Raw genomic sequence first — 56,626 nt, forward strand, 5'->3', positions numbered from 1 at the left:
TTTCCGATCCGTCAGCAGCGTCTCCGCCGCGCCCCGTAGCGCCTCAGCGCCGCCGGTGAAGGGGGTTCTAGTCCTAAGGGCCGGAGGGCGCAAGCAGAAATTTTCGATTCCGGGCGGTTTTTTCAAAAAACCTTCATGCGCCCATGTTTTAAGCGATTTGATGGGCCTGAGGCACGATCAGGTGGTGGCTTTTCTGCGGATTACGGGCAGGCGCAGGGCCAGAAGCGTAAGAATCACGGCCAGATAGGCCAGCGGTTCGATCTGAAACCCTTTGACCAACATCACATAGTGCAGCGCCCCAAGGGCAATGGCCGGATAGGTCAGGCGATGCAGAATGCGCCAGCGCGGACCGAGTCGGCGCACAGAGGCATTGTTCGATGTCACCGCGAGCGGCAAGAGCAGCACAAAGGCCGCCATGCCGATGGTGATATAGGGACGTTTCAGGATATCAGCGAGAATCTGGGATGGGATCTGCACATCCAGCAGCAGCCACACCAAAAGGTGGCACAGCACATATATAAAGGAGAGGACCCCCAGCGCCCGGCGGAACCGCATCAGGTTCAGCCCGGCGTAACGGCGCAAGGGGGTCACCGCCAGCACCGCCACCAGCAACTTCAGCGCCAGTTCGCCATATTCGTGCTCCAGCGCCTTGACCGGCTCAACACCAAGGCCGCCGGTGAGCCCCAGAAAGAACAGCCCCGGCGCCGGCAGGAGGCCCAGCAGATAGACACTCCAAACCGGAACACGGCGCAGCAGCTGGTTCAGGCCATCCATCAGAAGTGTTTGGCCAGATCCATCCCCTCGTAAAGAGATGCGACCTCTTTTTCATAACCATTGAACATCAGTGTCGGCTCCCGGCCTGCAAAAAGACCGCCGCCGATACGCCGTTCGGTGGCCTGGCTCCAGCGGGGGTGATCCACCTTTGGGTTCACGTTGCTGTAGAACCCGTATTCGCGGGCATTGGCCATGTTCCAGCTGGTGGGCGGTTCCTGATCCGTCACGGTGATGCGCACCACCGATTTGATCGACTTGAAACCGTATTTCCATGGCACCACCAGACGCAGGGGGGCGCCGTTCTGGTTCGGCAGCGGTTTGCCGAAGATGCCGGTGGCCATCAGGGTCAGCGGATGCATCGCCTCATCAAGGCGCAGGCCCTCGCGGTAGGGCCAGTCCAGAACCCGATAGGCGGTGCCCGGCATTTCCGAGGGGCGATAGAGCGTTTCGAAGGCCACGTATTTCGCCCCTTCCTGCACACCCGCCATATTCAGAAGATCCGCCAGTTCGAATCCGTTCCAGGGCACCACCATCGACCAGGCCTCGACACAGCGGAAGCGGTAGATGCGTTCCTCGATCGTCATCTCACTGAGGATCTGCTGAAAGTCATAGGCGCCGGGCCGGTCAACCATGCCATCGATCCGGACGCTCCAGGGTTCGGTCGTCATCTGTCCGGCATAGGCTGCGGGATCGCCCTTGCCGGTGCCGAATTCGTAGAAGTTGCAATAGCTGGTCACGTCGTCCCAGCTGTTGGGCTCCAGCGTCTCGGCCTTGGCGCCGCCCGCCAGCGTGCTCAGCCCAAGCCCGGCCATGCCCGCCATGATCTGGCGGCGGTTCCAGAAGGCCGCTTCGGGGGTGATATCAGCCTCGGTCAGGGTATTGGTCCAGCGACGTGCCATTGCGGGCTCCTTTTTCCATGTTCGTTACCAGAGCTAGCGCGGGAGAGGCCACGGACCAAAACATATCCTGTCACGACTCCGCGATAGCACTGTAACCTGGCATGATCTCGTTCATCGGACGGGAGGTGCCATCCCCCTGTACGATGCGCACGTGGCGCCGCCGCAGCTGACGCGGCTCGGCCACCCCCACGGAATGGGCGATGGTTTCGACCTCGTGGATCACCTCGCGGGCAAACCGGGCCACGCGCTTGTCCTTATCCTCGACCACCAGACCCTTTTGCAGGCGCGGATCATGGGTGGTGATACCGGTGGGGCAGGTGTTCTTGTTGCATTTGAGCGCCTGAATGCAGCCAAGGGAGAACATGAAGCCGCGCGCCGAGGTCACGAAATCGGCCCCTGCGGCCAACGCCCAGGCCACATCGCCCGGATTGACCAGCTTACCACTGGCGATCAGGCGGATGCGCTCCTTCATCCCGTATTCATCGCGCAGGTTACAGACCATCGGCAGCGCCTCGCGCACCGACATGCCGACCAGATCGATCAGCGGCATGGGGGCTGCGCCGGTGCCACCTTCGCCACCATCGATGGTGATGAAGTCCGGCGCATCATCCGGGCGCGAGGCAATGTTCATGAACATTTCCCGCATCACCGCTTCGGAGCCCACCACCGTTTTGATCCCGACCGGTTTGCCCGTGACCTCGCGCACATGAGAAATCATGTCGAGAAGATCATCGAACGTTCCGATCTCGGGGTGGCGGTTGGGAGATATACTCGCCTTGCCTTCGGGGATGCCGCGGATCTCGGCAATCTCGGCGTTGACCTTGGCCGCAGGCAGGATGCCGCCCTTACCCGGTTTGGCCCCTTGCGACAGCTTCAGTTCGAACATCCGCACGTTCGGATGTTCGGCCACCTTGCACAGCTTTTCGTCACTCAGGTTGCCGTGTTCATCGCGCACGCCGTATTTCGCGGTGCCGATCTGGAAAACAATGTCGCAGCCGCCCTCAAGGTGAAACGGGCTGAGCCCGCCTTCACCGGTGTTCATCCAGACGCCCGCCTCACGCGCGCCGCGGCTGAGCGCCCGGACAGCGGGGCGTGACAGGGCGCCGTAGCTCATCCCGGAAATGTTGTAAAAGGAGGGCGCCAGATAGGGCACCCGTGCCCCTGCCCCGATCACCATGGGTTCGGAACTGGCGTATTGGTCATCAAGGGGCGGGAAAGGTGCGTTGACGAAGATCGCCGTGCCCGGCACCGAAGTATTGCGGGTTGAACCGAAGGCGACCGTGTTTCCCTTGCCCTCACTGGCGCGGCTCACCCAGTCGCGCTGCGCCCGGTTGAACGGCAGTTCTTCGCGATCCATGGCAAAGAAATACTGACGGAAGAATTCGCCTAGCGTGCTGAACAGATGCCGGAAGCGTCCGATGACAGGGTAGTTGCGCCGGATCGCATCCTCGGTCTGAAGCCTGTCCACAAGAAACAGGACCAGCAACAGCAGCCCGACCGCCCCCAGCGCAAAAACAAATGCAAGCGCCAGGAATTCTATGGCATTCGCCGCAATACCCATGCAAAAACTCCTATGTACCTATATATTCAGTGAGGCGCGCGGCCCAGACACCGCCTGCCCTGCCCCAGACTGAGGGGGAACGCCGGGGCGGGCAAGCGAGCTTTGCTCACAAAAGGGAGATATATCATGAATTTTTTCGCAGCCACCGTTGCCGCCACGGCCACCGCCCTGTCCCTCGGCGCCAGCGCCCAGGCCGAAGGCATGGTCAGCTACAAAACCACGCTGTCCTTTGACGACGTGACCTTTGGCCTGGAAAGCGCCATCACCGACCGCGGTCTGGTGGTCGATCACATCAGCCACGTGGGCGATATGCTGGAACGCACCCGCGCCGATGTCGGCTCTGACGTCGTTCTGTTCGAAAAGGCTGACGTCTATTCCTTCTGCTCGGCGCAACTGTCGCGGCAGGTGATGGAAGTCGACCCGATGAACATCATGTTCTGCCCCTATGACATCTTCGTCGCCCAGATCCCCGGCGAGGAAGAGATCACCATCGGCTTCCGTGCCTTCCCCGAGGGCGAGATGCAGGTGATTCAGGAACTGCTGGACGGCATCGCCCGCGAAGCGATCGAGGAATAAGGCGCCGCCCCTGAACACACACATATATATGTGTGTGCGGTCAGCACAGAGATTGCCCGGGACCGGGATCAACGGTTCCGGGCGGGGTGCTACTGTCGGCGGCCCTCGATAAGTCACTAAATTTCATGCTAAATTAATACCGCGAAAATATCTCTTCTTCATCCCGCCTGCCGGGAAATGCATTGCTGAAGAAGAGGTCCAATGTTTTTCAAATTCAAGTCTGCAGAACGCACACAAGAACAAGACGATTTGCTGGGTACATTGGCAGCCATAGAGAAGACACAAGCAGTCATCGAATTCACACCCGACGGAACGATCCTGCGCGCAAACGAGAATTTTCTTTCTTCCCTCGGCTATTCCGAACAGGAAATCACCGGCAAGGCCCACAGAATGCTTGTCTCTGCAGACTATGCCAGTGGCCCTCAGTTCCGGGAGTTGTGGCAGGCGCTTGGACAGGGGCAGCATTTCACCGACCAGTTCCCCATGCGGTCCAAATCAGGCACCGAAGTCTGGATCCAGGCGACCTTTGCGCCGGTTCTGGACGCGGCCGGACAGGTGCGCAAGATCATCAAGCTGGGCACCGACATCACCTACCGCCGCAAGGCGATCCAGGATATTTCGCACGGGCTGGTCGCACTGCGCGACGGCGCGCTGGATCACCGCATTCCAGTCTCTGACATTCCTGACCTTGGCGCCGTGGCCGGAAATTTCAACGCGGCGGTCACGCAGCTGGAAACGGTCATCTCGGCGGTCAAATCCGTGTCGGAAACTGTAGAACACGCAGCGACTGGCATCAGCCAGTCTTCGGCAGAACTGTCACAGCGCACTGAAACCCAGGCGGCAACCCTGGAACAGACCGCAGCCGCCATTGAAGAGCTGACCACAACCGTCAAATCCGCTGCGCAGGGCGCGCAGGATGTGGAGCGAATCGTGACAGAGGCGCAGAACACCGCCGAGGGCAGCAGCACCGTCGTGCAGGAAGCCATTGATGCGATGGATCAGATCCGCGCCTCCTCGGAAAAGATCTCAACCATTCTGACCGTCATCGACGACATTTCCTTCCAGACCAGCCTGCTGGCGCTCAACGCCGGGGTCGAAGCCGCCCGGGCAGGCGAAGCAGGCCGTGGCTTTGCCGTGGTTGCCTCCGAGGTGCGGGCGCTGGCGAAACGGTCGACCGATGCCGCCGGAGAGATCAAGCTGCTGATCACCGAAAGCTCGGGCCATGTGGTCACGGGCGTCGATCTGGTCGGCCGCGCCGGCGGGGAGCTGAAATCGATCATCCAAAGCGTCAGCACGATTTCCGGCCACGTCAGCGACATCGCACGGGGAACGCAGGAGCAATCCGCGACCCTGTCCGAAATCAACATGGGCATGGGACAGCTGGACGAAGTCACCCAAAGCAATGCCGCAATGGTCGAAGACGCCTCCGGCGCCAGCCAGATCATGGCCAACAACGCTAAAAACCTGTCACAACAAGTGGCTCAGTTCCGAACCGGCAACGGCGCCGGGACTGAGGGCCGCGCGAACGTGGTGCGCTTCAATGCCGCCCAGCGCGCACAGGCCCCGGTCGCAACACCTTCGGCGGCTACAGTCAACGCGACAGCGCGGTCAGCCACACCGGGGAATGTGGAGACCTGGGAAGACTTCTGAACATCCCCTGCCCCAATTATAGAAAAGGCCCGCCATCTCTGGCGGGCCTTCTGCGTTTCATCCGCAAGGATCGAGCGGGTGCTTAGTGCACCACGGCATCGTCCGGCTTGGGCCGGTCGGTGGTTCCGATCCGGTCGCCGATGATCAGACCATCCGCCCCGGCAGAAACCGGTACGGTGTCCCCGTCACGAATATCGCCAGCCAGCAGCAATTCGGCCAGCGGGTTCTGCAAGGCACGCTGGATCACGCGCTTCAGCGGGCGGGCACCGAACACCGGATCATAGCCTTCGTCGGCCAGCCAGGTCTGCGCACCTTCATCCAGTTGCAGGGTGATCTTGCGATCGGCCAGACGCTTCTCAAGCCGCTTGAGCTGGATCTTGACGATGCCGTCCATATCGGCGCGGGCCAGACGGTCAAAGATGATCGTCTCGTCCAGACGGTTCAGGAATTCGGGGCGGAAATGCGCCCGCACCGCATCCATAACGTCGCGCTTGGCATCCGATGCATCGGCGCCTTCGGGCAACTGGCTCAGCGCCTGCGCGCCAAGGTTCGACGTCAGGATGATCAGCGTCTGCTTGAAGTCCACGGTGCGGCCCTGACCATCGGTCAGCATACCGTCATCCAGAACCTGCAAGAGCACGTTGAACACATCCGGATGCGCCTTTTCGACCTCGTCGAACAGAACCACCTGATAAGGACGCCGCCGCACGGCCTCGGTCAGCACGCCGCCTTCCTCATATCCGACATAACCCGGAGGAGCACCGATCAGACGCGCCACCGCGTGTTTCTCCATGAACTCGGACATGTCGATGCGCACCATCGCGTTGTCGTCATCAAAAAGGAACTCAGCCACGGCCTTGGTTAGTTCGGTCTTACCGACACCGGTCGGCCCGAGGAACAGGAAGCTGCCAAGCGGACGGTTCTCATCGTTGAGCCCCGCACGTGCCCGGCGCACCGCATTGGCCACCGCCGTCACGGCAGAGTTCTGACCAATCACGCGAGCATGCAGGTCGTCTTCCATCCGCAGCAGTTTCTCGCGCTCACCTTCCAGCATCTTGGAGGTCGGGATCCCGGTCCAGCGCTCGACAACACCGGCGATCTGCTCGGGGCGGACGGCCTCTTCGACCATCAGACCCTGCTGTTCCTTCTCCTCAGCCTCAGCCAGCTGTTTTTCCAGCCCCGGGATGACGCCATAGGACAGCTCACCCGCGCGGGCGAGGTTGCCTTCGCGTTTGGCGATGTCTAGTTCGGCGCGCGCCTTGTCGAGCTGCTCTTTCAGATCACGGGCCCCGGCCAGCTTGTCACGTTCGGCCTGCCACTGGGCGGTCATCTCTGCAGATTGCTCCTGCAGGTCCGACAGCTCTTTCTGCAGCGTCTCCAAACGATCACGCGAGGCGGCATCGTCTTCCAGCTTCAGCGCCTCTTCCTCGATCTGCATCTGCAGGATCTGGCGGTCGAGCGCGTCCAGCTCTTCGGGCTTGCTGTCCACCTGCATGCGCAGACGGCTGGCAGCTTCGTCCATCAGGTCGATGGCCTTGTCCGGCAGGAAGCGGTCGGTGATATAGCGGTTCGACAGGGTCGCCGCCGCCACCAGGGCCGCATCGGCGATGCGCACACCGTGGTGCAACTCGTACTTTTCCTTGATACCGCGCAGGATCGAAATGGTGTCCTCAACCGTCGGCTCGGACACCATCACAGGTTGGAACCGGCGGGCAAGGGCAGCGTCCTTTTCGACATACTTGCGGTATTCATCCAGCGTGGTGGCGCCGATGCAGTGCAGCTCACCCCGTGCAAGCGCAGGCTTGATCAGGTTGGCCGCATCCATGGCACCATCGGATTTGCCCGCCCCCACAAGAGTGTGCATCTCGTCGATGAACAGGATGATCTCACCGGCGGCTTCGGTCACTTCGGTCAGGACCGCCTTTAGGCGTTCTTCGAACTCACCGCGGTACTTCGCACCGGCGATCAGCGCCCCCATGTCCAGCGCCAGAAGCTGCTTGTCGCGCAGGCTCTCAGGCACATCGCCATTGACGATGCGCAGCGCCATGCCCTCGGCGATGGCGGTCTTACCAACGCCCGGCTCACCGATCAGCACTGGGTTGTTCTTGGTGCGGCGGCTCAGCACCTGCATGGCGCGGCGGATTTCCTCGTCCCGGCCAATGATCGGGTCGATCTTGCCCTCGCGGGCGGCTTCGGTCAGGTCGCGGGCGTATTTCTTCAGCGCGTCATAGCCTTCTTCGGCCGTGGCGCTGTCGGCGGTGCGGCCCTTGCGAATGTCATTGATCGCCTCGTTCAGCTTCTGGGCAGAAACATTGCCTGCCTCCAGCGCGTCCTTGGCCTTGGATTTCACCATGCAAAGCGCCATCAGTACACGCTCGACCGGGACAAAACTGTCGCCTGCCTTGTCGGCAATCTTGGCGGCTTCATCCAGCACCTTGGCGGTCTGCTGATCCAGATACATCTGGCTGCCGTCGCCGCTGACCTTGGGCAACTTGGCAACAGCCGCATCCGCAGATCCGGCAACCTGGGTGGCATCGCCGCCCGCGCGGGTGATCAGGTTGGCAGCAAGCCCCTGATCGTCATCCATCAAAGCTTTCAAAAGGTGCTCGGGCACCATGCGCTGGTGCTCTTCACGCAGTGCAATTGTCTGCGCCGCCTGCACGAAACCGCGTGCACGCTCAGTGAACTTGGTCAAGTCCATCTCTCTCTCCTTTTACAAGCGCCCGATCAATATGGCAGCGCCCGCTTTGCGGCACGCCCCGGTTCGGGCCTCACACTCCAATTTGGGAGGTCTCGCCCCCTCTTCAAGAGCATATTGACCGCAAAGAGATGCAAAATCTCTGACCTCAATCAAATTCTCATGGGCAGGCGCTGCGCCAAATGCCTTGTTTTTTAGGCTTTCCCAACCGCCCCGTGCGGATTAGGAAAGCGCAATTCCGCATCCCCTGTCACGTTTTCACAAAACCGGAGACCCGCCATGTCTGCCACTGCCCCGATTGCCGACGACCGCCTGATCGTTGCCATGGACGTTCCCAACGCAATCGAAGGATTGAAACTGGCCGAGCGGCTGGGCGATGCGGTGTCCTTTTACAAGATCGGTCTTGGCATGCTGACCGGCGGCGGGCTGGCGCTGGCGAATGAGATGAAGCAGGAGCTGGGCAAGCGGATCTTCCTCGATATGAAACTGTTCGACATCGGCGCCACGGTGGAAAACGCCGTGCGCGGGCTGGCGCAGTTCGATCTGGATTTCCTGACAGTGCATGGCGATCCCTATGTGGTGCGCGCGGCCAAGGAAGGCGCGGCAGGCAAGGACATGAAGATCCTCGCCGTCACCATCCTGACCTCGTTGGATCGCGATGACCTTGATGGGGCGCTGATCAAACCCGGAGAGATCCGCGATCTGGTGCAGGAGCGTGCAGGAAATGCCTTTGCCGCCGGAGCCGACGGGGTGATCGCCAGCCCGCAGGAAGCCGCCCTGATCCGCGCCCTGCCCGAGGCAGCGGGCAAACTGATCGTCACCCCCGGCGTGCGCCCGGCCGGTGCGGATCTGGGAGACCAGAAACGCGTTGCCACCCCGGCCAGCGCCATTGCCGATGGCGCCGATCACATCGTTGTCGGTCGCCCGATCTGGAAGGCAGCAGACCCGCGCAAGGCCGCCGAAGACATTCTGTCCGAGCTGCGCAGTCTGTAATTCAGCGAGCCGCATTGCGGCTGAACGCAGTCCCAATAACCGTATCAGGGGTGGCGGTCAGTGCGTCCGTCTTGGCCGCCGCGCCCATCCGGCAAACCTTACCACTGCGGTTTGCCCAATTTTCAGGCAGAATTTGCACGACATGGTCGGCAAAACATTTCCCGCCGAAATTTCCTGAAAACTGCCCTGACCCAACGTCAACCTCATAATATTTAACTAGAATACCAAAACTGGACTCCCCAGAGCCGCCACACAGCTGTGCCCGGAAAAGCACAGGCTGTGGCAGAGCGTCCATTTCGGGGAAGCGCAAAATTTGCGTCAGGGAGTCGGATCGGCGATTCTGGTCCCAACACTCCCCAGACGAACTCTTCTTCCTGAGGTTCGTCACCTGCCCCCGCCGTTTCGCGCGGGGGATTTTTCTTGAACAACCTCCACAGCGCCCGCCGCTAGGCTCTGGCCTCGCTCAGATAGCCCGAGAGTTGTTCGGCGAAATGCGGCACGGCAAGGGGATGTTCGCAATACTCCCGCGGATCCATCAGAGCCCACCGCTGCCCTTCCGAACCCAATCGGATGTCCGACACCAATCCCGCAGGCTGATGGGAGACAAAGAACCAGACATATCCGCGCGGCCGACTGTAGCGGCGCGACCAGACCAGATCAGACGGGGCCAGTTGCAGCCCGATCTCTTCCTCGGTTTCTCTCAGCGCGCAAACCTCGGGGCTTTCCTCTTGCTCCCGTCCGCCGCCGGGCAGATCCCAATGACCGGGATAGGGAATGTCGGGCTTGTCATCGCGCAGGATGACCACGATTTTCTGGCCCAGAAACAAGGCCAGTTTTGCACCTGAAAATGTCATGACATGAACATGGCCCCGCGATGGCCTAAAGACAATATTGCCGGGCCGGAGTAAACTCATCCTGCACCGTTTCAACGAAGCCCCCTACCCGCCTGCCATGCCCGCCTCATCCACATCTTCGCAGTCTTCCGCCCTGTGCCGAGACTGCCTGCGCCAGATCGCACCGCCGCAGCGGCGCCCACTGCGTTGCCCGGCCTGCGGCAGTCCGCGCGTCAAGGTGCATGACGAACTGTTTTCGCTGACCATCGCCCATATGGATTGCGATGCCTTCTATGCCAGCGTGGAGAAACGCGATGATCCGGCGCTGGCCGACAAGCCGGTGATCATCGGCGGCGGGCGGCGCGGCGTGGTCTCCACCGCCTGTTATGTGGCGCGTATCCGCGGCGTCAAATCCGCGATGCCGATGTTTCAGGCGCTGAAGCTTTGCCCCGACGCGGTGGTGATCAAACCCCGGATGCAGGTCTACGCCGAGGTGAGCCGCGTCGTACGCGAAATGATGAACGAGTTGACGCCGGATGTGGAACCGCTGTCACTGGACGAAGCCTTCATGGATCTGTCCGGCACCGAAAAACTGCACGGGGCACCGCCCGCCGTGATGCTGGCGCGGTTGGTCAAACGCATGAAGGATGAGTTGGGAATCACCGGCTCGATCGGCCTCAGCCACAACAAATTCCTGGCCAAGGTTGCCTCAGATCTGGACAAGCCGCGTGGATTTTCGGTGATCGGTAAATCCGAGACCGCCGATTTCCTGCACAACAAACCAGTGCGGATGATCTGGGGCATTGGTCCTGCGGCACAGGCGTCGCTGGACAAGGCGGGGATTCGCACTTTTGCTGATCTTCTGCGCTGGGACCGGCAAGATCTGCACGCCCGCTTCGGCTCGATGGGGGACCGGCTGTGGCATCTGGCCCGGGGCGAGGACCGGCGCCGCGTTTCTGGCAATGCGCCAGTGAAATCGATATCCAAGGAAACAACGTTTTTTGAGGATACAGCCAATACCGAAGTTCTGGACGGCCATCTGTGGCGGCTGGCGACTCAGGTCTCGGACCGAGCCAAGGCCAAGGAAAAGGCCGGGCGCGTGGTGACGCTGAAACTGAAACGGGCCAATCATTCGGCCCTGACCCGCCGCATCGCCCTGCGCAGCCCCACCCAGATGGCCGATACGATCTATCGCACAGCACGCGCCCTGTTGGACCAGGTGGGCGATCAGGGGCCTTATCGCCTGCTTGGCTGCGGCATTTCCGATCTGGTGCCCGCCGATCAGGCCGATGTGACCGGCGACCTTCTGGACCCGCAGGCCAGCCAGCGTGCCGGAGCCGAACGGGCCAGCGATGCCATCCGCAAACGGTTTGGAGATGGCGCCATCCTGAAAGGGCGCGCCTTGCGTTAGGATCGCTCCTGCCCAGACCCGCAGCGGGCTCTTACTCGGCGGCAAGCGGAGGCTGTTCCTGCACCGAATCTGTCATCGCCGCGATGACACCACGCAAAGCGTCTTGAAGGATGGCGAAATTGCCATTGGGCCGGATCGTGGCCTCATCCATATAAAGAGAGCGGTCGATTTCCACCTGGATCGCGTGCTGATTGCGCGACGGGCGACCGTAGGCCTGCGTAATATAGGCGCCGGCAAAGGGCGCGTTGCGGGCCACCCGCAAACCGACACTGGTAAAGGCGGCTTCGACACGATCAACGATCTCACCCGCCGCCGCAGCCCCAAACCGATCCCCCAGCACCACGTCCGGCATCTGCCCCGACCGGGTGGGCATGGTTTCCAGCGCTTCGTGCGGCATCGAGTGACAATCGATCAGAATCGCATGGCCAAACCCGATATGGGCCTGATCCAGCAATCCCTGCAGCGCCCGGTGATAGGGGCGCCAGTAGCTGTCGATGCGCCTGCGGGCCTCGGTCAGGGGCAGTTTACCCCGGTAGATCGCCTGCCCGCCCGCAACGACCCGGGGAATCACCCCCAGTCCCGAGGCCACGCGGGGATTCTGGCCGCGCCGCATCACCCCTTCGATCAGCGCCGGGTCCAACTCCTCCGGAGAGCGGTTCAAATCCAGATAGGCGCGCGGCTTTACCGCTCTTAGCAGCGGCGCGCCATATTCCGGCGCTGCAGCAAAAAGCCTGTCGACAAAGGCATCTTCGGAACTGCGGATCCGATGCGGGTCGAGAATCGATTGCTCAAGGAACTGCGGCGGGTAATCGGCGCCACTATGAGGCGATGCAAAAACGATTGCAGACCGCAAATTTTGCGGCGACATGACAGAAAATGCTGCGTCGGACATCCCGGCTCCGGCCCCTTAGATCTAAAAACAGCATAGACTGGAAATTTCTGGGGTCAAAAGCTCTTGCACCCCTCCGCGACTCTTATTATAGACCCCTTCACCGGCGCGGCATCCCGCGCCCCGTTTGTTTCTGGGGCAGGATGTTGCAAGGGTTTCATGGGCGATTAGCTCAGCGGTAGAGCACTTCGTTGACATCGAAGGGGTCACAAGTTCGAACCTTGTATCGCCCACCATGAATTCATTGTTTTGGCCCACGGGTCGGAACACCCGCTAACCCAGGCGCTGGTTCGCGCCGCAGAACAGGAGAAGGACCATGAAGGTCAAGAACTCGCTCCGCTCGCTCAAGAACCGGCACCGTGACTGCCGCGTTGTGCGTCGCAAGGGCCGCGTCTACGTGATCAACAAGACCCAGCGCCGCTTCAAAGCGCGTCAGGGCTAAGATCCACCAGACCGGATCTGGGACTGCACGACAGTCACAGCGTATTTTGAAAACCGCATCTTCGGATGCGGTTTTTTGCGTTTTAGGGGCACCCATACCGAAACGAGCCGATACGACCTTGCCCACTGACCCGCAGCCAGCCCGTGAATTTTCTCCAAGTAAAATTGTCAGTTTTTGTTTTCATCCGCTTCGGAATCCTATAATCGACTAAATCAGTCGGAAAGACATACCGAAGCTTGATGGGAGTAACCATGTTGAAAGCGACCACGATACTGGCAGGCGCTCTGGCCGCCACCATTGCAACCTCTGCCGCCGCCGAGGGAGAGGTAAACCTCTATTCCTCGCGCCATTACGACACCGATGAACGCCTTTATTCGGACTTCGAAGAGGCAACCGGCATCCGCATCAACCGGATCGAAGGCAAGGCGGATGAGCTGATTGCCCGCATGCAGGCCGAGGGCGAGAATTCCCCTGCCGATATCCTGCTGACCGTCGACACCTCGCGTCTGGCCCGCGCCAAGGATGCAGGCGTGCTGCAATCCATCGACAGCGACGTGCTGGAGGCGCGCGTGCCCGGTTACCTGCAGGACGCAGACAACCAGTGGTTCGGCTTTTCCCAGCGCGCCCGGATCATCTTCTACGACAAGGCTGACGTGGCCAACCCGCCGCAAACCTACCTTGATCTGGCCGATCCGGCGTACAAGGGGTTGGTCTGCATCCGCTCCTCGACCAACACCTACAACCAGACCCTGCTGGCCTCGATCATCACCCACCAGGGCAGCGATGTTGCCAAATCCTGGGCCGAAGGCGTGGTTGCCAACATGGCGCGTGATCCGCAGGGCGGTGACACCGACCAGCTGCGCGGCATCGTCTCGGGTGAATGCGAGATCTCCGTGGCGAACAGCTATTACTTTGCCCGCTCGATCCGCAAAGACGTCAAAGGCCTCTCCGATTCGCGTGACATGATCGGCTGGATCTTCCCGGCGCAAAACGAACAGGGCGCGCATATGAACCTGTCCGGTGGCGGCGTTGCTGCACATGCCCCGAACCGCGATAACGCGATCAAGTTCCTCGAGTATCTCGCCTCGGATCAGGCGCAGCAGTATTTCTCGGCAGGCAATGACGAATACCCGGCCGTGCCGGGCGTGGGCCTCGCCCCCAGCATCGCTGCCCTTGGCCATTTCAAACCCGACGACATCAACCTGTCCGACGTGGCCAAGAACATCCCCGAAGCACAGAAGATCTTTGATGCGGTAGGCTGGAAATAATCCACCTCAGGATGATTCGAATTTTAAAAAAGGCGCGAGGCCCCCTCGCGCCTTTTTGTCCTTTTTGAGAGTCGCAGATGGTCAGAATGTCTCAACTCAAGACCCGGATTTTCAGAATCGGCCATTGCCCGCTCCCAAAATGATCCTTTAGCGCCTTTACGCCTGCAATCCGGCAACTTTGTTGCTGAATTTCTGGACCTGCACCCTACTGCCGCCTATAGATTTGCGGAATTTTCAAGTGAGGGGTTAAAGGCACATGCAGGGTTTCCGGGATATCGCACGACAAGGAACCATGCTGTGAAAAGGGTGCCTGTCACGATTATCAGCGGTTACCTCGGCGCAGGTAAAACCAGCCTCATCAATCGCATCCTCGCCGAGTCGCACGGGCTGGACCTGGCCGTCATCGTTAACGATTTCGGCGCCATCAACATCGACGCCGATCTGATCCGCGATACGGAAAACGGCACCATCGCCCTGACCAATGGTTGCATCTGCTGCACCATGGGAACGGATCTGGCGCTGACGCTGCGGCAAATCCTGGATCGGCCGGAACAGCCCGGCCATCTGGTGATCGAGGCCAGCGGCATCTCCGATCCAGTCGCCATCGCAAATACCGTCATGGGCGAAAGCGGCTTTAGCTATGCCGGCATTGTCACCGTGGTGGATGGGTTCAATGCCGATACCCTTCTGCAGGATGAAGAGATTGCCCCCCAGGTGCTGCAGCAAATCCGCGCCGCTGACCTGGTTCTGGTCTCCAAATGCGAAGATATTGATGCGGATCTGGCTGACCAATTGAAGGCCGAGGGGGCGCGCACCCCGACGGTTCTGGATGGTGCGCCAGTTTCTGATCTGCTGTTTGACGTCGTGCCCCTGCCCAAAGGCCGCTCCGTGGCCGCGCATCCCGCCTATGCCACCTGGCAACATCAAAGCCGCGACGTTCTGGATCGCCGCGCATTGGGCGACAAACTGGCCAGCCGCCCCGACGGTCTTTACCGCATGAAAGGCTACGTGCTGACCACCGGCGGTGCCTATGAGCTGCATATCGTCGGCCGCCATGTCGAAGCCCGTCACTGCGATGCCGACGAAACCCTTCTGGTCGGGCTTGGGCCTGCCGGGCGGATTTCCCCTGAACAAATCGAGGCCTGGTGGACGGGCCAGCCTGACGCTCAGAGCCAGACAGGTGGGCACGCCTAACTGCGGCGCCCAACCTGTCGGCAGATCAGGATCACAGGCAGTAACCCCACCGCCATGATGACCAGAGACGGCACCGCAGCGCCCTCCAGCCGCTCGTCCGAGGCCAGCCGGTAGGCCTGCACCGCCAGCGTATCGTAATTGAATGGCCGCATGATCAGCGTTGCGGGCAGTTCCTTCATCACATCCACGAAAACAATCAGCAGCGCGGTCAGCAGGCTCGGCGTCAGGATCGGCAGATGCACCCGGCGCAGCATGCCCAGCGGACTTTGACCCAGCGACCGGGCGGCCGCATCCATATTGGCGTGAACAGTGGACTGGCCGCTCTCATAGGCACCAAGAGCCGCCGCGAGGAACCGCACCATATAGGCGGCCACCAGGAGCCAGATGGATCCGGTGATCAGCAAGCCGGTGCGGATATCAAAGGTCGCCCGCATCCAGGCATCGAGAGCGTTGTCAAAGGCCGCGAAAGGTACCATCAGCCCCACCGCGATCACCCCGCCCGGCACCGCATAGCCCAGCCGTGACATATAGGCCGCGAGGGCAGAACTGCGCCCCGGGCGCAGTCGCTGGTAGAAGCCAAGGATGACCGCCGCCAGCACGGTGATCACCGCAGCAGTCGAGGCCAGAATCAGAGAGTTCTGGATGAAACCGATATAGCGGCGGCTGAACAGGTCCTGTTCGGATTGCAGCCCCATATTGCACAGGATCACCACCGGCAGCACAAAGCCCAAAACCACAGGAATCGCGCAGAGCACCCAAGCCGCAGCGGCGCGTAAACCGGTGAGGTCAGCAGGCGGCATTTCAGCGTGGTGCTTGCCCGCCTGATGATAGCGCGCCTTGCCGCGGGTGGAGCGTTCCACTACCGCCAGCATCAACGCAAAGCTAAGAAGACACAGCGCCAGCTGCGCCGCCCCGGCCCGATCCGCCAGCGAAAACCAGCTGGTGTAGATCCCGGTGGCAAAGGTCTGCACCCCGAAATAGGACACGGTACCGAAATCGGCGATGGTCTCCATCACCGCCAGCAACACACCCGAGGCAATCGCCGGCCGCGCCATCGGCAGGCTGACACGCCAGAAGGCCTCCCAGGCGCTTTTTCCCAGCGCCCGCGCCGCCAGGAAGGCGCCCGCGCTTTGCTGCAGGAAGGCCGCCCGCGCCAAGAGGTAGACATAGGGATAAAGGACGAAGATCAGCATCACCGCCGCCCCACCCGGAGAGCGGATCTCCGGGAACCAGTAATCGCGCGGCCCCCAGCCCGTCACCTGTCGCAGGGTGGTCTGCACGATGCCGGGGTGATCCAGAACAAAGGTATAGGCATAGGCCAGCACATAAGCCGGGAAGGCCAGCGGCAGGACCAACGCGACCTCGAACAGGCGCACGCCAGGAAAACGGGTCATGGTGACAAGCCAGGCCGCCCCGACACCCAGCAACAGGGTTCCAAGTGAGACCAGAACCACCAGCACCACCGTCGTGATCAGGTAGCGTGGCAGCACCGTCCCGGCCAGATGCGCGATGGTATCCGTGCCGCCGACCATCCCCGCCAGCGCCACGGCCAGCATCGGCAGGACGCAAGCCAGCGCCACGACCCAGCCCAGCACGGCAAAGACGCGTGTCCCGGCCTTGCGCCCAAGGCGGCTTCCCTTTGGGGCGTAGTCTGGAGTGTGGCTGGCTTCAGTCATCGGTCGCTCATCGCTTTGGTGAATCCCACTGCGGGTCGGAACACCCCTCTATTTCGATCATTTTTGTCGGAAACTCCAGCAGGAAACTGGCAAGCACCCTGCCCTGCGGCGAATACGCCCGGCCCCGGTTTCGGATAGAAAAAAGCCGGGCGTCCTTACGGGGCCCGGCTCTTCATCTCTGTGTAAGGCTGCGGATCAGTCGTAGCTGCGCTGATCCTCGATCACCAGCCCGTCCTTGGGCAGGGCACCGGGGGCAACCACTTCGATCTTGCCTTTCAGCTTCAGCACTTCGATCACCGATTTGCCAAACCCGACCTCATCGCCGCCGGTGGCTTCGATCTGAACAGTCATCGCGTCCATTTCGCCGTCACGGGTGGCAATGACGCGCGCCTTGACGATCTCGTCATGCTTGTCGACCAGCGCTGCCACCTGTTCAGGGCGCACGAACATGCCCTTGATCTTGGTGGTCTGATCCGCGCGGCCCATCCAGCCCTTGATCCGCATGTTGGTGCGGCCGCAAGGCGACATCCCGGGCAGAACCGCAGACAGATCGCCGGTGGCAAAACGGATCAGCGGATAATCGGGGTTGAGCGTCGTCACCACGACCTCGCCCACCTCGCCCGGCGCAACAGGGGTGCCCGTGCCGGGTGTCACAATCTCAACGATGACACGCTCATCGACGATCATGCCTTCCATCGCGGCGCTCTCGTAGGCGATGTTGCCGAGATCAGCCGTTGCGTAGCTTTGCAGGCAGGTGATGCCCCGGTCGGCGTATTCCTGACGCAGCGACGGGAACAGCGCGCCGCCCCCGACCGCCGCCTTGGTATAGCCCAGCTTCACGCCCATGGCATCGGCCTTGTCCAGGATCACCTTGAGGAAATCCGGAGTGCCCGCATAGGCGGTCGCGCCCACGTCGCGGGCGGCGGTCACCTGCAATTCGGTCTGGCCGGTGCCTGCGGGCAGAACCGCGGCGCCAACGGCGCGGGCGCCGCTTTCAAAGATCATGCCAGCCGGAGTCAGGTGGTAGCCGAAACAGTTTTGCACCACATCGCCAGCGCCGATGCCTGCCGCGTGCAGGAAGCGGCCCATGCGCCACCAGTCATGTTCGCTGCCGCCCGGTTCATAAATCGGACCCGGCGACTGGAAGATATGCGCGAACCCATGCGCCGGTTTCACCGTGAAGCCACCAAAGGGGGCATTCTCGGCCTGGGCGCGGCTCAGTTCGGATTTGCGTAGCACCGGAAGCGCGGCCAGATCCGCAGCCGAGGTGATCGCCGCAGGATCCACATCGGCCAGCGCCGATCCATATCCCGGCGCGGTTTTGGCGCGGGCGATCTGCTCCGGCAGCGCCTTGGCGATATCCGCGGCACGTTCATCCGCCGAGCGGGTTTCAAGAATGTCAAAAAAACTCATGTCCTCATCACCCCGCATCAGCTCAGCCACCGTTTGCGGCGGCGGTAGGACCGCACATCGCGGAAGCTCTTGCGCCCTTCGTCCGACATGCCGAGATAGAATTCCTTCACGTCCGGGTTTTCGCGCAGTTCGGCGGCAGGTCCATCCATCACCACGCGGCCGGATTCCAGGATGTAGCCATAATGCGCAAAGCGCAGCGCCACGTTGGTATTCTGTTCCGCGAGCAGGAAGGTCACGCCTTCGTTTTCGTTGATCGATTTCACGATGCCGAAAATCTGCTCCACCAGCTGCGGCGCCAGACCCATCGAAGGTTCGTCCAGCAGGATGGTTTCCGGGCGGCTCATCAGGGCGCGGCCCATGGCCACCATCTGCTGCTCACCCCCGGAGGTATAGCCAGCCTGGGATTTGCGGCGTTCCTTCAGGCGCGGGAAATAGCTGTAGACCATCTCCAGATCGCGCTGGATATCGCCCTTGCCATCGGCGCGGGTATAGGCGCCGGTCATCAGGTTTTCCTCAACGGTGAGGTGTTCGAAACAATGGCGGCCTTCCATCACCTGGATGACGCCCTTGCGGACCACTTCGGCGGGATCCTGATCGTGCATCACCTCGCCGCGGTATTTGATCGACCCTTTGGTCACTTCACCGCGCTCGGAATGCAGCAGGTTCGAAACCGCCTTCAGTGTCGTTGTCTTGCCGGCGCCATTGCCGCCCAGCAGCGCGGTGATACCGCCTTTTGGAACCTTCAGGCTGACGCCTTTCAGCACGAGGATCACGTGGTTGTAGATCACCTCGATATTGTTGACCTCAAGCAGGGTTTCGGCCTGCACATCGGTGGTGTTTGCTGCGTCGAGCATCAAAGTTTGTCCTCATGCGGTCACGGCCTGTTGCGGCCTGGTCCGGGGCGAGCCGTATTCATTCGCAGGCGCCCGGATCGGTGTCTCTTCGGAGGTGGTGTGGCGGCTGGCCGCCACACCGGTTTTGAGTCCGGTCCCGCCCCAAAAGGCGGGATCACGAGCACTATCAGTTGCAGCGCGGTTCGATGTTGTTTTCCGCCGCATAGGAAGCGGAATCAGCTTCGATCAGCGGCTGGATTACAGCGGTATCGGTCTTCTGGAAGTCCGAGATCAGGCTCCAGGTCTTGGTCTCTGCGTTCCACTGGGTCATGCCGACGAGGCCGGGGCCACCGTGGTTTTCACAGGAAACGTTGAAAGACGGACCGAAGTAGGGCATTCCAAGCGCCGACATACGGGCTTCGGGCATTTCCAGGGCTTCCATGCCATCGCGCATCATCGCCGGGGTGATGTCCTTGGTGCCGTGCATTTCCTGGGCGGTCTTGGCCGCTTCGACAGCCAGCATCGCCGCGTACATGCCACGGTTATAAAGCACGTTACCGATCTGATCGCCTGCACCGGCAGCCAGGCCCTTGTCGACAACATATTTCTGCATGTCATCAAACACCGGGAAGTCGCGGCCAACGTTGTGGAAGGTCACAGCCTTGTAGCCATTGGCCTTTGCACCGGCGGACAGGACGTCATGCTCGGCACCGGACCACCAAACGCCGATGAAGTTTTCCATCGGATAGCGGACGTTTGCGGCTTCCTGAATGGCAACCTGGTTCATCACGCCCCAGCCCCACATCACGACATAGTCGGGACGGTCACGGCGGATCTGCAGCCACTGGGACTTCTGCTCCTGACCGGGGTGGTCAACAGGCAGGGTCGACAGTTCGAAACCATGCTTCTTGGACAGCTCTTCCAGGGTGCGGATCGGTTCCTTGCCGTAGGCGGAGTTGTGGTACAGCAGGGCGATCTTCTTGCCTTTGATGTCGCCACCGTTTTCGTCCAGCAGGTAGGTGATGATACCCGAGGCGCCATCCCAATAGTTTGCCGGGTAGTTGAACACGTTGCCAAAGACCTTGCCGTTGGCAGCCGAGGTCCGGCCATAGCCCATGGTGTGGAGCGGGATGCCGTCAGCAGCGGTTTTGGGGATCAGCTGGTAGGTGATACCGGTGGACAGCGGCTGATACACCAGCGCGCCTTCGCCCTTGGTGGATTCGTAGCATTCCACACCTTTTTCGGTGTTATAGCCGGTCTCGCATTCGATCACCTTCGCCTTGACGCCGCCGATGCCGCCGTCACGCTCGTTCACCAGGGTGAAATAGTCGGCATAGCCATCCGCGAAGGGGATGCCACCTGCGGCGTAGGGGCCGGTGCGGTAGCTCAGCGACGGGAATACGAGATCCGCCATGGCTGGCCCTGCGGCCATCAGCGCGCCCAGCGCCAGAGTGGTCAGTTTAAGTTTCATCGGGTTCATTCCTCCCATTGGTCTCATCCGATTTTTTGATGCGGGGCCCGTGAGTTGGCTCTTGCTGTTGTCCCCGCGATGGTCTGCCGTCCCCGCGTCAGTGCGGGAAGGGCCAGAGTCTCAGTTTTTCTTTGGCAACGCGCCACAGCTGCGCCAGCCCGTGCGGTTCTGCGATCAGGAAGAACACGATCAGCCCTCCCACGATCACCAGCTGGAAGTGCGCCACGATATCAGTCGGCCAGCCCATCACGTCGACGCCCAGAACCTTCAGTACCACCGGCAGCAGCACCAGGAAGGCCGCGCCCGCGAAGGAGCCGAAGATCGAGCCCAGACCGCCGATGATCACCATGAACAGCACCAGGAAAGACTTGTTGATGCCAAAGGCCTCGCCGACCTCAACCGCGCCAAGGTAGACCGAGAAGAACAGCGCCCCGGAGATACCGATCAGGAAGCCGGAGACGGCAAAGGCTGTCAGTTTCGCCTTCAGCGGGTTCACCCCGATGATCTCGGCAGCAATGTCCATGTCGCGGATCGCCATCCAGGTCCGGCCCGTTGTGCCGCGCGTCAGGTTGCGGGCGACGATGGCGCAGAACGTCAGGAAGATCAGGCAGAAGAAATAGGTCGCCCAGGCCGGTGCGTTGGGACCGGTGATCACGATGCCAAAGACATCCCGCTCTGGCGCGTTGATCTGGCCCGAGGCGGAGTAGTTGTAGAACCACGGCACACGGTTAAACAGCCAGACCAGGAAGAACTGCGCCGCCAGCGTGGCCACCGCCAGGTAAAAGCCCTTGATGCGCAAGGACGGCAGGCCAAAGGCCACACAGACCAGCGCGGTCACCCCCCCCGCCAAAAGAACATGCACGAACATGCTGACTTCGGGGAAGGCGGTCATGAACTTGTAGACCGCATAGGCACCCACAGCCATGAAACCGCCGGTCCCGAGGCTGACCTGACCGCAATATCCGACCAGAATGTTAAGGCCGATGGCCGCGATCGAATAGATCAGGAACGGCAGCAGGATGGCATTCGCCCAGTAGTCGTTGATGACAAAGGGGATGACCAGAAAGGCCACGGCCAGCACCGCGTAGTAACGATAGCGATCGAACTTGATCGGAAACGTCTGGCTGTCATCCTGGTAAGAGACCTTAAAGTCCCCGGCTTCACGGTAGAACATGCTTCAGATGCTCCCTTTTTCCTGCGCGCGGTTGCGGGCCGCTGCGTCCAGTTGATTTGTCTTCTTCGCGTATCCGCTGGCCTCGGCCAGGCGGGCCAGTCGCAGATAGGCGAGGATCCCTGTGAAAAGACCGACAGCAGCCAGAAGAGCGGAGATGACGACCTGGGTGTCGGAAAAATCTCCGGAGGTCAGCGCCAGATAGCCAAAGGCCCAAAATCCAGACCAGGCGATCACATTGACGATGGCAATGAGCTTTCTCATGCGTCTTTCCTCCCTCTTATGTTGCGTTCAGTCTCTTGCGGCGCGGCCCCATCCCTCCCCGAATGGAACCGGCCTTGATGTCATTGGGCTGCGTCAGACCCTTTCGATGATCTTCTCCCCAAAGAGGCCTTGCGGACGGAACACCAGGAACAGCAGCGCCAGTACGTATGCGAACCAGTTTTCAGTCGCGCCGCCGACCATCGGGCCGATAGCAAATTCAAACAGTTTCTCACCCACACCGATGATCAGGCCGCCAACAATGGCGCCCGGGATCGAGGTGAAACCGCCCAGCATCAGAACCGGCAGCGCCTTCAGCGCGATCAGCGACAGCGAGAACTGCACGCCCGACTTGGTGCCCCACATGATACCTGCGACCAGCGCCACGAACCCGGCAACCGACCAGACCAGAACCCAGATGAAGTTAAGCGAGATACCCACAGACAGCGCCGCCTGGTGATCATCCGCCACGGCGCGCATGGCGCGGCCCTGCTTGGTGTATTGGGCAAAGATCACAAGACCGGTCACCAGCAGCGCCGCCACCACGGTCGCCACGATATCAAGGTTGTCGATGAAGAAGCCGTAGCCAAAGATGTTGTAGGTGGTCTCATCAATCCACAGGTTGATGCCCTGCGGGATGCCCACATCCAGCGTCTTGATCTCGGAGCCCCACATCAGGTCAGCCACGCCTTCCAGGAAGTAAGCCAGACCAATGGTGGCCATGAACAGGATGATCGGCTCCTGCCCGACCAGATGCTTCATCACCAGAACCTGCACCAGCCAGGCCAGCAGAACCATGACCGCCACGGTCAGGATCACCGCCAGGAAGGACGGAATCGTCCACCCGAAATGGGTGATATGGCCGCCGAAGACCGCGTTGATCAGATGCGCAAAGGGCACCTGACCATTCATGATACCCACCAGGGTCATCGCCGCGAACAGCGCCATGACGCCCTGGGCGTAGTTAAAGATGCCGGATGCCTTGTAGATCAGGACAAATCCGAGCGCGACAAGCGCATAGAGCACGCCGGCCATCAGGCCGTTGAGCGTGACTTCCATCGCAAAAATCAGTTGTTCAGGCATGTTTCGCCTCCCTCAAGCCGGTCTGATGGTCAGTCATGCGCAACGCCAAGATAGGCGTCGATCACATCCTGGTTGTTGCGGACTTCGTCCGGCGTGCCATCGCCGATCTTCTTGCCGTAATCCATCACGACCACCCGGTCGGACAGATCCATCACCACGCCCATGTCGTGTTCGATCAGAGCGATCGTGGTGCCGAATTCATCATTCACATCAAGGATAAAGCGGGACATGTCCTCTTTTTCCTCGACGTTCATGCCAGCCATCGGTTCATCCAGCAGCAGCAGGCTCGGCTCGGCCGCAAGGGCGCGGGCCAGTTCCACCCGTTTCTTCAGACCATAGGGCAGACGCGCCACCGGGGTCTTGCGGATGTGCTGGATTTCCAAAAAGTCGATGACCTTCTCCACCGCTTCGCGGTTCTCGGTCTCTTCCTTCTCGGCCTTGCCCTTCCACAGCGCCTGGCTCAGCAGGCCGGTCTTCATGTAGTTGAGCCGTCCGGTCATCACGTTGTCCAGAACACTCATCCCTTCGAAAAGCGCGATGTTCTGGAATGTCCGGGCGATACCCTGACGCGCCACCTCGTAGGGGCGCATCTGCGGACGCGGCTTGCCCTGATAGAGAACCTGACCTTCCTGCGGGACGTAGAACCCCGAGATCACGTTCAGCATCGAGGACTTGCCCGCTCCGTTGGGGCCGATGATCGCGCGGATCTCACCCTGACGGATGTCGAACGAGATGTCCTTGATCGCCACCACACCGCCGAACCGCAGGGTGATGTTCTTCATTTCCATCACCACGCCGCCAATCTTGCGGCCGTCTTCGGTGACGTATCCTTCTTCCATGTCTTTCACGTGCCCAGCCCCTTTTTCTGGCTGCCTGTCTTTGTCGTGCGGATCATTCTGCGGCCACCTGCTGCGGTGTCACCGGAACCACCTTGGCATCGACGATGCTCAGCGTGGCGCTGATGGCGCCCTTGCGGCCGTCCTCATAGGTGACTTCGGTGGTGGTCGAGACCTGATCCGAGCCGTCATAAAGCGCAGTGATGATGTCGGCGAACTTGTCCTCGACGATGCGGCGGCGCACCTTGCGGGTGCGGGTCATCTCACCGTCATCCGCGTCCAGCTCCTTGTGCAGCACGACAAAGCGATGCACCTGACAGCCCGACAGCATTTCGTCGGCGGCAACGGATTTGTTCACCTCTTCCACATGCTCCCGGATGCTCTCCAGAACCTTCGGGTGGCCCGCCAGTTCCTGATAAGAGGCATAGGCGATGTTGTTGCGCTCGGCCCAGTTGCCTACGGCAGTCAGGTCGATGTTGATGAAAGCCACGCAACGATCCTTGCCATTGCCAAAGAGCACGGCCTCAAGGATGTCGGGATAGAACTTCAGTTTGTTTTCGACATATTTCGGGGCAAACATTGCACCGCTGGCCATTTTGCCAACGTCCTTGGCGCGGTCGATGATGCGCAGATGGCCCGTATCGTTTTCGATAAAGCCCGCATCGCCAGTCGCGACCCAGCCTTCAGGATCCTTGGTCGAGGCTGTGGATTCCGCGTTCTTGTAATACTCCACGAAAACGCCGGGCGAGCGGTAGAAGATCTCGCCATTGTCGTCGATGCGGATCTCCACATCCGGCGCCGGAACGCCAACCGTATCGGCCCGCACTTCGCCATCGGGCTGCACGGTGATGAAAACGGTGGCCTCGGTCTGACCGTAAAGTTGTTTGAGGTTGATCCCCAGCGAGCGATAGAAATCGAAGATTTCCGGACCGATGGCTTCACCCGCGGTGTATCCCACCCGAATGCGGCCATAGCCAAGGGTATCTTTCAGCGGACCGTAGACTAGAATGTCACCCAGCTTGTACTTCAGCCGATCCATCAGCCCCACGGGCCTGCCGTCCAGGATGTCGCCGCCGACCTTCTTGGCGTGGGCCAGGAAGTGGTGGAACATCTTGCGCTTCAGCGGACCTGCATCTTCCATCCGGATCATGACGCTGGTCAGCTGACCTTCGAAGACGCGCGGCGGAGCAAAGAAATAAGTCGGACCGATTTCCCGCAGGTCGGTCATCATGGTGTCCTGGCTTTCCGGGCAGTTCACGCAGAAGCCGCACCAGTAGGCCTGACCGATCGAGAAAATGAAGTCCCCCACCCAGGCCATCGGCAGGTAGGAGAGGATGTTCTCGTTGCGGGTCAGCTTATCGAAATCAGCCGAGTTCTTGGCGCTTTCGATCACGTTGCGGTTGGACAGGACAACGCCTTTTGGCTTGCCCGTCGTCCCGGAAGTATAAAGCATCACGCAGGTGCTGTCGTAGGTCAGCTTGGCCTTGCGCGCCTTCAGATCCGGGATCCATTCGTCATAGGCGGCGCGGCCCTGCTCCTGCACGTGGCTGTACTGGTGCAAGGCATGGTGGTCGTATTTCCGCATGCCGCGCGGATCCAGATAGATAACGTGCTCCAGCTGGTGCAGCTGCTCCTGAATCTCGATCACCTTGTCGACCTGTTCCTGGTCTTCGGCGATCACATAGCGGGCGCCGCAATGATCCAGCACATAGGCCAGTTCCTCGGCGGCAGAGTCGTTGTAGACCGGCACCGGAATGGCGCCGACGGACTGCGCCGCAACCATCGACCAGTAAAGGTAGGGGCGGTTGCGCCCAATTATGGCGATGAAATCGCCTTCCTTGATGCCTAGGTTGATCAGGCCAAGCGCCAGTGCTTCGATCTCCTTGGCGATTTCCGCCCAGGTCCAGCACTGCCAGATTCCGAATTCCTTTTCCCGGTAAGCCGGCTGATTAGCGAATTCCGTGGCGTTACGTTCAAGCAGCGCCGGCAGAGACAATAGTCCTGCGGCGCCCGACTGCGTCTGAGCCAATTTTATCTCCTCCCTTTCCGGCCTCCCCTGGCCGGATGATCGCTGTTCCGCGATTCTGATCCCGATTAGGACCTGTCTGATGGTAGTGCGTCAACTTTTTCCTGATGTTTTCCCAATTCTTACGAATTGTAACAGGATCACAGGAATGTGTTCCGGCCTGTTTCACATCCCCTCAACCACCGCAGATTTACCGCGACACCGAGACCCGCAAAATGCGCCACGCGCCCTCACGCCGCAGCAGACCACCTCTTTGCCGCGCCGCCGCACAGTGGTAGCCATAGCGCGGGAGAACATATGAAACAGTCAGACAAACAACGCGCCGCTATGACGACCGCCGGGCTCAACCTGATCGCTCAGGCGCTGTCGATCTACGATAGCGATCTGCGGCTGGCAGTTTGCAATCGCCGGTTCAAGGAGATGTTCGCCCTGCCGGACAGGCTGGTAACCCCCGGCGCGCGCTTTGACGAAACCATCCGGTATATCGCCGAAAGCGGCGAATACGGCCCGATCGAGGATATCGACGAATTTGTCGACTCCCGCGTCGAACAAGCGCTTGCCTTTGTTCCACATTATCTGGAACGCACCCGCGCCAACGGGCAGGTGATCTCGATCGAAGGGGCGCCACTTTCGCAGGGGGGCTGGGTGTCGGTCTATACCGATATCACCCGGACAAAACGGGTCGAACTGTTGCTGCGGGCCCGGTCCGAGGAAATGTCGGACCGTCTGATCGCCCATACCGAAGAACTGTCGGCAGCAAACCGCGAACTGGCCGCCACCAACAGCGCCTTGGAAGAAGCCAAACGCCAGCTCACCGAGATCGAGGCCCGCACCCGTCTGACGACGGAAATGATGCCGGCCCATATCGCCCACGTGGATGGCGAAGGCTATTACACCTTCACCAACCGGCGGCTCAGCTCGGTCTTTCCGGGCCGTCCCTCGGACATTCTGGGGATGCATATCTCGGATGCGCTGGGGCCGTCCGCCTTTGCCCGGATCGAACCGCATCTGATGGCCGCCTACAAAGGTGGCAGCCCAGTCTTTGAGTTTACCGAGGAACACGGCAGCCGCCGCATCCGCGTCGCCTTTACCCCGGACAACAGCGGCGGCGTCTTTATCCTGTCGATGGATGTGACCGAAGAAACCCAGGCCCGCGTCGCCCTGCAACAGGCCCGCCGCCGCGAAATGGCGGCGCAGATGACCTCCGGCCTTGCGCATGACTTCTCGAACCTTCTGACCATCATCCTCGGCATGCAGGGCAAACTGGCCAAGATGGATCTGCCCCCCGAAGCGGATGAGCTAATCCAGGGCACCCTTTCGGCGGCACGGCGGGGTGGGCGGCTTCTGAACCGCATCGGGGAAATGACAGGCCAGCGTACCCTGCGCCCGCAGGCCACCGACATGCATGTGCTGCTCAATGAGCTGAAGATCCTCGCCTCGCCCTCGCTGCCGCAGGGCATCGGCCTCAGCATTCTCGACAATACGCCCGACGTGATGCTGCTGCTGGATGCGGGCAAATTGCAGGACGCGCTGCTGAACCTTATTTTCAACGCCCGCGACGCCTGCGGCACCACCGGGCAGATCACCGTCAGCGTCCATGCGGTCGGAGAAACCTGGCTGGAAATCAGCGTCAGCGACACTGGTCCCGGCTTTTCCCCCGAGGCGCTGAAACAGGCGCTGAACCCGTTTTTCACCACCAAGGGCAGCGAAGGCTCGGGCCTGGGTCTGCCGACCGTTTATGACATGGCGAAATCCACAGGCGGCGACATGCGTATCGCCAATACGGTCTCGGGCGCCAGCGTCACCCTGCGCCTGCCCTACCGGCTGGCGCCGGATGCCTCGGGCGGGATCGCGCTGCTCGTCGAAGACAGCGAAAGCCTACGCGCCACCTTTCGCGACATGCTGATCGACCTTGGCTATTCCGTGATTGAGGCCACCAGCGTAGACGAAGCCTCGGCCCTGACCGCTGACATTCCGGACATGGCGCTGGTGCTGTCCGACATCCGGCTGGAAGGTGAGGCCACCGGGATCGATCTGGTCGACCGGCTGGCCGGATCCTCCCTGCCCTGCATCCTGATGACGTCGCTGCCCCCGGGCGATGCCATGCATCGGGAGGCTTTGAAACGCGGGCCTGTTCTGCAAAAACCCTTTACCACGCAGCAGCTGTCGGCGCTGATCACACCGGAGACCCCTTCATGACCGCGCCTCTTGTCACCATTCTGGACGATGAACCCGAAATCCGCCGGATCCTGACCGAGACCCTGGAAGAGGCCGGTTTCCGCACCCAGAGTTTTTCCCGGGCGCGCGAATTCGAAGCTTCCTTGAAACGCGTGACGCCAGATGTCTGCCTCGTTGACCTGTCGCTGCCCGACACCGATGGGCTGACACTTGTGCACAGGCTGGCGCTGGAGCAGGGCGCGGCGGTGATCATCATTTCCGGTCGCGCGCAGGTGCAGGACCGGGTGACCGGGTTGGAGCTGGGCGCTGATGATTACATCACCAAACCCTTTGATCCCACCGAAGTCGTCGCCCGTATCCGCGCCCGTCTGCGCGGCGGCCCCCGCGCCCAGGTGCAAAGCGGGAATTCGGCGCAGTTCTCTGGCTGGACGGCCCATTTCGACCGCTACGTTCTGGAGGATGAAACCGGCGGCGAAACGCCCTTTTCCCATGCCGAGGGCGAAGTGCTGCGGCTGTTTCTGGACAGTCCCAAAAGGCTGATCTCCCGCGCCCAGATGCAAGAGGCGCTTGGCGGCGCAGCCGGGGACAGTTTCGACCGGGCCATGGATGTGCGTGTGTCACGTCTGCGGACCAAATTGCGCGAAGATCCCAAGAACCCCCGTCTGATCAAGACCATCTACGGCGCGGGCTATATTTTCCTCGGCGATGTGAACTGGCTCTGAGGCTGATCATCGGCTGTCGGCATCGGGCGCCAGGATGCCCGGAACAAACCAGCGGTGCAAAAGTGATCCCGGCCCGTGCGGGTTCACCATCCTTTCTCTTGCCGACCCGAATCACCGCGATTAGAATCGCCTCATGGCTACCTGTCTTCTCTATCGTGAAACATCATCCCGGCCCTCCCGGTTTTACCGGATCGAACTGGCGATGAACCTGTTTTCCGAGGTCTCTGTCCTTCGGGAATGGGGCGTCGCAGGCCGCGATGGGCAAAGCGTGATCAACATCTATGGCAACCTGCGCGAGGCGTCGGTCGCCGCTGACAGCCACCGCAACCGCATGATCAAACGCGGCTATAACCGCGACGGACTGGCATCGCAGGCCACCGCCGACTGATCACGCAGCACGCTCCGGCGACCCGCAGGCCGCCGGTTTCTGCATTTAATTTCTGTTCACAGGGTCGCGGCGGCCTGGGCCAAAACTTCCAGCCCCAGCGTCAGATCGGCTTCGTCCGTGTCCTCGTCAAAGGCGTGGCTGATGCCGCCGATTGACGGCACAAAGAGCATGCCGGTTGGCATGACCCGCGCCACATTAGCGGCATCGTGCAGCGCCCCCGACGGCATGTCACGCCATTGCTGCGGCGCCAGATCTTCGGCCGCCGCGCGCAGGGCCGCCTGAATGCGGTCATCCATGGCAACGGGTTCGATGCCCGCCACCGGTCCCATCTCCACCTCCACGTCGCGTTCCGCTGCGATCTCGTCACAGGTCTGACGGATGATCTGTTCCATCTCCAACAGACGCGCGGCCTCCGCATCACGCCACTGCATGGAGAAGGTCACCCTGCCCGGCACCACCGAAGACGCATTGGGATGCAGTGCAACATGGCCAAGGGTCCAGACGGTTGCCGGGGTGACGATCTCGGCAAACCGTTCATTCAGGCGGGTGTTAAAGGCCGAAAGCGCCTGAAAAGCATCCTGCCGCAGATGCATCGGCGTCGTGCCCGCATGGTTCTGACGACCGGTAAAGGTGATCCGCATATCCCGGATGCCAACGATATTGGTGACAACACCGATCTTTTCGCCGGTGGTGTCCAGGGTAGGCCCCTGTTCGATATGCATTTCCAGAAAGCCAGTGAACAGATCCGTCGGCACGGGCTTTTCCGTCCCTTCTTTCATCCGCTGCCGCGCGGCCCGCAGCGTCTGCCCCTCGTTATCGGTCTGCTGATCCGCATCCGCCATCGACAGCCGCCCGGTCCAGACGTCCGATCCAGTCAGAACACCGAAACGCCCCTCTTCATCCTGAAAGCTGACAACGGAAATCGGCGGCCCTCCGGCCTCTTTGCTGGCGCGGGCGATTTCCAAGCCGGCAATGACGCCCAGCGCCCCGTCGAGCCACCCGCCTTCGGGCTGGCTGTCGCTGTGCGAACCGATCAGCAAGGATTTCTCCCCGGCAATGCCAAAAAGATTGCCAAGCCGGTCAAACCGAACCTCAAGCCCCGCTTCCTGCATGCGGCTCGCCAGCCAGCGGCGCGCGGCGATGTCCACCGCGGTATAGGCCGGACGAACCACACCTTTCCCGACCCCGGAGGCCCCGAACGAGCGCAGCGTATGCAGATCCGCCAAGAATCTCTGGGGGTTGATCTTCATTCCGGGTTCTCCCTTGGTCACGGTCTTGTGTACGGCCCGTCAGTTCCAACGGGTGTTAACCTACATCTTCCATCATTTGCGTTATGTCCACATTTTGTTAACCTTTTTCCGGAACGTCGTTCCTGCATTTTTTTCACGCGTGCCAAATCGGCACCCGGTAAATTTCACGCCATCCCTGAAACCTTCCTTCCATGTCGCGGACTGCTCACCTAAGAGTCAGGCCAAAGATCAGAGGAACGGAAGCGATGTCTCATATCACGCTGATCCGCCACGGGCAGGCGAACACCGAGGCCCGCGACGAGCACAGCTATGACCGGCTCAGCGATCTGGGCCATCAGCAGGCGACCTGGCTGGGTGAGCATCTGCGCGCCAGCGGCGCCAGCCATCCCCGTATCTATTGCGGCACCCTGACCCGGCACATCGAAACCGCTGCGGGCATGGGATATACCGAAGAGGTGGTGCAGGATCCCCGTCTCAACGAGATGGAGTATTTCACCCTCGCCCAGGCGATGGAGAAACAGCACGGGCTGGCCATCCCGCAGGAACGCGAAGGCTTCATTGCCCACCTGCCGCAGGTGCTGGCCGCCTGGGCAGAAGGTGAAATCGATGATGCCCCCGAAAGCTGGAGCGATTTTGAAACCCGCACACAAGCGGCCCTGTCCGAAATCGCGGCGGGAGAAGGTCCGGCGCTGGTGGTGACCTCGGGCGGGCTGATCTCCATGGCGATGCGTCAGGCGATGATGCTCGAAATCACCGGCATGGCCCGGATGGCGCTCGCGATCATGAATACCTCGATGCACCGTCTTTTCCCCATTGGCGGGCACTGGTCGCCGGTACTGTTCAACGCGGTACCCCATCTGGAAACACCCGACCGCCATTTTGCACAGACCCATCTTTGACCGCGGGTTTGACCACGATTTGACCATGGGGCAGACCGCCCGCGACAGAATTGAAGGACGAAACAGATGCAGCTTTATTATGCTCCCGGCACGATCTCGATTGCAGTGGCCATCGCGCTTGAGGAAGCCGGTATCACCTATGAGGCGGTCAAGGTGGATTTTGCCAGCGCCGAGCAGACAAAACCCGCCTATGGGCAGATCAATCCCAAGGGCCGCGTGCCCGCGCTGGCGGTCGAGGGCGGCATCCTGACCGAAACCGGTGCGCTGCTGGACTATATCGCCGATCTTGCACCCGCCGCAGACCTGCGCCCCGAAGACCCGGTTCTGAAGGCCCGCATGCGCGAGGTGATGTACTACCTTGCCTCGACCATGCACGTGAACCACGCCCACAAGATGCGCGGCAGCCGTTGGGCCAGTCAGCAAGCCTCGTTTGAGGACATGACAGCGAAAGTGCCAGAAACCATGGCCGCCTCTGCCGCCTACATCAGCGAAAACGGCCTTAAAGGGCCCTTTGTGCTGGGTGATGAGATCAGTATCGCCGATTGCTATCTGTTTGTGGTGTGCAGCTGGCTCGAAGGGGACGGGGTTTCGGTTGCGGATTATCCCAAGATCCGGGATTTCATGGCCACCATGGATCAGCGCCCCTCGGTCCGCGCGGTACGCGCCAAGGGCATGCTTTGATATTTGAGTGAAGGACGACAAGAGAATGACTCATCTCTGGGTACGGGCCGAGCAGCGCCCGAATGAAGAACGGGTCGGGCTGACCCCCGAAGGCGCCAAGGCGCTGATCGATGCAGGCATCAAGGTCACGGTCGAGAAAAGCTCGGTCCGGGCGATCCCCTTGCAGGGCTATGTGGATGCAGGCTGCGATATCGCCGCCGAAAACAGCTGGCCCACGGCTCCGGCAGAGGCGATCATCTTTGGCCTGAAAGAACTTCCCGAGGACGGCACGCCTCTGCCGCACCGCCACATCATGTTCGGCCATGCCTTCAAGGGTCAGCACTCGGGCAAGGCGCTGCTGGAGCGGTTCCGCCAGGGTGGCGGCACGCTGTATGACCTGGAATATCTGGTGGACGAAAGCGGCCGACGGGTTGCGGCCTTTGGCTATTGGGCCGGCTATGCAGGTGCGGCGGTGACGCTGAAATGCTGGGCCGCCCAGCAGCGCGGCGATATCTGCGGCCCGGTTGGTGTCTTCAAAGACAAGGATTCGCTGATTGCCGATCTGTCCTCCGAGCTGTTCGCGCTGAAAGCCCCCCGCCCCACCGCCATCGTGATTGGAGCCCTCGGGCGTGTTGGCACTGGCGCGGCGGATCTGCTGGAGACCATGGGCGTCATCGTTACCAAATGGGACATGGCGGAAACCGCCAATGGCGGCCCCTTCCCGGAAATCCTGGAGCACGATCTGTTCCTCAACTGCATCTTTGCGCGCCCCGGCACGCCTGTGTTTGTGCCGCAATCGGCCCTGACAGAGCCGCGCAAGCTGACCGCCATCGGCGATGTCGCCTGCGATCCGGACAGCGATTACAACCCGGTGCCGGTCTATGACCGCGCCACCACCTGGGATGCCCCTGCCCTGCGCGTGGCCAAGGATCCGGTTCTGGACGTGATGGCCATCGACAACCTGCCCTCAATGCTGCCCGCCGAAAGCTCGGTCGATTACGCCGAGCAGCTTTTGCCCTCGCTTCTGACGCTGGGCGATCTCGGCAGCGGTGTCTGGGGCCGGGCCAAAGCAACCTTTGATGAAAACATGGGCAACTGATGGAACTTTACATCGGATATCTGGCCGGCACGATGGGCACGATCTGCTGGATCCCCCAGGCTTGGCGCGCCTGGAGCACGCGGGACACCTCGGGCTTGTCGCTGGCGGCCAACCTGATGTTTCTTCTCACCGTCTCGCTCTGGCTCATCTACGGGCTTATGGTGGGCGACATGCCTTTGATCCTGGCCAACTTCTGTGCCTTGCTGATCGTGATCAGCATCGTTCTGGCCAAACTGAAATACAAATAAGGGAGTACCACTCATGACCATCCACTGGTGCGGAACCGGCCTGTCGGCCATCCCCGGCCTGCGCCGCCTTCTGGAGGCGGGCCATGACGTTGCGGTGTGGAACCGCACCCCCGAAAAGGCGCGCGAAGCGGTGGGCGATCTGACCACCAACATTCACGCCTTTTCCATCGCCAACCTGGCCCAGATGCTGAGCCCGGAGGACGTTGTTGTCTCCATGCTGCCCGGCGACTGGCACGTGGAGCTGGCCGAACTGGCGATCTCCAAAGGCGCCCATTTCGTGTCCTCCTCCTACATTGCGCCGGAAATGCGCGCGCTGGATGACAAGGCGCGCGAAGCAGGCGTGGCCCTGGTGAACGAGGTCGGCCTTGATCCCGGCATCGACCACCTGATGGCCCACGCGCTTGTGCAGGATTACAAGGCATCGGACGCCTATGATGCCGAGAACCACATCAGCTTTATCTCTTACTGCGGTGGCATTCCGAAGACCCCGAACCCGTTCCGCTATAAATTCAGCTGGTCACCGCTCGGCGTGCTGAAGGCGCTGCGTTCACCCTCGCGGTCGGTGCGGGATTATTCCGAGCTGCGCGTGGACCGGCCCTGGGATGCGATCAGCAGCTATGACGCGCCGCTGCCCACCCCCGAAAGCTTTGAGGTCTACCCGAACCGCGACTCGCTGCCCTTCATGGCGCAATACGAGTTCGAAGAGGCCTGGCCGGTGAAGGAATTCGTGCGCGGCACCCTGCGCCTCAACGGCTGGGCCGAGGCCTGGGCCGATGTCTTCAAGGAAGTAGAGACCCTGGAAGGCGAAGCAGGCGATGCCCGCCTGAAAGAGATGTCCGACCAGTTCTGGGACGAAAACGCCTATGACGAAGGCGAAGCGGACCGGGTCGTGCTCTGCGTCAGCCTGAAGGCGGAAAAGGACGGCAAGGTCGTTTGGCACAAGACCTATGTGATGGATGCCTGGGGCGACGAGCGCAGCACCGCCATGGCGCGCCTTGTGTCCTATCCGGTCAGCTTTGCCATCGAGGCGGTGATGAACCGCCAGATCCCGGCCGGCGTTCACGCCGCCCCCAGCGATCCCAAGCTGATCGAAAAATGGATGGGCGAGATCGGCAAGCTGGCCCAGCATCTGGAAATCATCGACCACGCAGGCTGAACCAAACAGCTCTGCCAACACAAAAGACCCGCTCAGGCGGGTCTTTTTTTTTGTGAGGCGCCCTTCAGCGACCGATCACATCGTCTTCGATATCACCGACATCCACACCGATGGCCTCCAGCCCGGCCTCAATATTGTCGGCCAGATGCGGCGTTCCGATAAGGTAATCGGCGGTCGGGGTGGTGGCTTCGCTGCGAGCCGTCGCAAGCGCCTCTGACAGCTCTTCCGCCTCGAAACTGCCGCGACCGATCCACATGATCGCGGTCAGTTCGGCCTGCTCATCGACGCTCATCCGGTCGATAAAGGCGCGCAGCTCCCCTTCGGCCCGGTCCAGTTCCCGGGCCATCATCGCCACCTGGGCGACCTTGCGGGCGGAAATCTCCAACATTGTTCGTCTCCTGCTGTTCGCGGTTCTCCCGGTATCAGACAGCAGTGTCCCCTCCGGGTCTTTGATCTGGGGCAAAGCCGCCTTGTCCCCATCCGAAGATATCGAGCCCGCTGCTGCGCCCGCGCAGATGCACCGGTGGCAGGGCAATCCAGCCGTCGCGCGCGGGCTTTGCTCCGGCGGCGTCAAACAGGGCGGCAGAGGCTATGATCCGGGCATCTGCCTGCCGTGTGAGCTGCTCCAGCCGCGCCGCGATATTCACTGTATCGCCAAAGACGCTGTATTCCAAACGCTCGGCATTGCCGACCACCCCGGAAAAGACCTCGCCCCAGTGCAGGCCGATCCCCGCCTCGACAGGCCCTTCCCCCGCCTCCAGACGCAAGGCCGTCCAGCGCTGCAGTTCTTCATCCAGCGCCCCGGCGCAATCGAGCGCTCGCTGCGCCCCTTCCTCACCTTCGAACAGGATCATCGCGGCATCGCCGATGTATTTGTCGATCAATCCGTTGCTGCACGCCGCAGCCCGCTGCACCCGGCGGCGGAATTCGGTGATATAGGCGCTGACCTCCTGCGGATCGCGCCCCTCGGACCAGCCGGTGAACCTGCGGATGTCGATGAACAGGACCGCCATCTGCTGACGCTGCCCCTGTCGTAACTCCTCCAGCCCGCCGCCCGCCAGGCGCCCGGCCAGTTGGGCGGGCAGGTAGCGGGTCAGATTGGTGCGCGCCTGCGCCTCGGTGATCGAGCGGTGCAAAAGCCCACGCATCCGGTAGGCGGCCACGACAAGAACAATGCCGGCCAAGGCAATCATGGAAATGCGGATGATATTAGGAGGCAAGGACAATAGGAACAGTGCCCGCTCCGCTGCCTGCACCGGCACCTGTTCGGGCTGCCAGAAGACCATCAGGGACAGACCCGTGACGATCAGAAGCACCGTATAGGCCTGCAGATACGGGTTGAACCGCAGAACCGCAAAGGCCAGCACCCCCGGTACCAGCCAGATCGGTGGCAGCAGGAAGGTCACGCCTCCCGGCAGGGATGTATTCTCAAGCCCCACCCAGGCATTCACCAGAAGGAAGGCGCAGTCCAAGGTCACGCCAGTCCAGATCATCCAGCCGCGAAACATCCCCCGGCGCGCGCGCCATAGGGTGAACAGTCCCAGCAGCAGGTAGGAAAACATGGTCGCCAGTGCAAAGAGCCATTGCCGACGCAGGTAGCTTTCCACGGTTTCAACATTGTCCCAGACGGTGAGAAAGAAGATCAGCAACAGCCCCAGCGACACCCCGATCCGCAGAACTGAGACGACGCGCTCGGCCTCCACCTCAGCCTGTCGCCACAACTCCCGGTCCGCTGCGCTGCCCCTCATCTCTCTGGATGCTCCAGCGGGACCACGGTCCCGGTTGGATCCGCCCCCTGGTCGATCTCTTCAAAGTCGAAGTTGTCGAGACGTTGCGCCCGGCGACCGGCCTTATCGGCGCTGATCTTGATCTCGGCGACGTCCTTGGCCGCTTGCGCAAAATGCCGATCCAGATTGACGACGCGCTCTCCCAGCCGTTCCACATCGCGGTGCAAGAGGCCCAGCTCACTGCGTATGGCCCCCGCCTGTTCGCGCATGCGAGCGTCCTTCAGGATCGCGCGCATGGTGTTCAGCGTCGCCATGCAGGTGGTGGGCGAGACGATCCAGACCTTCGCCGCAAACCCTTCGCGCACCACGCCGGTGAAATTGGCGTGCAGCTCGGCATAGACCGCTTCGGAAGGCAGGAACAGGATCGCACCATCGGCGGTTTCGCCCTCAATGATGTACTTCTCGGATATCGCCCGGATATGCGCCCGCAAGGCCGTTTTCATCTGCCGAGCCGCATAGGCCAGCTCATCCTGGGTTTCGGCCCGGCGCAGCGCCTCGTAGGGTTCGAGCGGGAATTTGCTGTCGATCACGATCGGCCCCGGCGGGTTCGGCAGATGCACCAGACAATCGGCACGCTTGCCGTTGCTGAGCGTCGCCTGCAGCGTATAGGCATCCGCAGGCAGTGCCTTTGAGACGATGTCGTTCAGCTGGATCTCACCAAAGGCGCCCCGGGTCTGCTTGTTCGACAGGATATCCTGCAGGCTCAGCACATCGCCCGACAGTTTGGTGATATTGTCCTGCGCCTTGTCGATGGTCGCCAGCCGCTCCTGCAGCTGCGTCAGAGAGGTCACCGTGCGTTTGGCGCTGCCGTGCAGGCTTTCCTGCATGCGTTCCTGCATCTCGGCCATGGCGCGGGCCTGGCGCAGGGCATTGTCGGCCAGCCTATCGTTCATATGCTGCTGCACATCCGTCAGCCGTGCCTCGACCGTCTGCACCATCTGCACCTGCGCATTAGCCTGCATGTCCGACACATGCTGCAAACCGCCGCGCAGCTGCTGCACAGACTGTCCCAGATATTCCATCTGCTGCGCCAAGGGCGCCACCGCCGAGGCCGCGCGGGCCGAGGCACGCATGGAGAGGAACAGCAACAGGATCAGCAGCGCCGCAAAGCCGCCCGCCATCAGGGTCAGCGTCCCGACCTGATCCATGGCTGCTATGGCCTCCTCCATCCTGTCCATCACGTGCGTCCGAAAAGACGTTCGATATCGGCCAGTTTCAGCTCCACATAGGTGGGACGGCCATGGTTGCACTGGCCGGAATGGGGCGTTGCCTCCATTTCCCTAAGCAGGGCATTCATCTCTTCGCCGCGCATGCGCCGCCCGGAACGGATCGAACCATGGCAGGCCACCCGGCTCAGAATCGCCTCCAGCCGCGCCTGCACCAGCTGGCTTTCGCCCTGATCGTCCAGCTCGTCCAGGATGTCCTTCACCATGGCCTCGGCGTTGACCTCGCCGAGGATTGCAGGGGTTTCCCGCACCGCCACGGCATTGCCGCCAAAGGCCTCGATGCCAAGGCCGAATTTACCCAGTTCATCCGCCACCGCCAGCAGGCGGGCGCAGTCATTGTCGGAGAGTTCGACGATTTCCGGGATCAGCAGCGCCTGCGCCGCGACACCGTTTTCACCCATCTGACGCTTCAGCTTTTCATAGACCAGCCGCTCGTGGGCGGCGTGCTGATCGACGATCACCATGCCATCGGCAGTCTGGGCGATGATGTAGTTTTCATGCACTTGGCCGCGCGCTGCGCCCAATGGCAGGGCCTCGGCCTGCGCCTCCTGAATGCCCGGTTCCGCGGGCTGCACGGGCTCTTCGATGGTCTGACCGCTGAAGGCGCTGCGCATCTCGGCAAAGCCTTGGCTCTGCGGCGGCGGAGAGGGCTGATAGGGCGGCACCGGCACGTAATCCGGTCGCTGCGCGCTATAGGCGGCCGCGCGGGCCCCCATCGAGGGGCGGTCCATCTGGTAGACATGCGGCGCGGACTGCCGGGTGGCCTGTTCCGGGCGCATGGCGCCCAGCGTCGCCCCGGCCACGGTAGTCGATGCACGGTGCCCGGCCTCGGCCAGCGCATGCCGCAGGGCCGAGACGATCAGCCCGCGCGCAAGCCCCGGATCGCGGAAGCGGACCTCGGATTTGGCGGGGTGCACGTTCACATCGACCAGGGTCGGATCGCAATCGATAAACAGCGCCGCCACCGGATGGCGGTCCCGGCTGAGGAAATCGAAATAGGCCGCACGCAGGGCGCCGGTCAGCATCTTGTCCTTCACCGGGCGCGTGTTCACAAAGAGGAACTGCGCCACCGCCGCGCCGCGGGAATAGGTTGGCAGCGCCGCGTAGCCATAAAGCCGCAAACCTTCGCGGGTGGCGTCGATCTTCAGCGCGTTTTCGGCAAACTCACGCCCCAGAACCGAGCCAAGCCGCCCGTGCAACGCATCAAACAGATCACCGGACAGGGGGTCGGCGCGGAAGGTGACGCGCCCCTCGCCGCCGCCGGATACATCTCTCAGGGTGAAGCCAACAGAGGGTTCGGCCATGGCGAGGCGCTTGATCACATCGCCAATGGCCTGCGCCTCGGCCCGGTCTGTGCGCATGAATTTCAGCCGCGCCGGGGTTGCGTAGAACAGATCGCGCAGCTCGACCACGGTGCCCGCGCGCAGGGCGGCGGGTTTCACCGGCTCCATGCCGCCGCCCGCAACGCGGATCTGCGCCGCATCATTGCCTGCGGCGCGGCTGGTGATCGTGAGGCGTCCTACAGCGCCAAGGCTGGGCAGTGCCTCGCCCCGGAAGCCGAAGGTATGAATGTTGAGCAGGTCCGATCCGTCGATCTTCGAGGTGGCGTGGCGCGACAGGGCCAGCGGCAGATCCTCCGGCGTCATGCCGCAGCCGTCATCGGTGACCCGGATCAGGGTCTTGCCGCCATCGGCAATCTCCACCGTGATCCGCGTGGCGCCTGCGTCGATGGCATTCTCGACCAATTCCTTCACGGCCGAAGCGGGGCGTTCAATCACCTCACCCGCCGCGATCCGGTTGATGGCGCTGTCCTCCAGCTGCCGGATGACGGGGCGGGAATTGTCGCGGATTTGGGGGTCTGGGCTGCTCATACCGCAAAATTTAGCATGGAGCCCTTCGATTCTGCCACCCGCAAAGCGCGCGAGGTAGCGGCGGATTACCCTCCGGCAGGCGCCCCCGCGCGGCGGCTGCAAGGGCCGAACCGGGCCGTCACCGCCAGGACCATGCCCGAGACGGCAGCGATCATGCCCGCCGCGCTGACCGCATCCGTACCGCCCAGCCACATCGGCCCATAGCCCGCCAGAACATAGCCAAGCACCGCCGACAGCACCGCAAAGACGACGCTCCAGCCGACCTGCGCCTCCAGCCGGTTGGTCATCATCCGCGCGGCCGCGGGCGGGCAGATGAACATGGCGATGACGATGATCGAGCCCACCGCATCAAAGGCGGCGACCGCCGCCACCGCAGCGGTGACCACCAGCGCCAGTCCCAGCAGATTGGTGCGGATCCCCAGCGTGCGGGCGAAGCCTTCGTCGAAGGTCGAGATTTTCAGCGCCCGCCAGAACAGCGCGATGAAGGCCACCACGCCCAGCAGCGTCAGCCCCATGCGCGGCAACTCCGGTGGCAGATAGCGCAGCGCCTCGGCATCCCAGAGAGAGGACCAGCCGGTAGCATCCAGCCAGATCAGACTTTCGAGGTTACCATAAAGCGCATGTTCCACGTCCAGATGCACGGTGGAGGTATCGGTCTGTTCCAGCAGCAGCACACCGGCGGCAAACATGGTGGTAAAGATCACCCCCATGGCCGCGCCCGGCTCAATCCGGCCCAGACGGCGCACCGCCTCGATCAGGATGACAGCGGTGACGGCTGCGCCCGCCGCGCCCAGCAGCATCGGCCCGGCTGCAATCGCTCCGGTCAGTAGGAAGGCCACCACGATGCCCGGCAACACCACATGGCTGATGGCGTCTCCGATCAGGGCCTGTCGGCGCAGCAGCAGGAAATTGCCCGGCAGCGCGCAGGCCACGGCGGCAAACGTACCGATCAGCAGCGGCGTCAGCGACAGGGGAACGAATTCAGAGCCCATCATCCTGCGGGAACCTCCTGCGGGCCGCCGATACGGCGGTCGATTTCGCTGATCTGATCGCGGGTCAGCACGGTTTCAATCTCACGCAGCCCGTCATAGAGCGCGGCGGCAGCCTCATGCGCCAGATCGCTGCGCACCAGTTCCCAGCGTTTTTCGTCGCGCAGGGCCTTGGCGGCGCGGGCGCGCCCCTTGTCGGTGGCCACTCCGTCAGCGCGCACCAACCCGGCACGGCGCAACAGCCGCAGGGTCAGCGGTTCGTAGATCGGTTGCCCCTGTGCCAGCGCCAGCAATCCCTGCCGCAGATGCACCCGGCGTTGGAATCGCTGGTGGCGCAGCACCGCCGCCAGAACCCCTCGCCCGGGGGCGAAAAGCAGAGACAGGGCAAAGAGCACAAAACTGACCAGCACGATGATCGGCCCGGTCGGCAGGTTGGGCGCCGAGGCGGAAATCGCCGCGCCGACATAGGCAGAGGCACCGCCTGCCAGCCCCGCGTAGACCACGACGCGGTCCGACCGCTCGGTCCAGAAACGGGCGGTGACGGCGGGGATGATCAGCAGGGCGACGATCAGGATCAGACCAACGATTTTCAGCCCCACTACGGTCACCGCCATGACCAGTCCCATCATCAACAGATCGATGCGGTGCACCGGAAGGCCGCGGGCGGCGGCATATTCGGGATCAAAAGCCACCATCATCATCGGTCGCCGCGTCAGGAGGATCACCAAGAGGGCCGCCGCACTGCCTGCGGCGATGATCATCGCATCGCTGAACAGCATGCCGGCGGTCGATCCCAGAAGGAAACCTTCAAGCCCCGCCTGCCGTCCCACGCCCAGCGTCTGGATCACCGTCAGCAGCACGATCCCCAGCCCGAAGAACACCGACAGAACCGCGCCGATGGCTGCATCCTCGGCCAGTCGGGTGTTGCGGGTCAGCCAGTTCATGCACCAAAGGCCCAGCGCCGCCGACAGGGCAGACCCCAGCAGCAGCCCGGCCAGGTTGCGCCCGTCACCGCCCAGGAACACCATCACCAGAAAGGCAATGGCGACACCGGGCAGGGTCGCATGGCTGACCGCATCGCTGACCAGCGCCCGTTTGCGCAGGAACAGGAAGGTGCCGGTAATCCCCGCCGCGCCGCCCAAAAGGGCCGCCCCAAGGGAGACCAGCGTGGCGTTGTAGCCCAATTGCAGGAAAAGCGCGTCCATCAACATGGGATCAGACCTTTGCCGCCGCCAGCTGATCGATCTGCGCCGTCGCGAGGCGCCCGCCATAGGCGGCCTGCAGGGTTTCCGCGGTAAAGGCCTCGGCGACCGGACCTTCGGCGACCTTGCGGGTGTTGATCAGGAAGACATTGTCGAAATATTCCGCGACGGTGGCCAGATCGTGGTGCACGACCACAACCGTCTTACCTGCCGCGCGCAGGGATTTCAGGACGGTGATGATGGCCTTTTCCGTCGCCGCATCCACCCCGGCAAAGGGTTCGTCCAGCAAGTACAGGTCCGCATCCTGCGCCAGTGCGCGGGCCAGGAACACCCGCTGCTGCTGGCCACCCGAAAGCTGGCCGATCTGGCGGTCGGCGAAATCGCCCATGCCGACCCGATCCAGACAATCGCGCGCCACGGTCCGGTGATGACCCCGGATCCGGCCCAGCAACCCCAGTTCTCGATAGAGCCCCATCATCACAACGTCGATGACACGGGTCGGGAAGTCCCAGTCGATGCTGGCGCGCTGCGGCACATAGGCGATGCGGGCGCGCATTGCCTCCAATGGGCGGCCAAAGACCTGCACCCGGCCGGACACCGGCGGCACGATCCCAAGTGCGGATTTCAAAAGGGTCGATTTACCCGCCCCGTTGGGTCCGATGATGGCGGTCATCTTGCCCGGCTCGACCGTCATGTCGACACTGAAGACAGCGGGTTTCTCTCCGTAGGTAACGGTGAGGCCGCGAATGGCCAGCGGGCTGTTTTCCGGGGAAGTCGATGCGATGTCTGCCCCGGCATCGCGCACAAGTTCAACTGTCTGTGTCATGATCAAAGCCCCGCCGACAGTTTGCCATCCATGCCGCGCTCTGGCACATCTGCGCCCAGCGCCCCGGCGATGGTGGTCACGTTGTGGTCCAGCATGCCAAGATAGGTGCCCTCATAGCTGCCATCGGCGCCCATCGCGTCCGAGAACAGCTCGCCCCCGATCTGCACCTCGTGGCCCTGCGCGGCCGCACCTTCGATCAGGGCGCGCATGGAACGGTCCGAGACCGAGCTTTCGACAAAGACCGCCGAGATCTGACGATCAACCAGCAGATCGACCAGTTCACCGATCCGGTTCAGACCCGCTTCGGATTGGGTCGAGATGCCTTGAATGCCCAGCACCTCGAAGCCGAAATCGCGGCCAAAATAGCCAAAGGCATCATGTGCGGTGACCAGCACCCGGTTGTTTTCCGGCACGGTTTCCAGCGTTTTGCTCGCGTAGGCGATCAACCGGTCCAGATCCGCCAGATGTGCCTGAGCATTGGCCGCAAAGGTTTGCGCCTCGGCCGGGCGGGCTTCGCTCAGCACCGCAGCGATATCCATCACCACCCGTTTCCACAGGTTCGGCGTCATCCAGACATGCGGATCAAACTTGTTCTCGTAATCGTCATGGGCCCGCAAGAGATCCTTTGGCAGACCTTCGGCCACCGCGACCACATTCCGCTTGCGGGACAGATCGTGCAGGAAGCTTTCCATCTGCGCCTCAAGGTAGAGACCGTGATACAGTACCAGATCCGCCCGGGTCATCGCCACGATATCCGACCGCGTCTGCCGGTAGGCGTGGGGATCGACCCCCGGCCCCATCAGGGCGCGCACCTCAACCGCATCACCGCCGACCTGGCGCGCGGCATCCGCGATCATGCCCGTGGTAGCTACGATCTTCAGCGGTGCCTCGGCCACGGCGCGACCCGCCGCAAAGGCCAGTGTCAGCGGCAGTACCAGCAATAGCGCAAGCCGCATCAGGCCATTGAGCGAAACTCTCATCCTCGTTCTCCTTCATGCCGGTTTTCAGGCCGGTGTTGAAGGCAATATGAGAACGATTCTCAAAACTGTCAATGTAAATGCGAATTATTCTCAACAAAGGGAGCCGGTTTTTCCAAACGGTCAATTTACTGCACGGAAAGCAGGCGGCTTGCTTGCCAAGATGCCGCACCCGTGCGACTTTCGCGCAGAACTTTGGTGAGGATCCCCGCAATGGAAAGCCACATCTCCGCGCAAAGCAATCAGGCCAATGCCGCGGGCGACGCGCAGCTGCCGCAGGTCGGTGAGCCGCGCAATCCCGGCATGGAGCTGGATCTGGACTGGGCGCTTGGCCTGCAGGCCAATACTTCGGCGATTGAGCGGCGTTGTGCGACGCTGCCCGGACGCCGTAGCGTCAAGAAAGAGTATCAGGCTGCGTGGCTGCTGAAGGCGATCACCTGCATCGACCTGACCACGCTTTCCGGCGATGATACCGCGGGGCGGGTGCGCCGCCTGTGCGCCAAGGCGCGCCAGCCAGTGCGCGCGGACATTCTACAGGCGCTTGGCACCCCGGATATCACCACCGGCGCCGTTTGCGTCTACCACGACATGATCACCCCGGCGGTTGCCGCGCTCAAGGGCACCAGCATTCCGGTCGCAGCGGTCTCTACCGGGTTTCCGGCTGGGCTGTCGCCCTTCCATCTGCGCGTTGCCGAGATCGAGGAAAGCGTCAAGGCAGGCGCCCATGAGATCGATATCGTGATCTCGCGCCGCCACGTTCTGAGTGGCAACTGGCAGGCGCTCTATGATGAGATGAAAGCCTTCCGCGCCGCTTGCGGAGATGCCCATGTGAAGGCGATCCTTGCCACCGGAGAGCTGGGCAGTCTGCGCAACGTCGCGCGCGCCTCGATGATCTGCATGATAGCGGGCGCCGATTTCATCAAGACCTCTACCGGCAAGGAAAGCGTCAATGCCACCCTGCCGGTCAGCCTTGTGATGATCCGCGCCATCCGCGACTATCACGAACGCACCGGCTACCGCGTCGGCTATAAACCCGCCGGCGGTATTTCCAAGGCCAAGGACGCTCTGGTCTACCTGTCGCTGATCAAGGAGGAGCTGGGCGATCGCTGGCTGCAGCCCGACCTGTTCCGCTTTGGCGCATCTTCCCTGCTGGGCGATATCGAACGCCAGCTCGAACACCATGTCACCGGCGCCTATTCTGCGGGCTACCGCCACGCGATGGGCTGAGGAGTGCTGAAATGACCGTGAAAGAGATCTTTGATACCATGAGTTATGGACCCGCTCCCGAAAGTGCCGCAGAGGCACTCGCCTGGCTTGTCGATCAGGGCGACCGGTTCGGCCATTTCATCAATGGCACCTTTACCGCGCCAGGCGATGGCTTCAACAGCCAGAACCCCGCCACCGGAGAGGTGCTTGCGACCCTGACCCAGGCAACGCAGGCCGACGTGGACACCGCCGTCGCCGCCGCGCGCAGCGCCCAGCCCAAGTGGGAAAAACTGGGCGGGCCGGGTCGCGCCAAATATCTTTATGCCATCGCGCGCCTGCTCCAAAAACACAGCCGCCTGTTTGCCGTGCTTGAAACCATGGACAACGGCAAACCGATCCGCGAAAGCCGGGACATCGATATCCCGCTGGCGCAGCGGCATTTCTACTATCACGCGGGCATGGCCCAATTGATGGAAAGCGAACTGCCGGACCGCGCCGCCCTTGGGGTCTGCGGTCAGATCATCCCGTGGAATTTCCCACTGTTGATGCTGGCGTGGAAAGTGGCGCCTGCCATCGCCATGGGCAACACGGTGGTGCTGAAACCGGCGGAGTATACTTCTCTCACCGCGCTGCTGTTTGCAGACATCTGCCGTCAGGCGGGTCTGCCGAAGGGCGTTGTGAACATCGTCTCCGGCGATGGCGCCGTAGGCGAGATGATCGTGGCCGCCGACGTGGACAAGATCGCCTTTACCGGCTCCACCGCCGTGGGCCGCCGCATCCGCGAAGCCACCGCAGGCAGCGGCAAGGCGCTGACGCTCGAACTGGGGGGCAAGTCTCCCTACATCGTTTTCGATGATGCCGACATCGACTCAGCTGTCGAAGGGCTGGTGGATGCGATCTGGTTCAACCAGGGGCAGGTTTGCTGCGCCGGTTCGCGCCTGTTGGTGCAGGAAAGCATCTCGGAACGCTTCCACGCCAAACTGCGCGCCCGCATGGACAAGCTGCGCCTTGGCAACCCGCTGGACAAATGCATCGACGTGGGCGCCGTGGTTGACCCGGTGCAGCTGAAGACGATCACCGATCTGGTCGCCGCCAATGACACAGGCACGACCTATCAGGCCCAAGTGGACATGCCCGAGGAAGGCTGTTTCTTCCGCCCAACTCTGATCGAGGGGCTGACCCCCGCAGACCGGCTGATGCAGGAAGAAATCTTTGGCCCTGTGCTGGTCTCCTGCACCTTCCGCACCCCGGCCGAGGCGGTCGAGCTGGCCAACAACACCCGCTATGGCCTTGCCGCAAGTGTCTGGAGCGAGAACGTCAACCTCGCCCTTGATATCGCGCCGAAACTGGCCTGCGGCGTGGTCTGGGTGAATGGCACCAATATGTTCGATGCCGCCGCCGGGTTTGGCGGTGTGCGCGAAAGCGGCTTTGGCCGCGAAGGGGGCTGGGAAGGGCTGTCGGCCTATACCAAACCCCGCGGCAAACCCAAGGCGCTGGCGCAGGTCACAGGCTTCACCGGTCAGGGCAGCGGCGCCGATCCCATCGACCGCACCGCCAAGATGTATATCGGCGGCAAGCAGGCCCGCCCCGACAGCGGTTATTCCCGCGCGGTGCATGACAGGTCCGGCGCCATCCTTGGCTATGTCGGCCTTGGCAGCCGCAAGGATGTGCGCAACGCGGTCGAGGCCGCCGCCGGGGCCAAGGGCTGGTCCAAGACCACCGGCCATCTGCGGGCGCAGATCCTTTATTACATCGGCGAGAATCTCTCGGCCCGGGCCGAGGAATTCGCCCATCGCATCGACCACATGACCGGGCGGCGCAGCGGCGCCAAGGAGGTCGAAGCCTCAATCCAGCGCCTTTTCACCGCAGCGGCCTGGGCCGACAAATACGACGGTCAGGTGCATGGCGTACCGATCCGCGGCGTGGCGCTGGCGATGAAGGAACCCGTTGGCCTGATCGGCGCGCTCTGTGCGGATGAGGCGCCGCTTCTGGGGCTGGTCTCGGTGATGGCGCCCGCCATCGCCATGGGCAACCGGGTGGTGCTGAACGCCTCCGAGCCCTTCCCGCTGGCGGCAACTGATTTCTATCAGGTGCTGGACACCTCGGATGTGCCCGCAGGTGTGGTCAATATCCTGACCGGTAGTCATGTCGATCTGGCAGGGCCGCTGGCATCGCATATGAACGTCGACGCGGTCTGGAGCTTTTCCTCCGCCGATCTGTCGGCAGAGATCGAAAAGGCATCCGCCAGCAATCTCAAACGCACATGGGTCAACAATGGCAACGCGCTGGATTGGGACACGGACCACAGCCGCCGGTTCCTGGAGGCGGCGACAGAGATCAAGAATATCTGGGTGCCCTACGGCGAATAACGCCGGATGGCATGCCGAAACAAAACGGGCCGGAGAGGAATCTCCGGCCCGTTGTCATTTCAGGGACAGTGCAAACCTCAGCCGCCGGTTTTCAGTCCGTCCGGCCGCCCGACGACCACGAAATGCAGATTGTCCGGTTGCAGCACTTCCGAGGCGACGCGGTTGATCTCTTCCAGAGTGACCGCGTTGATCTTGTCATTGCGGGTGCGCACGTAGTCAATCGGCATGCCGTCCAGCTGCATCCCCACCAGGATCGAGGCAATGCGACCGTTACCATCAAAACGCAACGGATAGGCCCCGGTCAGATAGGTTTTGGCATCCTGCAATTCCTTCTCGGTAACGCCTTCCATTGCCAGACGGCTCCATTCTTCGCGGATCACCGCAACCGCTTCGGCCATCTTGGAATTGGCCGAGGCGAGCGAGCCCATGTACACAGAGCCCAGATCACGCGGCAGGAGATAGGAATAAACCCCGTAGGTCAGGCCGCGCTTTTCGCGCACTTCGGTCATCAGGCGGCTTTCGAAGGAACCGCCGCCCAGGATCTGGTTCATGATATAGGCCGCAAAGAACCGCGGATCTTCCCGGTCGATCCCCACATGGCCAAACAGCGCAACGGATTGCGGCGTGTCATAGTCGATCACGGTGGTGCCGCCCGAAATCGTCACCTCTGCCGGTCCCGGCTGCGGTGCGCCAGTCTCTGGCAGATCACCCAGAAGCGTATCGAGCAAGGCGCCCAGCGCGGCCTCGTCGATATCCCCCACGGCGCTGACAAACAGCCTGTCGCGGGCAAAGACCGCATCATGGGCATCGAACATGTCCTGCCGCGTCAGGGTGGACACGGTGTCGATAGTGCCCGAGCCGTCCGAACCATAGGGGTGATCGCCAAAGGCCATCTTGGAAAAGGCACGCCCGGCGATGTCATTGGGGTTCTCAGCGTCCGACCGCAGACCGGACAGAACCTGCGCCCGCACCCGGTCCAGAGCGTCCTGATCAAACCGTGGCGCCACCAGGGTCTGGTGTAGCAAGTCGATGGCCTTGTCCCGGTTCTCGGTCAGGAAACGGGCAGAGACCGACACCGCCTCCTTATCCGCGTCATAAGAGAAACTGGCCGCAAGGCTTTCGACCGCGCGGGCATAGTCCTGCGCCGGCATCTCGCCGGAGCCTTCTTCCAGAAGGCCCGTCATCAGGTTGATGGCGCCACGCTTGCCCGGGGCATCCAGCGAAGTGCCACCGCGAAACCGTAGCTCAAGCGCGGTGAAAGGAATCGTATGATCCTCGACCAGCCAAGCGGTGATGCCCCCGGGCGAGGTGACTTCCTTGATGCGGATCTCGGCGCTGACCGGCAGCACAGAGATCAGAAGGGCAAAACAGGCGACCAGCCCGGCACGTATCATGGCAAATCCCGTCATTGGGTGACCTCCTCATCTGCGCGCACCATCCAGCCAGTGACCGACGCCTCGGGCTGCAGCACTTCACGGGCGACGGCGATGATTTCATCCGCGGTGACCGATTGCAGGATATGGGGCCACTCCTGCACGTCCTCCACCGTCAACCCGGAGGTCAGCGCCTGACCATAACGATTGGCGATCCCATCCACATTGTCGCGCGCATAGATTTCCGCCGCGCGCAGTTGCAGCTTGATCCGCTCCAGCTGATCGGGGTCGACACCCTCTTCAAGGAAGCGCGCAAAGGTTGCGTCAAGCGCATCCTCAGCCTCCTGCATCCCAACACCCTCGGCCGGGACGACAAGGAAGGAAAAACTGGTCTTGTCCAGCGACACCCCCGAATAGAAGGCACCGGTATAGACCGCCAGCTGCTGATCGAATTGCAGCGCATTGGCCAGATAGGAGGTATTGCCGCCCCCCAGCAGTTCAGCCAGCAGATAAAGTGCCGCCGCCTTTTCCTGCGCGCCGCTGTTGCGTTCCGGCGCCAGATAAGAGCGCTGCACATAGGGCTGTGCCACGCGTGGATCGCGATAGACCATGCGCCGCTCTGCCGTCTGCGGTGGCTCCTGGCTGCGGAACCGTTCCGGCAGGTCGGGGTTCGCCGGGATCACACCGTAGTATTTTTCGGCCAGCTGGCGGACTTCTTCGGGTTCCACATCACCCGAGACCACCAGAATGGCGTTGTTGGGCGCATAGTAAGTTCCGTAAAAGGACAGCGCGTCCTCCCGGTCCAGCGTCTCCATTTCATGGCGCCAGCCGATCACCGGCTGACCATAACGGTGGTTCAGATACTGTGCCGCACTCAGCTGTTCTCGGAACAGGGACCGCGGATCGCTGTCGGTGCGCTGGTTGCGCTCTTCCAGGATCACCTCACGCTCGGTGACGATCTCCTCCTCGCTGAGGCGCAGATTGACCATACGGTCGCTTTCCATCTGCATCATCAGTTCAAGCCGGTCCGCCGCGATGCGCTGAAAATAGGCGGTGTAGTCATAGCTGGTGAAGGCATTATCCCGGCCGCCATTGGCTGCCACCGTCGCCGAGAGCTCTCCCGGCTCCATCTTGTCGGTGCCCTTGAACAGAAGGTGCTCCAGAAAATGCGCGACCCCGGACTGACCCGGCGGCTCATCCGCGGATCCGGCGCGGTACCAGACCATATGCTGAACCACTGGCGCGCGGTGATCCTCGATCACCACCACGTCCATGCCATTTTCAAGGGTAAAGGCCGTCACCATGTCCTCAGCCGGTTCTGCAGCGCGCAGCGGCGCGGCAAGAACGGCTGTTACAGCGATGGCGGCCAGTGCGATCCGTCGGATCATGCGGCGTCCTCCAATAGATTTCTCCAAAGACATGCTGCCTCTGTCCGTCACATCCGGGGCCTATCGGGCTGTGCAAAGACAGCCACCAGCGCACCCGGCATAGTCCTACCCATATTGGGGATGTCTTGACGAACCGCAACCTAAGCCAAGGTCGCAGGGAGACAAGGCGCCCTGTCACGATAGCGAATTGTCAAAATTGTGAACGTGCTAACCCGCCCGGCGGACGGCCATCCGGTCAAGCTGCGCAGCAGAGGCGCCGCTCACTCTCCGCTCGGCGGCGGCGCAGAGGGGGTTGCCACACCGGCGCGGCGGAACTGTTCGGTCGTCTCGAACGGGTCCAGTGTCTGCTTGGCGTAGATCTGCTCATAACGGTCGACAGGGAACAGGCGGATCCGCCCGGTGATACGCTTTTTCTTCAGGAACTTGGCGTCTTCCTCGGCCAGTTCCTGACGCACCGTTGGCGACACGCCATAGCGGCTGGAAGCACTGACCAGCGCCAGATCCGAGGAGGATACACCCTGTCCAGGAACCAGCGCAGAGGGCTTGCCGCCCAGCGCCGCGACCGCATCGGCTTGAGGCGTCGGATCAGCGATATTGCCTGCGCCCGGTGTTGGTTCCGGCAGACTACTGTAATCAGTCGGCTCGTTCAGCGGCTTGTTCGGTAGCACAAGGAATTCATCCGGCCCGGTCCCGGTCTTGCGAATATCACGCAGACCTTTTTGCGAGCAGCCCGCGACGGCCACCGCGCCTACCAGAACAATCATGCCGAAAGGGATCCGCATTCCCAGTTACTCCTGCCAGTTTCCCTGCGCTTTTAACGCATATTGCACCCGAGGTCACGCGGGCTTTTTTGCGTTCCGGTCGAACAGGATCAGCCCGATGGCACCGGCAAAGATGAACACATCGGCGATATTGAACACGAAGGGATTGTTGATGCCGCAGCAGGACATGTTGAGGAAATCAAGCACATAGCCATAAAGCAGCCGATCCGCGACATTGCCCAGCGCGCCGCCGATCACCAGCCCCGCCGCCAACGCCATCCAGCGCGAGCGGCGATGCGAGCGGCGAATCCAGATGGCCAGCACGGCACAGATCAGCAGCGAGAGGCCGATCAACACCCAGCGCGCCGTATCCTCGCCGCCATCGAACAGGCCAAAGTTGATGCCGGTGTTCTCGCCATAGCGGAAATTCAACAGCGGCGGCAGCACGTCGATGCTCTGGCGCTGGGACAGGCCCATCCAGTGAATCACCAGATATTTGCTGGCCTGATCCAGAAGAAAGGCCCAGAACGCGCCCCAGAACATCATACGCACTGCCATTTTCCGCTTGGTTCCCGCTGATCAGTGACGGAAGTGGCGCATGCCGGTAAAGACCATGGCAAGCCCAGCCTCATTGGCCGCCTTGATCACCTCATCGTCCCGCATCGAACCGCCCGGCTGGATCACGCAGGTGGCGCCAGCAGCCGCAGCCTCCAAGAGGCCGTCGGGGAAGGGGAAGAAGGCATCGGACGCCACGGCAGAACCTTTGGCCAGGCTTGCATCCAGACCCAGCTCATCCGCCATGCGCTGCGCCTTGGCGGCGGCCACATTGGCGCTGTCCAGACGGCTCATCTGACCGGCGCCGACACCCACGGTGGCACTGCCTTTGACATAAACGATGGCGTTGGATTTCACGTGTTTGGCCACTTTCCAGGCGAACAGCAGGTCCTGCATCTGCTCATCCGTGGGGGCCTTTTCGGTGACGACCTTCAGATCGTCCATGCCGATGTATCCCACATCCTTGTCCTGCACCAGAACACCGCCGGAGACCTGTTTGTAGGCGGTGATCGCCTTGCGCGGATCGGGCAGCGCGTCTGTCAGCAAGAGGCGCAGGTTCTTCTTGGCGGCAAAGATCTCTTTCGCCTCATCCGAGGCACCCGGCGCGATTACCACCTCGGTGAAGATCTCGCTGATCTTGGCGGCGGTTTCGGCGTCCAGCGGCTGGTTCAGCGCCACGATGCCACCAAAGGCAGAGGTGCGGTCGCAATCGAATGCCTTCTGGTAAGCCTCGGCCAGGGTAGCTCCACGCGCCACACCGCAGGGGTTGGCGTGCTTGATGATGGCGACGGCAGCGGTTTCCGCCGGATCGAACTCGGCCACCAGCTCATAGGCCGCATCGGTGTCGTTGATGTTGTTGTAGGACAGCTCCTTGCCCTGCAGCTGCACGGCGGTGGCAACACCCGGACGGTTCGAGCCATCGGTGTAGAAGGCCGCTTTCTGGTGGCTGTTTTCGCCATAGCGCAGAGTCTGCTTCAACTCACCGGCAAAGGCGCGGCGGCGCGGTGCTTCCAGCTCCAGCGCGCCTGCCATCCAGTTGGAAACAGCCGCGTCATAGGCTGCGGTGCGGGCATAGGCGATCTGCGCCAGGCGTTGGCGGAAAACATAAGAGGTCTGACCGTCGTTCGCGTCCAGCTCGGCCAGCAGGGCGTCATAGTCTTCGACGTCGGTCACCACGTTGACGAACAGGTGGTTCTTGGAGGCCGCGCGGATCATCGCCGGACCACCGATGTCGATATTCTCGATCATCTCATCGTAATCCGCACCACGGGCCAGTGCCGCCTCGAACGGGTAGAGGTTCACCACCAGAAGATCGATGGCGCCAATGCCGTGTTCGTTCATCGCCGCCACATGGGCGTCGTTGTCACGCAGCGCCAGCAGGCCGCCATGCACCATCGGGTGCAGGGTCTTCACACGGCCATCCATCATTTCCGGGAAACCGGTGACGTCAGAGACGTCTTTCACGTCCAGCCCCGCATCGCGCAGCGCCTTGGCGGTGCCGCCGGTGGACAGCAGCTCGACGCCACGCTCGGCCAGCGATTTGCCAAGGTCAATCAGACCGGACTTGTCGGATACGGAAAGCAGCGCACGGCGTACGGGGTGAAGATCGGTCATGGCAGGGCGGTCCTTTGCAGGCTCAGTCAAAAATCTCGGGGTCGTCCCGGTTCAGGTCGCGCACGGCTTCGGCAGTTTCCTGTGCCTTGCTGAGCGTCCACCGGACGCGGGTTGCATAGTCGATGACCCGGCCAGATAGAACGATCTGTTTTGACGCACGCGGCTTCAAGCGGGTCTTTTCCAGGTAAACGCCCGGCTCCAGCTTCAATTCGCAGGTGCCGTCATGGCGGAAAACCCAGATTTCGCCGCTCTTGAGCGCCATGGATACTGCCGCGCCGCCCAAGTCAAGGGTTGCATCCACTTCCGGGTGCAGATGCAGGCGGATATCAAAGCCGATCCCGCGTTCTCCATGGCTGTCCAGCGCCTTTGAACAGCGCCGCTCGGCCGCCTCATCCAGCGCTACCAGCATGTCCTCGCCCGCTAGCGCGCGCCCGTCAAAGCCCAGATCCAGCGTGCGCGCATGGGTCAGACCGAATTCGCGCGCGTATCCGTCATGGCCGCCCTGAAACCGGCTGCCATCGCTGAGCTGCTCCAGCTGGATCTGCACGTCGGTGGGGCCGCCAACCAGTTCCTCCTGACCGGTGCCACGGCTGGGCGGTGCCAGCCGGGCGCTGGAATGGCCCTCCAGGCACAGGGTCGAATGCGATGGTGTGGCCCGCCCGGCGCGGCGCCATTCCAGACCAAAGGTCTCGCCCGAGCCGCAATTGACGATCAAAGGCCGCCGCCCCGAGGTCAGTTCAAAGGCAAGGGTGGAGGCATGACCGTTAGCCGAGGCCCGCCCCTGCGGTGGCAAGGCCGCGTCAATCACCACCGAGGTCCGGCGCGCCGACAAGCGGGCATAGCCCATCGCCAACCCCTCGACCGGGCGCGCCGATACGTGGCTGGCCGCCAGCGCATGATCCAGCCAGCCTTCGAGCCCCCGGCCGCCGCCGTGGAACCGTGCCAGCCCACCATCGCTGTGGCGCAGGGTGCGCAGTGTTGGCGCAATCCGTTCAATAGCCGCGGTCTGCGCCGCTGGCACGCTGCGCCCGGACTCGTTCAGGGCAGCGGCGGTCCAGGTCAGCAGGGTAAAGACCTCAAGCAGTTCTTCGGGGTTGCGGGTCGGCAAGCCGCCCTGCGCGTCGATCTGCCGGTCGCATTCTGCGCTCAGGGCACGGATGGCCGGATCAGCCAGCGCCTCCTGCCCCTGAAGGGCAAGCCCCGCATAGATCAGCCCCGCCAGCGCCTCGAACCGCGGCAGGCCCGGCGTTGCCCCGTGCCAGCGATGGGCCAGGAACCATGTCTGTTGCGACAGCGAACGATAGAAGGCCTCGGATTCCGCACGTTCCTTGCCGTTCAGCAGGAAAATCGCGTGGTTGATCCATCGAATCACGCGCCGTCCCGTCAGATCCGGCGACCAGCCGGGCCCCGAGCCGCGCCCATGCGCCTTGATCCAGCCCCAGACCCAGTTCTGCGCCTTAACGCGGGCCTTGATATCGCCGACCGCCGCCAGATCGTCGAGCCAGGCAAAACCGTGCCGCTCGGCGTCAAAGGCGGCGTCCGGCGCCGTCACTTCCCAAAGCCCGGTGGTTGTCGATTCGACCAGATACCCCGCCAGCAGCAGGTTCCCCGCCACCAGCTGCCGACCGCGGGCAAAGCTGCCAATGGTGCGGGGTTCAGGCTGCGATACGAATCCCGTCGCCGCAGGCTGCTTGCGCGCCCGCCAGGCATATAACCGGTTCAGCAGGCGGGTGCTGCGCCCCGCCATTCTATCGTATCTGGACATGCTCTTCTGCCTCACGCCGTTGGCGTTTTGGGCGCAGCATAACCCGGGGAGGGGTTCAAGTCACCGACGAATGCGACACCCTCCGGCGGCACCGGCGGAATTGCCCCGCTGGGCAAAATCAAAGCACGTTCCGGTGGGAGAAAGGTCAGCCCGCCTTGCGCAAGAGCGCCATGTAAAACCCATCCATACTGCCCCGATCCGCCCAGTAATCCGGACGCAGGCGCAAGCCGCCTTCCTCGGTAATCCAGGCCGGATCGGTGCCCAGACCGTCAAAACACTCACGGTCAGCTGTCATGTCCGGAAACATCTCAAGCGCCTCTTCGACCTGGCATTCGCCCTCATCCGGCAACAGGGAGCAGGTGCAGAACACCATGCGCCCGCCGGGTTTGACCAGATCCCAGGCATGGGCCAGCATCTGCGCCTGCAATTCAATGAGCCCGCCGAATTCGCTGCCATCCTTGGCATGGGGCAGATCCGGGTGGCGCCGGATCGTTCCGGTGGCCGAACAGGGCGCATCCAGCAGTACCGCATCGAATTGCCCGGCCTGCTCCAGCGCATCGCCCACGATAAGATCCGCGCTCAGCCCGGTGCGGGCAAGGTTTTCGCGCAAACGCTCCATCCGTCCGGCAGAGGCATCGACGGCGGTCACCTGCGCCCCGGCTGCCGCCATCTGCATGGTCTTGCCGCCCGGTGCGGCGCAAAGATCCAACACCCGTTCGCCGGGCTGCACATCCAGCATCTGCGCGGGCAGCGCGGCGGCTGCATCCTGCACCCACCAGTCCCCGGCCTCATACCCCGGCAGGGCCGAGACCTGACCGGCATCGGCCAGGCGCCGCGACCCGGTGGGCAGGAGTTCCCCGCCCAGCGCCGACAGGTCCGCACCGGGTTTGGCGGTGATATCCAGCGGCGCGCCTGGAAAATGCGCAGCCTCCATGCCCAGCACCGCCTCAGCGCCCCAGGCCTGCACCAGCGGCTTGCGCAGCCAGTTCGGCAGGCGGGGAATGCGCAACTTGGCCCATTCCGCAGACCCCTGATCGGCAACCTTGCGCAACACCGCGTTGACCATGCCCTTCAGCTGACCATGGCGGCGGTGTTTCGACACGATGGTCACCATGGCATTGACCACCCCGTGGGCGGCCCCGCCCGAGCACAGCTCAACCGTGCCAAGGCGCAGCGCGTTCATCACCGTCAGCGGCGGTTTCTTTTTCAAGTGCTTCTGCAGGATCCGATCGGCACGCTCCAGGCTGCGTAACACTTCCAACGCCAGCCGCTGGGTGCGGGCGCGGTCCTGCGGCTGCAGTTTTTCAAGGGCGCCCGCCGCAAAACATTCAGCCAGAAGCCGCCCCTCACCCAGCACCTGATCCAGAAGATAGATCGTGGTTCTGCGGGCCTGCAGCGCATCGGGGGCTTTGTCGGACATCGGGTCTCGGCTTTCTATGGCGGCGTAGAGCCAGCATGGGATCAGAAGGGCTTTGCGTCTCGGCGGCTTGTTCCCGCCGGACAGGGGCGTATATCATGGCCCAAGCATAAAGGAACCCGCGATGAGCGACGAGACCACGCCGGAAGGCCCCGCAGAAAAAGACCTGCCCCCCGCAGCCAAACGCGCCCTGGCCGAAGCCGAAGAGCGCCGCAAGGCCGAAGCTGCCAAGGCACCACCCCCGACCGAGCTTGGCGGACGCGACGGCCCTGACCCGGCCCGCTATGGCGATTGGGAGAAAAAGGGCATCGCCATCGATTTCTGATCGGCAGCGGACTGCGCCGCCCCTTGTTCAGCTTGGGGGCGGCACCATGACAGCCAAAAGGTGACGGCTTAAAGTCCCAGCACGTCGATCATGTCGTATTCACCGGGGGATTTGTCCTGCCCCCACAGCGCCGCCTTCAGCGCGCCGCGCGCGAATAGCGCGCGGTCGGTGGCCATGTGGCGCAACACGATGCGCTCTCCGGCACCCGCAAACAGCACATCGTGCTCCCCGACGATGTCGCCACCGCGAATCGCGGTGAAGCCGATGTCGCCGCGTTTGCGCGCACCGGTAATACCGTCGCGGCCCCGGTCCGAGACATCCGCCAGATTGACCCCGCGCCCTTCGGCGGCGGCTTCGCCCAGCATCAGCGCAGTGCCGGAAGGCGCGTCGACCTTGTGGTGATGGTGCGCCTCGATC

50 protein-coding genes and 1 tRNA gene (1 of these 51 cut by a window edge) are annotated in these 56,626 nt (G+C 62.2%); 19 read left to right on the forward strand and 32 right to left on the reverse strand.

Annotated elements, in window-relative coordinates; all coding sequences use genetic code 11:
• Nucleotides 1–177: 177 nt before the first annotated feature.
• The 3 genes from msrQ to SM765_RS11610 form a co-directional block, all read right to left on the reverse strand.
• The gene (msrQ, locus tag SM765_RS11600; protein WP_274838158.1) at nucleotides 178–774 is read right to left on the reverse strand and encodes a protein-methionine-sulfoxide reductase heme-binding subunit MsrQ; all 597 of its coding nucleotides are present in this window, start codon (nucleotides 772–774) and stop codon (nucleotides 178–180) included.
• A complete protein-coding gene (msrP, locus tag SM765_RS11605; RefSeq protein ID WP_065271770.1) occupies nucleotides 774–1,673 on the reverse strand; it encodes a protein-methionine-sulfoxide reductase catalytic subunit MsrP in 900 nt (299 codons plus the stop codon). The genes msrQ and msrP overlap by 1 nt, the downstream gene beginning before the upstream one ends.
• Nucleotides 1,674–1,743: 70 nt before the next feature.
• Nucleotides 1,744–3,234, reverse strand: a complete 1,491-nt coding sequence (locus tag SM765_RS11610; protein ID WP_274833027.1) for an FMN-binding glutamate synthase family protein — start codon at nucleotides 3,232–3,234, stop codon at nucleotides 1,744–1,746.
• Between the two features lie 126 nt (nucleotides 3,235–3,360).
• Here SM765_RS11610 and SM765_RS11615 point away from each other — a divergent pair, with 126 nt between their 5' ends.
• Entirely contained in the window at nucleotides 3,361–3,810 is a 450-nt protein-coding gene (locus SM765_RS11615) for a DUF302 domain-containing protein (RefSeq protein ID WP_274838157.1), read from the forward strand.
• A gap of 201 nt (nucleotides 3,811–4,011) precedes the next feature.
• The gene (locus SM765_RS11620) at nucleotides 4,012–5,460 is read left to right on the forward strand and encodes a methyl-accepting chemotaxis protein (RefSeq protein ID WP_274839015.1); all 1,449 of its coding nucleotides are present in this window, start codon (nucleotides 4,012–4,014) and stop codon (nucleotides 5,458–5,460) included.
• An 82-nt stretch (nucleotides 5,461–5,542) separates the two neighbouring features.
• Here SM765_RS11620 and clpB read toward each other — a convergent pair whose 3' ends face one another.
• Nucleotides 5,543–8,161: an ATP-dependent chaperone ClpB gene (clpB, locus tag SM765_RS11625; protein ID WP_065271774.1), complete on the reverse strand. Its 2,619-nt coding sequence runs from the start codon at nucleotides 8,159–8,161 to the stop codon at nucleotides 5,543–5,545.
• Nucleotides 8,162–8,437: 276 nt separating this feature from the next.
• Between clpB and pyrF the strand changes: the two genes are divergently transcribed.
• Entirely contained in the window at nucleotides 8,438–9,151 is a 714-nt protein-coding gene (gene pyrF, locus SM765_RS11630; RefSeq protein ID WP_274838155.1) for an orotidine-5'-phosphate decarboxylase, read from the forward strand.
• 446 nt (nucleotides 9,152–9,597) lie between these two features.
• Here the strand turns inward: pyrF and SM765_RS11635 are convergent, their stop codons facing one another.
• Nucleotides 9,598–10,005, reverse strand: coding sequence for an NUDIX hydrolase (locus tag SM765_RS11635; protein WP_065271776.1), 408 nt, complete (start codon nucleotides 10,003–10,005; stop codon nucleotides 9,598–9,600).
• Nucleotides 10,006–10,102: 97 nt separating this feature from the next.
• Between SM765_RS11635 and SM765_RS11640 the strand changes: the two genes are divergently transcribed.
• Nucleotides 10,103–11,395 (forward strand): DNA polymerase IV, encoded by a 1,293-nt coding sequence (locus SM765_RS11640; protein ID WP_368981543.1) that lies wholly within the window; start codon nucleotides 10,103–10,105, stop codon nucleotides 11,393–11,395.
• Between the two features lie 31 nt (nucleotides 11,396–11,426).
• Here the strand turns inward: SM765_RS11640 and SM765_RS11645 are convergent, their stop codons facing one another.
• Nucleotides 11,427–12,287: an N-formylglutamate amidohydrolase gene (locus SM765_RS11645; protein ID WP_274838152.1), complete on the reverse strand. Its 861-nt coding sequence runs from the start codon at nucleotides 12,285–12,287 to the stop codon at nucleotides 11,427–11,429.
• A 158-nt stretch (nucleotides 12,288–12,445) separates the two neighbouring features.
• Between SM765_RS11645 and SM765_RS11650 the strand changes: the two genes are divergently transcribed.
• The 4 genes from SM765_RS11650 (at nucleotide 12,446) to SM765_RS11665 (ending at nucleotide 15,188) form a co-directional block, all read left to right on the forward strand.
• Nucleotides 12,446–12,520: transfer RNA gene (locus SM765_RS11650), tRNA-Val, on the forward strand.
• 80 nt (nucleotides 12,521–12,600) lie between these two features.
• Nucleotides 12,601–12,726, forward strand: a complete 126-nt coding sequence (gene ykgO, locus SM765_RS11655) for a type B 50S ribosomal protein L36 (RefSeq protein ID WP_008562923.1) — start codon at nucleotides 12,601–12,603, stop codon at nucleotides 12,724–12,726.
• Nucleotides 12,727–12,977: 251 nt separating this feature from the next.
• The gene (locus SM765_RS11660; protein WP_065271778.1) at nucleotides 12,978–13,994 is read left to right on the forward strand and encodes a Fe(3+) ABC transporter substrate-binding protein; all 1,017 of its coding nucleotides are present in this window, start codon (nucleotides 12,978–12,980) and stop codon (nucleotides 13,992–13,994) included.
• Between the two features lie 297 nt (nucleotides 13,995–14,291).
• Nucleotides 14,292–15,188 carry a CobW family GTP-binding protein gene (locus SM765_RS11665; protein WP_368981534.1) on the forward strand — a complete coding sequence of 299 codons (897 nt, stop codon included), beginning with the start codon at nucleotides 14,292–14,294 and terminating at the stop codon, nucleotides 15,186–15,188.
• Here the strand turns inward: SM765_RS11665 and SM765_RS11670 are convergent.
• The 9 genes from SM765_RS11670 to SM765_RS11710 form a co-directional block, all read right to left on the reverse strand.
• Nucleotides 15,185–16,864 (reverse strand): ABC transporter permease, encoded by a 1,680-nt coding sequence (locus tag SM765_RS11670; RefSeq protein ID WP_274835305.1) that lies wholly within the window; start codon nucleotides 16,862–16,864, stop codon nucleotides 15,185–15,187. The two genes, SM765_RS11665 and SM765_RS11670, sit on opposite strands and share 4 nt — an antisense overlap.
• 195 nt (nucleotides 16,865–17,059) lie before the next feature.
• Entirely contained in the window at nucleotides 17,060–18,277 is a 1,218-nt protein-coding gene (locus SM765_RS11675) for a phenylacetate--CoA ligase family protein (protein WP_274835304.1), read from the reverse strand.
• A gap of 17 nt (nucleotides 18,278–18,294) precedes the next feature.
• A complete protein-coding gene (locus SM765_RS11680) occupies nucleotides 18,295–19,131 on the reverse strand; it encodes an ABC transporter ATP-binding protein (RefSeq protein WP_065271781.1) in 837 nt (278 codons plus the stop codon).
• Between the two features lie 166 nt (nucleotides 19,132–19,297).
• Nucleotides 19,298–20,581 (reverse strand): ABC transporter substrate-binding protein, encoded by a 1,284-nt coding sequence (locus tag SM765_RS11685; RefSeq protein ID WP_065273619.1) that lies wholly within the window; start codon nucleotides 20,579–20,581, stop codon nucleotides 19,298–19,300.
• Between the two features lie 97 nt (nucleotides 20,582–20,678).
• Complete coding sequence (locus tag SM765_RS11690; protein ID WP_065271782.1) at nucleotides 20,679–21,755, reverse strand: branched-chain amino acid ABC transporter permease; 1,077 nt, start codon at nucleotides 21,753–21,755, stop codon at nucleotides 20,679–20,681.
• A 3-nt stretch (nucleotides 21,756–21,758) separates the two neighbouring features.
• On the reverse strand, nucleotides 21,759–22,016 hold the full coding sequence (locus SM765_RS11695; protein ID WP_065271783.1) for a hypothetical protein: 258 nt from the start codon (nucleotides 22,014–22,016) through the stop codon (nucleotides 21,759–21,761).
• A 93-nt stretch (nucleotides 22,017–22,109) separates the two neighbouring features.
• Complete coding sequence (locus tag SM765_RS11700) at nucleotides 22,110–23,096, reverse strand: branched-chain amino acid ABC transporter permease (RefSeq protein ID WP_065271784.1); 987 nt, start codon at nucleotides 23,094–23,096, stop codon at nucleotides 22,110–22,112.
• Between the two features lie 29 nt (nucleotides 23,097–23,125).
• A complete protein-coding gene (locus SM765_RS11705; RefSeq protein WP_116560346.1) occupies nucleotides 23,126–23,935 on the reverse strand; it encodes an ABC transporter ATP-binding protein in 810 nt (269 codons plus the stop codon).
• Between the two features lie 52 nt (nucleotides 23,936–23,987).
• On the reverse strand, nucleotides 23,988–25,961 hold the full coding sequence (locus tag SM765_RS11710) for an AMP-binding protein (protein ID WP_274838150.1): 1,974 nt from the start codon (nucleotides 25,959–25,961) through the stop codon (nucleotides 23,988–23,990).
• A gap of 294 nt (nucleotides 25,962–26,255) precedes the next feature.
• Here SM765_RS11710 and SM765_RS11715 point away from each other — a divergent pair, with 294 nt between their 5' ends.
• From SM765_RS11715 to SM765_RS11725, 3 genes are all read left to right on the forward strand, one after another.
• Complete coding sequence (locus SM765_RS11715) at nucleotides 26,256–28,157, forward strand: hybrid sensor histidine kinase/response regulator (RefSeq protein ID WP_274833040.1); 1,902 nt, start codon at nucleotides 26,256–26,258, stop codon at nucleotides 28,155–28,157.
• Nucleotides 28,154–28,858 (forward strand): response regulator transcription factor, encoded by a 705-nt coding sequence (locus tag SM765_RS11720; protein WP_065271788.1) that lies wholly within the window; start codon nucleotides 28,154–28,156, stop codon nucleotides 28,856–28,858. The genes SM765_RS11715 and SM765_RS11720 overlap by 4 nt, the downstream gene beginning before the upstream one ends.
• A gap of 133 nt (nucleotides 28,859–28,991) precedes the next feature.
• Nucleotides 28,992–29,246 (forward strand): WGR domain-containing protein, encoded by a 255-nt coding sequence (locus tag SM765_RS11725; protein ID WP_065271789.1) that lies wholly within the window; start codon nucleotides 28,992–28,994, stop codon nucleotides 29,244–29,246.
• 56 nt (nucleotides 29,247–29,302) lie between these two features.
• Here SM765_RS11725 and SM765_RS11730 read toward each other — a convergent pair whose 3' ends face one another.
• Nucleotides 29,303–30,496, reverse strand: a complete 1,194-nt coding sequence (locus SM765_RS11730; RefSeq protein ID WP_274838149.1) for a hydantoinase/carbamoylase family amidase — start codon at nucleotides 30,494–30,496, stop codon at nucleotides 29,303–29,305.
• A gap of 245 nt (nucleotides 30,497–30,741) precedes the next feature.
• Here SM765_RS11730 and SM765_RS11735 point away from each other — a divergent pair, with 245 nt between their 5' ends.
• The 5 genes from SM765_RS11735 to SM765_RS11755 all read left to right on the forward strand — a co-directional run bounded on the left by SM765_RS11735 (nucleotide 30,742) and on the right by SM765_RS11755 (nucleotide 34,558).
• Nucleotides 30,742–31,395: a histidine phosphatase family protein gene (locus SM765_RS11735; protein ID WP_274838148.1), complete on the forward strand. Its 654-nt coding sequence runs from the start codon at nucleotides 30,742–30,744 to the stop codon at nucleotides 31,393–31,395.
• A 66-nt stretch (nucleotides 31,396–31,461) separates the two neighbouring features.
• On the forward strand, nucleotides 31,462–32,076 hold the full coding sequence (locus tag SM765_RS11740) for a glutathione S-transferase family protein (protein WP_274835299.1): 615 nt from the start codon (nucleotides 31,462–31,464) through the stop codon (nucleotides 32,074–32,076).
• A gap of 25 nt (nucleotides 32,077–32,101) precedes the next feature.
• Nucleotides 32,102–33,154 carry a saccharopine dehydrogenase gene (locus SM765_RS11745; RefSeq protein WP_274835298.1) on the forward strand — a complete coding sequence of 351 codons (1,053 nt, stop codon included), beginning with the start codon at nucleotides 32,102–32,104 and terminating at the stop codon, nucleotides 33,152–33,154.
• Nucleotides 33,154–33,402, forward strand: coding sequence for a SemiSWEET family sugar transporter (locus SM765_RS11750; RefSeq protein ID WP_065271793.1), 249 nt, complete (start codon nucleotides 33,154–33,156; stop codon nucleotides 33,400–33,402). The genes SM765_RS11745 and SM765_RS11750 overlap by 1 nt, the downstream gene beginning before the upstream one ends.
• Nucleotides 33,403–33,415: 13 nt before the next feature.
• On the forward strand, nucleotides 33,416–34,558 hold the full coding sequence (locus tag SM765_RS11755) for a saccharopine dehydrogenase family protein (RefSeq protein ID WP_274838147.1): 1,143 nt from the start codon (nucleotides 33,416–33,418) through the stop codon (nucleotides 34,556–34,558).
• A 64-nt stretch (nucleotides 34,559–34,622) separates the two neighbouring features.
• On the opposite strand, the gene SM765_RS11760 is transcribed toward SM765_RS11755, so the two are convergent.
• The 8 genes from SM765_RS11760 to SM765_RS11795 all read right to left on the reverse strand — a co-directional run bounded on the left by SM765_RS11760 (nucleotide 34,623) and on the right by SM765_RS11795 (nucleotide 43,439).
• The gene (locus SM765_RS11760; protein ID WP_065271795.1) at nucleotides 34,623–34,946 is read right to left on the reverse strand and encodes a DUF3775 domain-containing protein; all 324 of its coding nucleotides are present in this window, start codon (nucleotides 34,944–34,946) and stop codon (nucleotides 34,623–34,625) included.
• 34 nt (nucleotides 34,947–34,980) lie between these two features.
• Complete coding sequence (locus tag SM765_RS11765; RefSeq protein ID WP_274838146.1) at nucleotides 34,981–36,306, reverse strand: adenylate/guanylate cyclase domain-containing protein; 1,326 nt, start codon at nucleotides 36,304–36,306, stop codon at nucleotides 34,981–34,983.
• The gene (locus SM765_RS11770; RefSeq protein ID WP_274838145.1) at nucleotides 36,303–37,523 is read right to left on the reverse strand and encodes a DNA recombination protein RmuC; all 1,221 of its coding nucleotides are present in this window, start codon (nucleotides 37,521–37,523) and stop codon (nucleotides 36,303–36,305) included. Before SM765_RS11770 ends, SM765_RS11765 begins: the two co-directional genes overlap by 4 nt.
• On the reverse strand, nucleotides 37,523–39,442 hold the full coding sequence (gene mutL, locus SM765_RS11775) for a DNA mismatch repair endonuclease MutL (RefSeq protein ID WP_274835295.1): 1,920 nt from the start codon (nucleotides 39,440–39,442) through the stop codon (nucleotides 37,523–37,525). Before mutL ends, SM765_RS11770 begins: the two co-directional genes overlap by 1 nt.
• 65 nt (nucleotides 39,443–39,507) lie before the next feature.
• Nucleotides 39,508–40,437, reverse strand: coding sequence for a metal ABC transporter permease (locus SM765_RS11780; RefSeq protein WP_274838144.1), 930 nt, complete (start codon nucleotides 40,435–40,437; stop codon nucleotides 39,508–39,510).
• Nucleotides 40,434–41,642 (reverse strand): metal ABC transporter permease, encoded by a 1,209-nt coding sequence (locus SM765_RS11785; RefSeq protein WP_065271799.1) that lies wholly within the window; start codon nucleotides 41,640–41,642, stop codon nucleotides 40,434–40,436. Before SM765_RS11785 ends, SM765_RS11780 begins: the two co-directional genes overlap by 4 nt.
• A gap of 4 nt (nucleotides 41,643–41,646) precedes the next feature.
• Complete coding sequence (locus tag SM765_RS11790) at nucleotides 41,647–42,459, reverse strand: metal ABC transporter ATP-binding protein (RefSeq protein WP_274833047.1); 813 nt, start codon at nucleotides 42,457–42,459, stop codon at nucleotides 41,647–41,649.
• Nucleotides 42,460–42,461: 2 nt separating this feature from the next.
• Complete coding sequence (locus SM765_RS11795; RefSeq protein WP_425537312.1) at nucleotides 42,462–43,439, reverse strand: metal ABC transporter solute-binding protein, Zn/Mn family; 978 nt, start codon at nucleotides 43,437–43,439, stop codon at nucleotides 42,462–42,464.
• Between the two features lie 210 nt (nucleotides 43,440–43,649).
• On the opposite strand from SM765_RS11795, the gene deoC reads away from it, so the two are divergent.
• Together deoC and SM765_RS11805 are read left to right on the forward strand one after the other, a co-directional pair.
• On the forward strand, nucleotides 43,650–44,663 hold the full coding sequence (gene deoC, locus SM765_RS11800) for a deoxyribose-phosphate aldolase (protein WP_274838142.1): 1,014 nt from the start codon (nucleotides 43,650–43,652) through the stop codon (nucleotides 44,661–44,663).
• A gap of 11 nt (nucleotides 44,664–44,674) precedes the next feature.
• Nucleotides 44,675–47,011 carry an aldehyde dehydrogenase family protein gene (locus SM765_RS11805; RefSeq protein ID WP_274838141.1) on the forward strand — a complete coding sequence of 779 codons (2,337 nt, stop codon included), beginning with the start codon at nucleotides 44,675–44,677 and terminating at the stop codon, nucleotides 47,009–47,011.
• Nucleotides 47,012–47,088: 77 nt separating this feature from the next.
• On the opposite strand, the gene SM765_RS11810 is transcribed toward SM765_RS11805, so the two are convergent.
• The 7 genes from SM765_RS11810 to SM765_RS11840 all read right to left on the reverse strand — a co-directional run bounded on the left by SM765_RS11810 (nucleotide 47,089) and on the right by SM765_RS11840 (nucleotide 55,887).
• A complete protein-coding gene (locus SM765_RS11810) occupies nucleotides 47,089–48,405 on the reverse strand; it encodes a M16 family metallopeptidase (RefSeq protein ID WP_274838166.1) in 1,317 nt (438 codons plus the stop codon).
• Nucleotides 48,406–48,416: 11 nt separating this feature from the next.
• On the reverse strand, nucleotides 48,417–49,772 hold the full coding sequence (locus SM765_RS11815; protein ID WP_274838140.1) for a M16 family metallopeptidase: 1,356 nt from the start codon (nucleotides 49,770–49,772) through the stop codon (nucleotides 48,417–48,419).
• Nucleotides 49,773–50,032: 260 nt separating this feature from the next.
• A complete protein-coding gene (locus SM765_RS11820) occupies nucleotides 50,033–50,554 on the reverse strand; it encodes a DUF3035 domain-containing protein (protein ID WP_274835289.1) in 522 nt (173 codons plus the stop codon).
• A gap of 54 nt (nucleotides 50,555–50,608) precedes the next feature.
• On the reverse strand, nucleotides 50,609–51,091 hold the full coding sequence (gene lspA, locus SM765_RS11825; RefSeq protein ID WP_274835288.1) for a signal peptidase II: 483 nt from the start codon (nucleotides 51,089–51,091) through the stop codon (nucleotides 50,609–50,611).
• Between the two features lie 21 nt (nucleotides 51,092–51,112).
• Entirely contained in the window at nucleotides 51,113–52,702 is a 1,590-nt protein-coding gene (purH, locus tag SM765_RS11830) for a bifunctional phosphoribosylaminoimidazolecarboxamide formyltransferase/IMP cyclohydrolase (RefSeq protein ID WP_274835287.1), read from the reverse strand.
• Nucleotides 52,703–52,724: 22 nt separating this feature from the next.
• Nucleotides 52,725–54,467, reverse strand: a complete 1,743-nt coding sequence (locus SM765_RS11835; protein ID WP_274835286.1) for a heparinase II/III family protein — start codon at nucleotides 54,465–54,467, stop codon at nucleotides 52,725–52,727.
• 145 nt (nucleotides 54,468–54,612) lie between these two features.
• Nucleotides 54,613–55,887, reverse strand: a complete 1,275-nt coding sequence (locus SM765_RS11840; protein ID WP_274833052.1) for an RsmB/NOP family class I SAM-dependent RNA methyltransferase — start codon at nucleotides 55,885–55,887, stop codon at nucleotides 54,613–54,615.
• Between the two features lie 121 nt (nucleotides 55,888–56,008).
• On the opposite strand from SM765_RS11840, the gene SM765_RS11845 reads away from it, so the two are divergent.
• Nucleotides 56,009–56,209 carry a DUF1674 domain-containing protein gene (locus SM765_RS11845; RefSeq protein WP_065271810.1) on the forward strand — a complete coding sequence of 67 codons (201 nt, stop codon included), beginning with the start codon at nucleotides 56,009–56,011 and terminating at the stop codon, nucleotides 56,207–56,209.
• A gap of 68 nt (nucleotides 56,210–56,277) precedes the next feature.
• On the opposite strand, the gene dapB is transcribed toward SM765_RS11845, so the two are convergent.
• Nucleotides 56,278–56,626 carry the 3' end of a 4-hydroxy-tetrahydrodipicolinate reductase gene (gene dapB, locus SM765_RS11850; RefSeq protein WP_274833053.1) on the reverse strand. It continues 461 nt past the right edge of the window, so 349 of the gene's 810 nt are visible here — the last part of the coding sequence; its start codon lies off the right edge, out of view; it ends in the stop codon at nucleotides 56,278–56,280.

This window comes from Pseudophaeobacter sp. 1A09344 (assembly GCF_041008745.1).
Lineage (GTDB): Bacteria > Pseudomonadota > Alphaproteobacteria > Rhodobacterales > Rhodobacteraceae > Phycobacter > Phycobacter gallaeciensis_A.

What these genes read in the sequence shown, in the direction of transcription:
- SM765_RS11780 (WP_274838144.1), bottom strand. Translation starts at nt 40,437, where the DNA reads ATGATGGGCTCTGAATTCGTTCCCCTGTCGCTGACGCCGCTGCTGATC.
- SM765_RS11725 (WP_065271789.1), top strand. Translation starts at nt 28,992, where the DNA reads ATGGCTACCTGTCTTCTCTATCGTGAAACATCATCCCGGCCCTCCCGG.
- SM765_RS11765 (WP_274838146.1), bottom strand. Translation starts at nt 36,306, where the DNA reads ATGAGGGGCAGCGCAGCGGACCGGGAGTTGTGGCGACAGGCTGAGGTG.
- mutL (WP_274835295.1), bottom strand. Translation starts at nt 39,442, where the DNA reads ATGAGCAGCCCAGACCCCCAAATCCGCGACAATTCCCGCCCCGTCATC.
- SM765_RS11700 (WP_065271784.1), bottom strand. Translation starts at nt 23,096, where the DNA reads ATGCCTGAACAACTGATTTTTGCGATGGAAGTCACGCTCAACGGCCTG.
- SM765_RS11680 (WP_065271781.1), bottom strand. Translation starts at nt 19,131, where the DNA reads ATGCTCGACGCAGCAAACACCACCGATGTGCAGGCCGAAACCCTGCTT.
- SM765_RS11670 (WP_274835305.1), bottom strand. Translation starts at nt 16,864, where the DNA reads ATGACTGAAGCCAGCCACACTCCAGACTACGCCCCAAAGGGAAGCCGC.
- SM765_RS11705 (WP_116560346.1), bottom strand. Translation starts at nt 23,935, where the DNA reads ATGGAAGAAGGATACGTCACCGAAGACGGCCGCAAGATTGGCGGCGTG.
- SM765_RS11615 (WP_274838157.1), top strand. Translation starts at nt 3,361, where the DNA reads ATGAATTTTTTCGCAGCCACCGTTGCCGCCACGGCCACCGCCCTGTCC.
- deoC (WP_274838142.1), top strand. Translation starts at nt 43,650, where the DNA reads ATGGAAAGCCACATCTCCGCGCAAAGCAATCAGGCCAATGCCGCGGGC.
- lspA (WP_274835288.1), bottom strand. Translation starts at nt 51,091, where the DNA reads ATGGCAGTGCGTATGATGTTCTGGGGCGCGTTCTGGGCCTTTCTTCTG.
- SM765_RS11785 (WP_065271799.1), bottom strand. Translation starts at nt 41,642, where the DNA reads ATGTTGATGGACGCGCTTTTCCTGCAATTGGGCTACAACGCCACGCTG.
- SM765_RS11730 (WP_274838149.1), bottom strand. Translation starts at nt 30,496, where the DNA reads ATGAAGATCAACCCCCAGAGATTCTTGGCGGATCTGCATACGCTGCGC.
- purH (WP_274835287.1), bottom strand. Translation starts at nt 52,702, where the DNA reads ATGACCGATCTTCACCCCGTACGCCGTGCGCTGCTTTCCGTATCCGAC.
- SM765_RS11840 (WP_274833052.1), bottom strand. Translation starts at nt 55,887, where the DNA reads ATGTCCGACAAAGCCCCCGATGCGCTGCAGGCCCGCAGAACCACGATC.
- msrQ (WP_274838158.1), bottom strand. Translation starts at nt 774, where the DNA reads ATGGATGGCCTGAACCAGCTGCTGCGCCGTGTTCCGGTTTGGAGTGTC.
- ykgO (WP_008562923.1), top strand. Translation starts at nt 12,601, where the DNA reads ATGAAGGTCAAGAACTCGCTCCGCTCGCTCAAGAACCGGCACCGTGAC.
- SM765_RS11790 (WP_274833047.1), bottom strand. Translation starts at nt 42,459, where the DNA reads ATGACACAGACAGTTGAACTTGTGCGCGATGCCGGGGCAGACATCGCA.
- SM765_RS11845 (WP_065271810.1), top strand. Translation starts at nt 56,009, where the DNA reads ATGAGCGACGAGACCACGCCGGAAGGCCCCGCAGAAAAAGACCTGCCC.
- SM765_RS11720 (WP_065271788.1), top strand. Translation starts at nt 28,154, where the DNA reads ATGACCGCGCCTCTTGTCACCATTCTGGACGATGAACCCGAAATCCGC.
- SM765_RS11750 (WP_065271793.1), top strand. Translation starts at nt 33,154, where the DNA reads ATGGAACTTTACATCGGATATCTGGCCGGCACGATGGGCACGATCTGC.
- SM765_RS11815 (WP_274838140.1), bottom strand. Translation starts at nt 49,772, where the DNA reads ATGATCCGACGGATCGCACTGGCCGCCATCGCTGTAACAGCCGTTCTT.
- SM765_RS11660 (WP_065271778.1), top strand. Translation starts at nt 12,978, where the DNA reads ATGTTGAAAGCGACCACGATACTGGCAGGCGCTCTGGCCGCCACCATT.
- SM765_RS11715 (WP_274833040.1), top strand. Translation starts at nt 26,256, where the DNA reads ATGAAACAGTCAGACAAACAACGCGCCGCTATGACGACCGCCGGGCTC.
- msrP (WP_065271770.1), bottom strand. Translation starts at nt 1,673, where the DNA reads ATGGCACGTCGCTGGACCAATACCCTGACCGAGGCTGATATCACCCCC.
- SM765_RS11685 (WP_065273619.1), bottom strand. Translation starts at nt 20,581, where the DNA reads ATGAAACTTAAACTGACCACTCTGGCGCTGGGCGCGCTGATGGCCGCA.
- SM765_RS11820 (WP_274835289.1), bottom strand. Translation starts at nt 50,554, where the DNA reads ATGCGGATCCCTTTCGGCATGATTGTTCTGGTAGGCGCGGTGGCCGTC.
- clpB (WP_065271774.1), bottom strand. Translation starts at nt 8,161, where the DNA reads ATGGACTTGACCAAGTTCACTGAGCGTGCACGCGGTTTCGTGCAGGCG.
- SM765_RS11695 (WP_065271783.1), bottom strand. Translation starts at nt 22,016, where the DNA reads ATGAGAAAGCTCATTGCCATCGTCAATGTGATCGCCTGGTCTGGATTT.
- SM765_RS11745 (WP_274835298.1), top strand. Translation starts at nt 32,102, where the DNA reads ATGACTCATCTCTGGGTACGGGCCGAGCAGCGCCCGAATGAAGAACGG.
- SM765_RS11755 (WP_274838147.1), top strand. Translation starts at nt 33,416, where the DNA reads ATGACCATCCACTGGTGCGGAACCGGCCTGTCGGCCATCCCCGGCCTG.
- SM765_RS11690 (WP_065271782.1), bottom strand. Translation starts at nt 21,755, where the DNA reads ATGTTCTACCGTGAAGCCGGGGACTTTAAGGTCTCTTACCAGGATGAC.
- pyrF (WP_274838155.1), top strand. Translation starts at nt 8,438, where the DNA reads ATGTCTGCCACTGCCCCGATTGCCGACGACCGCCTGATCGTTGCCATG.
- SM765_RS11610 (WP_274833027.1), bottom strand. Translation starts at nt 3,234, where the DNA reads ATGGGTATTGCGGCGAATGCCATAGAATTCCTGGCGCTTGCATTTGTT.
- SM765_RS11640 (WP_368981543.1), top strand. Translation starts at nt 10,103, where the DNA reads ATGCCCGCCTCATCCACATCTTCGCAGTCTTCCGCCCTGTGCCGAGAC.
- SM765_RS11620 (WP_274839015.1), top strand. Translation starts at nt 4,012, where the DNA reads ATGTTTTTCAAATTCAAGTCTGCAGAACGCACACAAGAACAAGACGAT.
- SM765_RS11835 (WP_274835286.1), bottom strand. Translation starts at nt 54,467, where the DNA reads ATGTCCAGATACGATAGAATGGCGGGGCGCAGCACCCGCCTGCTGAAC.
- SM765_RS11795 (WP_425537312.1), bottom strand. Translation starts at nt 43,439, where the DNA reads ATGAGAGTTTCGCTCAATGGCCTGATGCGGCTTGCGCTATTGCTGGTA.
- SM765_RS11675 (WP_274835304.1), bottom strand. Translation starts at nt 18,277, where the DNA reads ATGAGTTTTTTTGACATTCTTGAAACCCGCTCGGCGGATGAACGTGCC.
- SM765_RS11805 (WP_274838141.1), top strand. Translation starts at nt 44,675, where the DNA reads ATGACCGTGAAAGAGATCTTTGATACCATGAGTTATGGACCCGCTCCC.
- SM765_RS11760 (WP_065271795.1), bottom strand. Translation starts at nt 34,946, where the DNA reads ATGTTGGAGATTTCCGCCCGCAAGGTCGCCCAGGTGGCGATGATGGCC.
- SM765_RS11735 (WP_274838148.1), top strand. Translation starts at nt 30,742, where the DNA reads ATGTCTCATATCACGCTGATCCGCCACGGGCAGGCGAACACCGAGGCC.
- SM765_RS11810 (WP_274838166.1), bottom strand. Translation starts at nt 48,405, where the DNA reads ATGATACGTGCCGGGCTGGTCGCCTGTTTTGCCCTTCTGATCTCTGTG.
- SM765_RS11770 (WP_274838145.1), bottom strand. Translation starts at nt 37,523, where the DNA reads ATGGACAGGATGGAGGAGGCCATAGCAGCCATGGATCAGGTCGGGACG.
- SM765_RS11635 (WP_065271776.1), bottom strand. Translation starts at nt 10,005, where the DNA reads ATGACATTTTCAGGTGCAAAACTGGCCTTGTTTCTGGGCCAGAAAATC.
- SM765_RS11645 (WP_274838152.1), bottom strand. Translation starts at nt 12,287, where the DNA reads ATGTCCGACGCAGCATTTTCTGTCATGTCGCCGCAAAATTTGCGGTCT.
- SM765_RS11740 (WP_274835299.1), top strand. Translation starts at nt 31,462, where the DNA reads ATGCAGCTTTATTATGCTCCCGGCACGATCTCGATTGCAGTGGCCATC.